The 57,671-nt window shown below is 47.8% G+C and carries 57 protein-coding genes and 1 riboswitch (1 of these 58 running past the window's edge); of the genes, 3 read left to right on the top strand and 54 right to left on the bottom strand.

Annotated elements, in window-relative coordinates; genetic code table 11:
- From AC3WQ3_RS25585 to pth, 27 genes are all read right to left on the bottom strand, one after another.
- Positions 1-1,425: the 5' portion of an anthranilate synthase component I family protein gene (locus tag AC3WQ3_RS25585; protein ID WP_492474047.1), read on the bottom strand. 147 nt of this gene lie to the left of the window's left edge; the window shows 1,425 of its 1,572 coding nt (coding positions 1-1,425); its start codon is at positions 1,423-1,425; its stop codon lies off the left edge, out of view.
- A 140-nt stretch (positions 1,426-1,565) separates the two neighbouring features.
- Positions 1,566-2,504 (bottom strand): cysteine synthase A, encoded by a 939-nt coding sequence (gene cysK / locus AC3WQ3_RS25580; protein ID WP_095293377.1) that lies wholly within the window; start codon positions 2,502-2,504, stop codon positions 1,566-1,568.
- Positions 2,505-2,854: 350 nt separating this feature from the next.
- On the bottom strand, positions 2,855-3,805 hold the full coding sequence (locus AC3WQ3_RS25575) for a peptidyl-prolyl cis-trans isomerase (protein ID WP_492474046.1): 951 nt from the start codon (positions 3,803-3,805) through the stop codon (positions 2,855-2,857).
- A gap of 23 nt (positions 3,806-3,828) precedes the next feature.
- Entirely contained in the window at positions 3,829-4,716 is an 888-nt protein-coding gene (gene hslO, locus AC3WQ3_RS25570; protein WP_336784343.1) for an Hsp33 family molecular chaperone HslO, read from the bottom strand.
- Between the two features lie 158 nt (positions 4,717-4,874).
- Positions 4,875-5,645: a type III pantothenate kinase gene (locus AC3WQ3_RS25565; protein ID WP_336784344.1), complete on the bottom strand. Its 771-nt coding sequence runs from the start codon at positions 5,643-5,645 to the stop codon at positions 4,875-4,877.
- A 6-nt stretch (positions 5,646-5,651) separates the two neighbouring features.
- Positions 5,652-6,518: a carboxylating nicotinate-nucleotide diphosphorylase gene (gene nadC, locus AC3WQ3_RS25560; protein WP_154896917.1), complete on the bottom strand. Its 867-nt coding sequence runs from the start codon at positions 6,516-6,518 to the stop codon at positions 5,652-5,654.
- Positions 6,515-8,137, bottom strand: coding sequence for an L-aspartate oxidase (gene nadB / locus AC3WQ3_RS25555; RefSeq protein ID WP_492474045.1), 1,623 nt, complete (start codon positions 8,135-8,137; stop codon positions 6,515-6,517). Before nadB ends, nadC begins: the two co-directional genes overlap by 4 nt.
- A 35-nt stretch (positions 8,138-8,172) precedes the next feature.
- Positions 8,173-9,111, bottom strand: coding sequence for a quinolinate synthase NadA (gene nadA, locus AC3WQ3_RS25550; RefSeq protein ID WP_492474044.1), 939 nt, complete (start codon positions 9,109-9,111; stop codon positions 8,173-8,175).
- Positions 9,112-9,403: 292 nt separating this feature from the next.
- A complete protein-coding gene (ftsH, locus tag AC3WQ3_RS25545) occupies positions 9,404-11,449 on the bottom strand; it encodes an ATP-dependent zinc metalloprotease FtsH (protein ID WP_127540874.1) in 2,046 nt (681 codons plus the stop codon).
- 101 nt (positions 11,450-11,550) lie between these two features.
- Entirely contained in the window at positions 11,551-12,090 is a 540-nt protein-coding gene (gene hpt, locus AC3WQ3_RS25540) for a hypoxanthine phosphoribosyltransferase (protein WP_492474043.1), read from the bottom strand.
- A 52-nt stretch (positions 12,091-12,142) separates the two neighbouring features.
- A complete protein-coding gene (tilS, locus tag AC3WQ3_RS25535) occupies positions 12,143-13,582 on the bottom strand; it encodes a tRNA lysidine(34) synthetase TilS (protein WP_492474042.1) in 1,440 nt (479 codons plus the stop codon).
- Between the two features lie 44 nt (positions 13,583-13,626).
- Positions 13,627-14,574 carry a serine/threonine protein kinase gene (locus AC3WQ3_RS25530; protein ID WP_336784348.1) on the bottom strand — a complete coding sequence of 316 codons (948 nt, stop codon included), beginning with the start codon at positions 14,572-14,574 and terminating at the stop codon, positions 13,627-13,629.
- Positions 14,558-15,310: a vWA domain-containing protein gene (locus AC3WQ3_RS25525; RefSeq protein WP_095293366.1), complete on the bottom strand. Its 753-nt coding sequence runs from the start codon at positions 15,308-15,310 to the stop codon at positions 14,558-14,560. The genes AC3WQ3_RS25530 and AC3WQ3_RS25525 overlap by 17 nt, the downstream gene beginning before the upstream one ends.
- A gap of 85 nt (positions 15,311-15,395) precedes the next feature.
- Positions 15,396-17,903 carry a stage II sporulation protein E gene (gene spoIIE / locus AC3WQ3_RS25520; RefSeq protein ID WP_170948307.1) on the bottom strand — a complete coding sequence of 836 codons (2,508 nt, stop codon included), beginning with the start codon at positions 17,901-17,903 and terminating at the stop codon, positions 15,396-15,398.
- Between the two features lie 528 nt (positions 17,904-18,431).
- The gene (locus AC3WQ3_RS25515) at positions 18,432-18,956 is read right to left on the bottom strand and encodes a S1 domain-containing RNA-binding protein (RefSeq protein WP_095293365.1); all 525 of its coding nucleotides are present in this window, start codon (positions 18,954-18,956) and stop codon (positions 18,432-18,434) included.
- 199 nt (positions 18,957-19,155) lie between these two features.
- On the bottom strand, positions 19,156-19,491 hold the full coding sequence (locus AC3WQ3_RS25510) for an FtsB family cell division protein (protein ID WP_127540866.1): 336 nt from the start codon (positions 19,489-19,491) through the stop codon (positions 19,156-19,158).
- Between the two features lie 12 nt (positions 19,492-19,503).
- Positions 19,504-20,073 carry a spore cortex biosynthesis protein YabQ gene (gene yabQ / locus AC3WQ3_RS25505; RefSeq protein ID WP_492474041.1) on the bottom strand — a complete coding sequence of 190 codons (570 nt, stop codon included), beginning with the start codon at positions 20,071-20,073 and terminating at the stop codon, positions 19,504-19,506.
- Complete coding sequence (gene yabP / locus AC3WQ3_RS25500; RefSeq protein WP_095293362.1) at positions 20,070-20,354, bottom strand: sporulation protein YabP; 285 nt, start codon at positions 20,352-20,354, stop codon at positions 20,070-20,072. The genes yabQ and yabP overlap by 4 nt, the downstream gene beginning before the upstream one ends.
- A 173-nt stretch (positions 20,355-20,527) precedes the next feature.
- Positions 20,528-20,806 carry an RNA-binding S4 domain-containing protein gene (locus AC3WQ3_RS25495; protein ID WP_095293361.1) on the bottom strand — a complete coding sequence of 93 codons (279 nt, stop codon included), beginning with the start codon at positions 20,804-20,806 and terminating at the stop codon, positions 20,528-20,530.
- Entirely contained in the window at positions 20,806-21,078 is a 273-nt protein-coding gene (locus AC3WQ3_RS25490) for an HU family DNA-binding protein (RefSeq protein WP_017691362.1), read from the bottom strand. Before AC3WQ3_RS25490 ends, AC3WQ3_RS25495 begins: the two co-directional genes overlap by 1 nt.
- Before the next feature lie 310 nt (positions 21,079-21,388).
- Complete coding sequence (yabN, locus tag AC3WQ3_RS25485) at positions 21,389-22,885, bottom strand: bifunctional methyltransferase/pyrophosphohydrolase YabN (RefSeq protein WP_492474040.1); 1,497 nt, start codon at positions 22,883-22,885, stop codon at positions 21,389-21,391.
- Positions 22,886-23,036: 151 nt separating this feature from the next.
- The gene (locus AC3WQ3_RS25480; protein WP_336784351.1) at positions 23,037-24,746 is read right to left on the bottom strand and encodes a putative polysaccharide biosynthesis protein; all 1,710 of its coding nucleotides are present in this window, start codon (positions 24,744-24,746) and stop codon (positions 23,037-23,039) included.
- A 191-nt stretch (positions 24,747-24,937) separates the two neighbouring features.
- Positions 24,938-25,480 carry a stage V sporulation protein T gene (spoVT, locus tag AC3WQ3_RS25475; protein WP_095293358.1) on the bottom strand — a complete coding sequence of 181 codons (543 nt, stop codon included), beginning with the start codon at positions 25,478-25,480 and terminating at the stop codon, positions 24,938-24,940.
- 281 nt (positions 25,481-25,761) lie between these two features.
- Positions 25,762-26,931, bottom strand: a complete 1,170-nt coding sequence (locus tag AC3WQ3_RS25470; RefSeq protein ID WP_492474039.1) for a peptidylprolyl isomerase — start codon at positions 26,929-26,931, stop codon at positions 25,762-25,764.
- A complete protein-coding gene (gene mfd / locus AC3WQ3_RS25465; RefSeq protein WP_221807318.1) occupies positions 26,915-30,442 on the bottom strand; it encodes a transcription-repair coupling factor in 3,528 nt (1,175 codons plus the stop codon). Before mfd ends, AC3WQ3_RS25470 begins: the two co-directional genes overlap by 17 nt.
- Before the next feature lie 276 nt (positions 30,443-30,718).
- Complete coding sequence (gene fin / locus AC3WQ3_RS25460; RefSeq protein WP_095293355.1) at positions 30,719-30,949, bottom strand: anti-sigma-F factor Fin; 231 nt, start codon at positions 30,947-30,949, stop codon at positions 30,719-30,721.
- A gap of 100 nt (positions 30,950-31,049) precedes the next feature.
- On the bottom strand, positions 31,050-31,610 hold the full coding sequence (gene pth / locus AC3WQ3_RS25455; protein ID WP_095293354.1) for an aminoacyl-tRNA hydrolase: 561 nt from the start codon (positions 31,608-31,610) through the stop codon (positions 31,050-31,052).
- 139 nt (positions 31,611-31,749) lie between these two features.
- On the opposite strand from pth, the gene AC3WQ3_RS25450 reads away from it, so the two are divergent.
- Positions 31,750-31,950 (top strand): hypothetical protein, encoded by a 201-nt coding sequence (locus tag AC3WQ3_RS25450; protein ID WP_024633712.1) that lies wholly within the window; start codon positions 31,750-31,752, stop codon positions 31,948-31,950.
- Between the two features lie 103 nt (positions 31,951-32,053).
- Here AC3WQ3_RS25450 and AC3WQ3_RS25445 read toward each other — a convergent pair whose 3' ends face one another.
- The 13 genes from AC3WQ3_RS25445 to AC3WQ3_RS25385 form a co-directional block, all read right to left on the bottom strand.
- Positions 32,054-33,007, bottom strand: a complete 954-nt coding sequence (locus tag AC3WQ3_RS25445; protein WP_017691370.1) for a ribose-phosphate diphosphokinase — start codon at positions 33,005-33,007, stop codon at positions 32,054-32,056.
- Between the two features lie 100 nt (positions 33,008-33,107).
- Positions 33,108-34,499 carry a bifunctional UDP-N-acetylglucosamine diphosphorylase/glucosamine-1-phosphate N-acetyltransferase GlmU gene (gene glmU, locus AC3WQ3_RS25440; RefSeq protein WP_419720076.1) on the bottom strand — a complete coding sequence of 464 codons (1,392 nt, stop codon included), beginning with the start codon at positions 34,497-34,499 and terminating at the stop codon, positions 33,108-33,110.
- A 399-nt stretch (positions 34,500-34,898) separates the two neighbouring features.
- Positions 34,899-35,183, bottom strand: coding sequence for a septation regulator SpoVG (gene spoVG, locus AC3WQ3_RS25435; RefSeq protein WP_017691372.1), 285 nt, complete (start codon positions 35,181-35,183; stop codon positions 34,899-34,901).
- Positions 35,184-35,371: 188 nt separating this feature from the next.
- Positions 35,372-36,199 carry a pur operon repressor gene (gene purR / locus AC3WQ3_RS25430; protein WP_095293352.1) on the bottom strand — a complete coding sequence of 276 codons (828 nt, stop codon included), beginning with the start codon at positions 36,197-36,199 and terminating at the stop codon, positions 35,372-35,374.
- 98 nt (positions 36,200-36,297) lie between these two features.
- Entirely contained in the window at positions 36,298-37,152 is an 855-nt protein-coding gene (gene ispE, locus AC3WQ3_RS25425) for a 4-(cytidine 5'-diphospho)-2-C-methyl-D-erythritol kinase (protein WP_095293393.1), read from the bottom strand.
- A 148-nt stretch (positions 37,153-37,300) separates the two neighbouring features.
- Positions 37,301-37,477: a small, acid-soluble spore protein, alpha/beta type gene (locus AC3WQ3_RS25420; RefSeq protein WP_095293351.1), complete on the bottom strand. Its 177-nt coding sequence runs from the start codon at positions 37,475-37,477 to the stop codon at positions 37,301-37,303.
- Between the two features lie 232 nt (positions 37,478-37,709).
- Positions 37,710-37,985, bottom strand: a complete 276-nt coding sequence (veg, locus tag AC3WQ3_RS25415) for a biofilm formation stimulator Veg (RefSeq protein ID WP_095293350.1) — start codon at positions 37,983-37,985, stop codon at positions 37,710-37,712.
- 153 nt (positions 37,986-38,138) lie between these two features.
- Entirely contained in the window at positions 38,139-39,035 is an 897-nt protein-coding gene (gene yabG, locus AC3WQ3_RS25410; protein WP_492474038.1) for a sporulation peptidase YabG, read from the bottom strand.
- A 62-nt stretch (positions 39,036-39,097) separates the two neighbouring features.
- Entirely contained in the window at positions 39,098-40,000 is a 903-nt protein-coding gene (rsmA, locus tag AC3WQ3_RS25405) for a 16S rRNA (adenine(1518)-N(6)/adenine(1519)-N(6))-dimethyltransferase RsmA (RefSeq protein WP_336784364.1), read from the bottom strand.
- Between the two features lie 4 nt (positions 40,001-40,004).
- Positions 40,005-40,550 carry a ribonuclease M5 gene (rnmV, locus tag AC3WQ3_RS25400; RefSeq protein WP_127540852.1) on the bottom strand — a complete coding sequence of 182 codons (546 nt, stop codon included), beginning with the start codon at positions 40,548-40,550 and terminating at the stop codon, positions 40,005-40,007.
- Between the two features lie 152 nt (positions 40,551-40,702).
- Complete coding sequence (locus AC3WQ3_RS25395; RefSeq protein ID WP_127540850.1) at positions 40,703-41,887, bottom strand: resuscitation-promoting factor; 1,185 nt, start codon at positions 41,885-41,887, stop codon at positions 40,703-40,705.
- A gap of 271 nt (positions 41,888-42,158) precedes the next feature.
- Positions 42,159-42,412, bottom strand: a riboswitch (cyclic di-AMP (ydaO/yuaA leader).
- Between the two features lie 242 nt (positions 42,413-42,654).
- The gene (locus tag AC3WQ3_RS25390) at positions 42,655-43,425 is read right to left on the bottom strand and encodes a TatD family hydrolase (protein ID WP_174818735.1); all 771 of its coding nucleotides are present in this window, start codon (positions 43,423-43,425) and stop codon (positions 42,655-42,657) included.
- A gap of 310 nt (positions 43,426-43,735) precedes the next feature.
- Positions 43,736-45,013: an HD domain-containing protein gene (locus AC3WQ3_RS25385; protein WP_336784357.1), complete on the bottom strand. Its 1,278-nt coding sequence runs from the start codon at positions 45,011-45,013 to the stop codon at positions 43,736-43,738.
- Between the two features lie 318 nt (positions 45,014-45,331).
- Between AC3WQ3_RS25385 and AC3WQ3_RS25380 the strand changes: the two genes are divergently transcribed.
- A complete protein-coding gene (locus AC3WQ3_RS25380; RefSeq protein ID WP_024633700.1) occupies positions 45,332-45,586 on the top strand; it encodes an AbrB/MazE/SpoVT family DNA-binding domain-containing protein in 255 nt (84 codons plus the stop codon).
- Between the two features lie 281 nt (positions 45,587-45,867).
- On the opposite strand, the gene rsmI is transcribed toward AC3WQ3_RS25380, so the two are convergent.
- The 12 genes from rsmI to AC3WQ3_RS25320 form a co-directional block, all read right to left on the bottom strand.
- Positions 45,868-46,749 carry a 16S rRNA (cytidine(1402)-2'-O)-methyltransferase gene (rsmI, locus tag AC3WQ3_RS25375; RefSeq protein ID WP_492474037.1) on the bottom strand — a complete coding sequence of 294 codons (882 nt, stop codon included), beginning with the start codon at positions 46,747-46,749 and terminating at the stop codon, positions 45,868-45,870.
- Entirely contained in the window at positions 46,750-47,538 is a 789-nt protein-coding gene (locus AC3WQ3_RS25370; protein ID WP_492474036.1) for a tRNA1(Val) (adenine(37)-N6)-methyltransferase, read from the bottom strand.
- A 99-nt stretch (positions 47,539-47,637) separates the two neighbouring features.
- Positions 47,638-48,006: a DNA replication initiation control protein YabA gene (yabA, locus tag AC3WQ3_RS25365; RefSeq protein WP_095293343.1), complete on the bottom strand. Its 369-nt coding sequence runs from the start codon at positions 48,004-48,006 to the stop codon at positions 47,638-47,640.
- A gap of 28 nt (positions 48,007-48,034) precedes the next feature.
- Entirely contained in the window at positions 48,035-48,835 is an 801-nt protein-coding gene (locus AC3WQ3_RS25360; protein ID WP_492474035.1) for a PSP1 domain-containing protein, read from the bottom strand.
- 118 nt (positions 48,836-48,953) lie between these two features.
- The gene (gene holB, locus AC3WQ3_RS25355) at positions 48,954-49,925 is read right to left on the bottom strand and encodes a DNA polymerase III subunit delta' (protein ID WP_095293341.1); all 972 of its coding nucleotides are present in this window, start codon (positions 49,923-49,925) and stop codon (positions 48,954-48,956) included.
- Positions 49,926-49,934: 9 nt separating this feature from the next.
- Entirely contained in the window at positions 49,935-50,378 is a 444-nt protein-coding gene (locus AC3WQ3_RS25350) for a YaaR family protein (RefSeq protein ID WP_127540844.1), read from the bottom strand.
- Positions 50,379-50,662: 284 nt separating this feature from the next.
- Positions 50,663-50,992: a cyclic di-AMP receptor DarA gene (gene darA, locus AC3WQ3_RS25345; RefSeq protein WP_017691391.1), complete on the bottom strand. Its 330-nt coding sequence runs from the start codon at positions 50,990-50,992 to the stop codon at positions 50,663-50,665.
- A 59-nt stretch (positions 50,993-51,051) separates the two neighbouring features.
- Positions 51,052-51,699: a dTMP kinase gene (gene tmk / locus AC3WQ3_RS25340; RefSeq protein WP_336784360.1), complete on the bottom strand. Its 648-nt coding sequence runs from the start codon at positions 51,697-51,699 to the stop codon at positions 51,052-51,054.
- 227 nt (positions 51,700-51,926) lie between these two features.
- On the bottom strand, positions 51,927-52,619 hold the full coding sequence (locus AC3WQ3_RS25335; RefSeq protein WP_492474034.1) for an LrgB family protein: 693 nt from the start codon (positions 52,617-52,619) through the stop codon (positions 51,927-51,929).
- Entirely contained in the window at positions 52,595-52,966 is a 372-nt protein-coding gene (locus AC3WQ3_RS25330) for a CidA/LrgA family protein (protein ID WP_492474053.1), read from the bottom strand. The genes AC3WQ3_RS25335 and AC3WQ3_RS25330 overlap by 25 nt, the downstream gene beginning before the upstream one ends.
- Before the next feature lie 213 nt (positions 52,967-53,179).
- Entirely contained in the window at positions 53,180-54,859 is a 1,680-nt protein-coding gene (locus AC3WQ3_RS25325) for an aminotransferase class I/II-fold pyridoxal phosphate-dependent enzyme (RefSeq protein ID WP_492474033.1), read from the bottom strand.
- Between the two features lie 288 nt (positions 54,860-55,147).
- Positions 55,148-55,333: a sigma factor G inhibitor Gin gene (locus AC3WQ3_RS25320; protein ID WP_095293335.1), complete on the bottom strand. Its 186-nt coding sequence runs from the start codon at positions 55,331-55,333 to the stop codon at positions 55,148-55,150.
- A gap of 478 nt (positions 55,334-55,811) precedes the next feature.
- Here AC3WQ3_RS25320 and AC3WQ3_RS25315 point away from each other — a divergent pair, with 478 nt between their 5' ends.
- Positions 55,812-56,336 carry a hypothetical protein gene (locus tag AC3WQ3_RS25315; protein ID WP_154896935.1) on the top strand — a complete coding sequence of 175 codons (525 nt, stop codon included), beginning with the start codon at positions 55,812-55,814 and terminating at the stop codon, positions 56,334-56,336.
- Between the two features lie 631 nt (positions 56,337-56,967).
- Here AC3WQ3_RS25315 and AC3WQ3_RS25310 read toward each other — a convergent pair.
- A complete protein-coding gene (locus AC3WQ3_RS25310) occupies positions 56,968-57,408 on the bottom strand; it encodes a hypothetical protein (protein WP_236146670.1) in 441 nt (146 codons plus the stop codon).
- Between the two features lie 76 nt (positions 57,409-57,484).
- Positions 57,485-57,671 (bottom strand): hypothetical protein (locus tag AC3WQ3_RS25305; protein ID WP_222592040.1); only part of this gene is annotated, 187 nt, incomplete at its 5' end.

The raw sequence follows: 57,671 nt of genomic DNA, 5'->3' as shown, positions 1-57,671 counted from the left end.
CTTGATGGCAAGTGTTCGGATGACGATGTTCAGCTCCATATTCCCACTGTAGTCCATCCACCCAATGGATCCTGTATAGGGGCCTCTCCGCACAGGCTCAAGCTCCTCAATAATTTGCATGGTCCGTACTTTGGGAGCCCCGGTAATCGTCCCACCAGGGAATGTGGCTGCAATGACATCGAAAACGGATAAACCATCGGCAAGCCTCCCCTCCACTTGGGAAACCAGATGCATAACATGCGAATACTTCTCGATGGTCATCAGTTCGGGTACATGAACCGACCCATAGGCTGCAATGCGCCCAATATCATTGCGCTCCAGGTCGACCAGCATAATATGCTCGGCCCGTTCCTTCTCACTGTTCACCAGCTCAGCGGCCATGGCTTCATCCTCGGCTGCATCACGACCTCTTCTCCGGGTGCCCGCAATCGGGCGTGCACTTACCTTGCCGTTATCCACTTTGACAAGAAGCTCCGGTGAACCACTCACCAGTTGAAAGTCCGGACTGCGAAGCATTCCCATATACGGCGATGGATTAACAAGACGCAGCCATTCGTATATATGCTCGGCAGTGGATTGGATTTGCTTTTCCTGCCGCAGCGAAAGGTTTACTTGGAACACATCACCCTGCCGGATATATTCCTGTACGGTGCGTACAGCCTGTTCGAAATCTTGTTGGGGAAATGATGTATGCCATCCTTCCGTTTCCCTGTCCGCCTCTTCCTGCTTCTGCGCCAGATGCATGTGCCTGCTGCGAAGCTCCAATGCTTGCTGCTGCTCCTCTGCCTGAGCATAGCCCACAATATGCAGCCACCGCTGCCGCATGGCTTCAGCTCGCTCTTCAGCTTCTGCATACAAGGCTTGAAGGTGTGCCTCGTCCGGTTCAGCTCTTAGCGGCAGATGGACCATACAATACAGTGCCTCTTGTTCGTGGTCATAGGCCCAAAGCTCTTCAAAACGCATCCACCAGTAATCCGGCAAAGCGGGATTGTCTTCAGCGAGCGTTGGCAGCTTCTCCAGTGATCTGGCTACGTCATAGCTGAGGTAACCTGCACTCCCCCCACCAAAATCAGGAGCCTCACTCACTTTAGGGGCACTGTACGGAGCTGACCACCTTTTTAACACGTCCAGCGGCTTACCCGTATCTGTGGACGTCAATCCATTTTTCAGATCATAGATGACCGCTTCATGTCCCTTGCCTGAAATAACGGATACCGGGTGCAATCCCAGAAATGTATATCTTCCGCCCTTCCCGTTCTCCAGCACCATGGAATAGGGCGAAGCCTGGTGCCAGGCTGCTTCCCATGTTAACGGTAAACCGCCATGAACCGGTCCCTCATCCGACTTGATCATGTACGGCATCATGGTCCATCCTTGTCTGGCCCACTCTGTCCAGTCGGCATATGTTGTCATCAGGTGTGTCATTGCGGTTAGCCGCCCTCCATCTGTCGCTAGTTCTATTGTCTGATAGTATACTAAAGCGCCGCATCTTTTAAAAGCATTCAGCAAAAAATCCCCCATACCCAGCATGTGGGTACGGAGGATTCATATCATTATGCTTACGATTAAGCTTCGAAGTTGTATAGTGGTGTGCTGAGGTAACGCTCTCCGTTACTTGGCACGATAACAACAACACGTTTGCCTGCACCCAGCTGTTTGGCTACTTGCAGACCTGCACGAATCGCTGCACCGGAAGAAATACCGGACAGAATGCCCTCTTCCTTCGCAACTTGACGGGCCGTTTCGAACGCATCATCATTCTCAATGTGAATGATCTCGTCATAGATTTCCTGATCCAGAATTTCAGGAATGAAGTTCGCACCGATTCCTTGAATTTTGTGAGGACCCGGCTTGCCGCCTGCCAAAATTGGAGACGCGGCTGGCTCTACAGCAACGATTTTAATCGAAGGGAAGGCTTCTTTCAATACTTCGCCTGTACCTGTAATTGTTCCGCCGGTACCAATCCCTGCAACAAAGGCATCCAATGTACCACCAACAGATTGAATCGCTTCAACGATCTCCGGACCTGTTGTTTCACGGTGGATTTTTACGTTTGCTTTATTCTTAAATTGCTCAGCCATGAAGTACGTTGGGTTTTCCTTAAGCAATTCTTCCGCTTTTTTGACAGCACCGTTCATTCCCTCGGATCCTGGTGTGAGCACCAGCTCAGAACCATAGGCACGAAGCAAGTTACGACGCTCCAAGCTCATCGTTTCAGGCATAACAATGACAGACTTGTAGCCTTTGGCTGCAGCTACCATTGCAAGACCGATTCCTGTGTTACCGCTAGTTGCTTCAATGATGGTATCACCTGGCTTCAGCTTGCCTTCTTTTTCCGCTTCTTCCACGATGCTGATCGCAATACGGTCCTTAACGCTCGAACCCGGGTTCTGATACTCAAGTTTCACGAATACTTCAGCACTGCCTTCAGGTACGATACGGTTGAGACGAACAAGCGGAGTACCTCCGATGAGTTCTGTTACGTTATTAACAACTTTAGCCATATGAATGCCCTCCTTAGTGGGATGAATAATACTTAAGTCCTGTTGCATGTATTGTGCGGCCGGAGCAGCCTCTTGATGTTATAGAAGAACTGCGGAAATCCCTTACTCCATCTGGCCCAAATGCCTATCCATGGAATGGATATGAGGTTTCCGAAGGTTTCTTAGGGTTAAATATCGCTTTTAATCCGAGTAAACGAGTAGGTATTTATTATTTTTATCTTATCAACGTTACACGCCATTGTCAATATGAGTACTCAAAAAAATACTCTGTCCTGGGCCCTAAGCCCGTAGACAGAGTATTTTTTATCACGGTGCAGCATCCCAAATAATTATCCATCGATCAGTAAAAATCAGGAAGCGGGAATTTCAGCGATAATCACGGCTTCATATTTGTTGCGCAGCCTCTCTTCCACCTGGGGAAGTGGATCAGCCTGGCTCAGAGCCAGCTGCATCCGGATATCTTCACGTACCTCTTCTGCGGATTGAACCTGGGCATCCTGCTTATCGTTTAATTTGATAATGGCATATCCATCTTCGACCTGTACTGGCCCAGCAATATCGCCAACATCCAATTGTTCAGCCAGGTTCATGACGTCTTCCGGCTGAAACGGATCATTCTGTTCAATCCAGCCAAGCCGCCCTCCAGCGTCACGGGTGAAGCTGTCTGTTGATTCAGCTTTTGCTATATCTTCGAAGTCTGCACCCTGCTCCAAAACATCCAGTAACGAATCGGCTTGCTCTTCATCTTCCACTATAATCATGGACAGATCGTATTTCTCTGGAGAGATGAAGTCCTCGCGATGCTCGTCCCAGTAATGCTCAATGTCTGCATCCTTGACCTGAATGCCGCTCGTAGCGATTTTCTCCAATAACAGCCGATAACCAGCTTCCAGCTCAAGCTCTTGTCTCGTCAGGCCAAGCTGGGACTTCATCTCGTCAAAGTATGCCTGCTCCGAATCATAGCCATCCATCGCAGCAGATAGTTCCTTCGCTATTTCCTTTGGAGTGACTGTCAGGTTCCGATCAAGTGCCTCCGCATAAACCGCTTTGCGGTTCAGCATCTGAAGGAGCATATCGCTCCCATAACGCCGTTTCAGCGCATCGGTCCATTCCTTGTCCGTAATGACCTCTCCGTTAATTGTGGCAATGGCGCTTCCTTCCTCCTGACCTGTATCATGAGGTGCATCTGCATCATCCCGACCTGATCTCATACCCTGGACAACCATTACCGTCCCCATCACCAGCATGCCGAGCGTCAGGACAATTACAGCTGTCCACAGCCCTTTTTCCTGTCTCGTCATTCCGCGTCCCGTCCCCGCTTATATCAGTTCTTGGCTTGTTCTAGAATGGTCTCGAGTTGTTCTTTATTGAAATCATAAGCTTCATTGCAGAACTGGCACACCACTTCTGCTTTGCCTTCTTCTTCGATCAGTTGCTCCATTTCATGCTGACCCAGACTGATCAACGTTTTTTCGACCCGTTCCCGGGAGCATTGACAGCGGAAGTGAATATCCATTCCATCCATAACCTGTACATCCGGCAGTACACGCTTCAGCAATTCTTCCAGTTCAAGCCCTTGCTCCAGCAGCGTTGTCACAGCAGGCAACGTACTGATGGCATTTTCAATTACGGTGATTTCATCGTCGGTCAGCCCTGGCAGCAGCTGTATAATGAATCCGCCGGAAACAATGACCGAATTGTCGGTATCTACAAGTACGCCAACGCCTACAGCAGAAGGTGTCTGCTCCGATTTGGCAAAATAGTATGTGAAGTCTTCGCCCAGCTCTCCCGAAACAATCGGTACACTGCCACGATAAGGTTCCTTCAGGCCGAGGTCCTTTGTTACGTTCACAAAGCCTTCTGTGCCCACAACTCCTCTAACGTCAAGCTTACCCATACTGTTGCTTGGTAAATGCACATGCGGATTCGACACATAGCCACGAACTTCCCCTTTAGCATTCGCATCGGCAACAATCTGTCCAATGGGACCGTCTCCCTTGACCTGAATGGTTAGCTTCTCTTCACCTTTAAGCATTGCACCCATGATGGCTGCAGTGGTTACCGTACGCCCCATGGCAGCTGTAGCCGTGGGAAACGTATCATGTCTTCTGCGCAATTCCTCAACCAACTCTGTTGTTTGGACAGCAAAGGCTCTAACCCGTCCTTCCATTGCTGTACCGCGAATCAAGCGGTCCTGTTTGTTGTTTTCCAAGTCATTCAGCCTCCTTTGGCGTATACTATAGTATCTCTGATACACGATATATAAATTGAATGTGATATTCGTTCAACTTATAAACCCGTTCAATTTACAGAAAAAACGGCACAATACGTAAGACTGTAAAATCAGCCCGCTGCATGCCGTCTCTTTCCTTACCTTTCCCGGTTCCGCTCATAAATGATACGCAGCCCTTCCAGCGTAAGCAGCGGATCAACTTCCTCGATGCTGCGTGTTTCCTCTGCAATCAGCGGTGCAAGTCCCCCGGTTGCAATAACTTTGGGCTGTACACCCATCTCTGTACGAATGCGATCAACAATTCCGTCGACCTGTCCAGCATAGCCATATATGATACCAGCCTGCATGGCATGCACCGTATTGCGTCCTATAACCTTCTTGGGCTTCTCCAATTCGATGCGAGGCAGCTTAGAAGCCCGCTCATAGAGCGCTTCAGTGGCAATATGAATGCCCGGTACAATGGCTCCACCAAGGTAGTTGCCCTTCTCATCAATACAGTCGAAGGTCGTCGCAGTACCAAAATCAACAACCACAAGTGGACCACCGTATCTCTCAACGGCTGCCACTGCATTGACAATGCGATCTGCGCCTACCTCACGCGGGTTCTCGTACCTTAGGTTTAGGCCTGTTTTGATGCCAGGTCCCACAACCATTGGCTTTTTGCCAACATATTTTTCACACATCGTTTCCATCACATGCACAAGCGGAGGAACCACCGATGAGATGATGACTCCTTCAATGTCGCGTGTGGATATATCCGACATATGAAATAAATTATAAATCAATACGCCGTATTCATCCACTGTGGACTGACGGGATGTGCTCAGACGAAAATGGTGGAGCAACGACCGGCCTTGGTAAACACCGAGTACAATATTACTGTTGCCCACGTCTACAACAAGAATCAAAGAGGTTCACCCCTCTTTCTTTTCGTTTAAATCTAGGCTGATATCAAGGCTCTCGAAAGAATAGGTTAACCTTCCAACCGAAATTACATCCACACCACTCTCGGCAATTCCACGGATGGTCTCCAGAGAAACATTGCCTGATGCCTCCACCTTCACATGCGGAGCCTGTTTACGAATAACCGTAACAGCCTCACGCATCTGATCCGGATGCATATTGTCCAGCATAATGATATCTGCACCTGCCTGCAAGGCTTCATTCACCTGTGTCAGATTCTCAGTCTCCACCTCAATAGTCATCGTATGAGGAATGACAGCTCTTGCCCGCTTCACCGCTTCTGTGATGCCGCCTGCGCCTTTAATATGGTTATCCTTAATCATAACCGCATCGTACAATCCGAATCGGTGATTCGCCCCTCCACCGATCCGTACTGCATATTTTTCAAGCATGCGGTGTCCAGGGGTTGTTTTACGTGTATCCACCAATCGCGTAGAGAGGCCCTCTAATGCATCAACATATGAACGTGTGCGCGTTGCAATCCCCGACATGCGCTGCAGCAGGTTTAGCGCTAGACGCTCACCTGTAAGCAGACTGTGGGTGCTTCCTTCCACCTCTGCCAGCGTTGTTCCCCGAGTAACCTCATCTCCATCTTGTACCATCGGTCTAAATACGAGCAATGGGTCTACTACCTGAAATACCAGTTCAGCTACCGATATACCTGCGATGAACCCGTGGTCTTTGGCGTGAATAACTGCCTTCGATTGATGACCTGCCGGAATCGTCACAGTCGTAGTGACATCCCCTGCCCCCACATCCTCGCGAAGCCAGTTTTTGATGGATTCGATGAGTCCTTCATTATATCCGTTCAGTATCATGACATCAATTCCTCCACAATCGCTTGTTCTCTTTGCTGCAAACTATGCTTCTGCCAAGCCGCATCATCACGAAGCGGGAAATCCTCACGGTAATGTGCTCCCCGACTCTCCTGACGATGTAATGCCCCACTTGTGACCAGCCAGGCACAGGTTAACAGATTGGCGTATTCCATCTCTTCCTTATGTGTCAGCAAATAATTGAAGATGTCCATTTCACTCTCCAGTTTATCCAAGGCTCTCTGTAAGCCGGCACCGTTACGTCTCAGACCCACCTGACGAACCATCATCTTCTGCAAACGCAAACGCCATTCTGAAATCGGCTGCTGCTCTTCCCATGTTTTATTCCCGACACTATCCGGCGGCAATTGGGAATCAATTTGTATTGAATTTAGCGGTGGCAGTGTTTGAATGCGTTCAACAATTCTGTGCCCAAATACGATGGCTTCAGACAATGAGTTACTCGCCAGACGATTGGCTCCGTGGACTCCCGTTGAGGAAACTTCACCACAAGCAAACAACCTTCCAATGCTGCTCTCCCCGTTCAGGTCCGTTTTGACGCCGCCCATCATATAGTGTGCTGCAGGAGCAACCGGAATCCAGTCTGTGGTCATATCCAGTCCGTACCGCATACATGTCTCATATATGGTAGGGAATCGGTGCTTGATTAACTCAGCCGATTCATGAGTAATATCCAGATACACGAATGTACTGTTTGTCATCTCCATCTCACTAACAATCGCTCGTGCAACAATATCGCGCGGAGCGAGTTCAAGCTGTGGATGATAACGTTCCATAAAACGCTCACCTTTGATATTTCGCAGAAACGCTCCTTCGCCCCGTACCGCTTCAGAAACCAAGAAGCGCGGAGCACCCGGATAACATAGGGATGTCGGATGGAATTGAATGAACTCCATATCGCGAATGACTGCACCTGCACGATATGCCATGGCAACACCGTCAGCTGTGGCAACCTCCGGGTTGGTTGTATAGCGGTACAATTGCCCCGCCCCACCGGAGCAGAGCACCGTAGCACGCGCTTTTACAAACACCTTTGTACCGTCAGACTTCTGAACCAATGCCCCTACACATTCTCCGTGATCCGTGATCAAGTCAATGACAAAATGCTCATCCCAGACTTCAATACCTGAATGTGCACTTGCCTGAGCTGCGAGAGCCCTCACGATCTCGTATCCAGTCGCATCACCATTTGCATGCAAAATACGGCGGTGACTGTGCGCACCCTCCTGCGTCAACGCCAGCTCGCCGTTCTCCACATCAAACAATGTACCCAGACGGATTAGTTCCTGTACTCCATCCGGGCCTTCGTTTACCAATGCTTCCACTGCCTCGCGGCGACACAGGCCCGCTCCAGCCACAAGTGTATCCTGTAGATGGTACGCAGGGGAATCATCTTCAGCGATTACCGCAGCGATGCCACCTTGTGCATAGCGGGTATTGCTCTCCAGTAACGACTTCTTTGTAATCATCAATACCTGATTATGTTTGCTTGCCCTGATGGCTGTATATAATCCGGCAATGCCAGAACCAATAACTAGTACGTCCGTCTCCACAATGGGCAGCTGGGACAGATCAAAATCCACTATATATTGCGGTATCATCCTATTCACCTGTCTCGGAGCAAGAGTAGCGCATGCTACTTCACCAGTAACATGCGCTCTAGCGATTCTCTGGCTTTGTCGGCAACGGCCGGTGGTACGTAAATTTCCGGCTTCATCGTTTCCAGGCACTTAACCAGTTTCTTCAGGTTGTTGACCTTCATGTTTGGACACACCAGGAACTTGGTGGCAAAATGAAACTGTTTATCCGGGCTATCCAGTCGCAGCTGGTATCCTGTACCATCTTCCGTCCCCACGATAAATTCCTTGGCAGAAGAATTTTTACAATATTCAAGAATGGCTGTCGTGCTGCCTACAAAGTCTCCCATCTCCACGACTTCTGGACGACATTCCGGGTGTACGACAAACTCGGCATTTGGATATTTAGCTCTCATCTCAACGACATCTTTTACAGTCAGCATATCGTGAGTGTTGCAATACCCTTCCCAGATAATCATTTTTTTGTCTGTGTGCTGCTGAACATAATGTCCGAGGTTTTTATCCGGCACCCAGATAATCTCATCAGAATCAACAGATTGAATAACCCTGACTGCATTGGCCGATGTACAACAGATGTTGGTCTCCGCCTTAATCTCAGCCGAGGAATTGATATACGTCACTACTTTTGCATTGGGATGCTGCGCTTTCAGTTTACGCAGGCCCTCAACATTGACCATGTCTGCCATGGGGCATCCAGCACGTTCATCCGGAATAATAACCGTCTTGTTTGGGGCCAAAATCTTAGCGCTTTCACCCATAAAATGAACCCCGCAGAATACAATGACATCCGCATCCGTTTGTGCGGCTTTCTGTGCCAATAGAAATGAATCCCCACGAAAATCGGCTACTTCCTGTACTTCGTCACGTTGGTAATAATGAGCAAGAATAATAGCATTACGTTCCTTCTTCAACTCCATCAGCCGCGCTCGCAGCTCCCGGTTCATCTCAGCCTTGCGCTCTAAAGCCAGAGCTTCCACCTGTGATCCTCTCCTTTGACGGACAGCGCCATGCGCCGTTTCCTGTGACTATCTGCGTCGATATTTTCGCTTGAGAAACGAATCACAAGCGGTTTAACACCTAATGTACACAACGTTCACGACTCTGTCAATAAATGAAAAGGGCACAGAACAACACCCTAATCAACCGTTTCCTGCGTAGTTCGCGCTCTAGCTCGCAGTTATCATTATCTCTGCAATTTGAACAAAACGCACAAAAAAGAGAGCCTCTCGGCTCTCTTTGATCTGTTCTCAGAACAGGTTCTGTTAGACATTAAGACGTTGGCTTCGTACCACCATCATCTGGATCATTACTGTTGCCTTTATCCAGATTCGGAGCATCGTTAGGGATATCTCCGGCAGGTGGTTCAGGTGTTTCGTCTTTGCCTTGAATGCGAACACGCACATCACCGATGTTATCGACGATTGGTTCTCCGCCTTCACTTGGCGTACCTTCGTTATCATTATCGCTCTCCGGTTTTGGAGTCAAGGAACCGGTCTCGATCAATTGTTTGATCTGATCCATTTCCAGTGTCTCCACTTCAAGCAACGTTTGAGCGATCAAATGCATTTCTTTGGAATGCTTTACGAGCAAGTCCTTACATTTCTCGTAACATTCATTGATAAAGCGCTGCATTTCCTGATCGATCTCATAAGCGATGGAATCCGAGTAATTCTGTTCATGGCCAATATCCCGTCCAAGGAATACCTGTCCTTGTGAACTTCCGAATTGCATAGGTCCCAATTTCTCACTCATACCGTACTCCATAACCATGCTGCGAACAATACCTGTCGCTTGCTGGAAGTCACTGTATGCACCAGTACCAATTTCACCAATGAACAATTCTTCTGCCACACGGCCCCCGAGGAGCCCTGTAACTTTGTCCAAGAGCTCTTGCTTGGTAACCAGCATACGGTCTTCTTTTGGCAACATGATTACATATCCACCCGCACGTCCGCGCGGAATGATGGTCACTTTATGTACCATATCGGCATGTTCCAGGAAGTATCCTACAATGGTATGGCCTGCTTCGTGATAAGCAACAATTCGTTTCTCGCGATCACTGATGACACGGCTTTTCTTCTCCGTACCTACGATGACACGGTCGATCGCCTCGTCTACCTCACGCATGGAAATATCTCTTCTGTTACGGCGTGCCGCAAGCAATGCCGCTTCATTCAGGAGATTCTCGAGATCCGCACCAGAGAAGCCTGTTGTACGCTTCGCAATAATATCCAGTTTCACATCTTTTGTGAGTGGTTTGTTACGGGAGTGTACTTTCAGTACCGCTTCACGACCTTTTACATCAGGGCGGTCAACCGTAATTTGACGGTCAAAACGTCCCGGACGCAGCAAGGCAGGGTCCAGAATATCTGCACGGTTCGTTGCAGCCACGATGATAATACCCTCGTTGGCTCCGAATCCGTCCATTTCAACGAGTAACTGGTTGAGCGTTTGTTCACGTTCATCGTGACCACCGCCAAGGCCAGCTCCACGCTGACGACCTACAGCATCAATCTCGTCAATAAAGATGATACATGGGGCGTTTTTCTTTGCATTTTCGAACAAGTCACGTACACGGGATGCACCGACACCGACAAACATTTCGACGAAGTCAGAACCCGAGATACTGAAGAACGGCACACCCGCTTCACCTGCAACGGCACGAGCAAGCAACGTTTTACCAGTACCCGGAGGCCCCACGAGCAATACGCCCTTAGGAATCCGTGCACCTACAGCTGCGAATTTGCGAGGATCTTTGAGGAAGTCAACGACCTCAACAAGCTCCTGCTTCTCTTCATCCGCACCTGCGACGTCTTCAAATGTAACCCGCTTCTTCTCTTCGTTATAGAGACGGGCACGGCTTTTACCAAAGTTCATTACTTTACCGCCGCCGCCTTGTGCCTGATTAAACAGGAAGAAGAACAGCAGGAACATAATGATCAAAGGAATAAAGGATGTCAGAAGTGTCAGCCAGATGCTGTCACCTCTCATTGGCTCCTGATTTAACTTGAAATTATTAGCTTCACTTGCCGCTACAAGCTCACTAATCGCTTCATCCGTAGGAGGAATGTACGTTGAGAAATTTTCTGATTTGGCTTCGCTAGGCTTCTCTCTATATTGACCGGTCACAAGAAAAGACTGACCGTCGAATTGAACCGTCAATTCCGAGATGTTGTTCGCCTTAACCGCCGTGCGCAACTGATCATATCTAGGATTATCTGTGGCTTCGCCGCCATTGCTGACGAACTGCACTATGCCCACCACGACTAAAAAAAGAATCAAATAAAAACCAGAATTCCGGATGAACCGATTCATCCCCTACCTCCTCTCGAGACACTTTAATTATTTTAACATAGCCCGACATGGCTTCTCAACAGAAGGCACGAGCAGAACTGGGCTTGGAACTAGCATGCTTATTAACTGCTGTATACTTCCGGTTTCAAAATCCCGATGTAAGGGAGATTTCGGTACTTCTCGGCATAATCCAAACCATATCCGACGATGAAAGCGTCTGGAATGTCAAAGCCGGTGTAATGAGCTTCAAGCTCCACCTTACGGCCTGAAGGTTTGTCAAAAAGCGTAACCACGCGCACCGTTTCGGCACCGCGATTTTGAAGCAGTTCAATTAAGTAACTGAGCGTAAGTCCACTATCGATAATATCTTCGACAATGAGAACCTCACGGCCTTCAACCGAGACGTCGAGATCCTTGATGATCTTAACAACGCCTGACGATTTGGTGGATGCTCCATAACTGGATACTGCCATGAAATCCATTTCAACAGGTACCGTTATGTTTTTAACCAAATCAGCCATAAATATAAACGCACCCTTGAGCACACAAATGACCAAAGGATTGCGACCTGCATATTCGGCACTTAGTGTTGCGCCTAATTCCTTGACTTTACTTTGAATTTCTTCTTCACTGATCAATATTTCCTGAATGTCGTTCTGCAACTGTGCGAACCTCCTAAGTTATACTATGAAAGCCTTACCTGAACCATAACCACTACCCCTGAATCGCTGAATTGCCTACAGTCATGTACAGGATGGCGGAAGTATCCTCCTTCACCGGTGCAATACTCGACCGGCGAACACCCGGCAACCAGACAATGTTGCCTGCTCCGTCACAAACCACGGGAATACGCGGACGGACAGAGGGGGGGATTTTTTCATCGATGAAAATATTTTTCACCTTTTTGCTTCCGTTTAATCCCATGACTTTCATGGTATCTCCAGGTAACCGTGAACGCACAACCAGCGGCATGAGCAGTTGATCCGCATCAAATGCGGCCTGATCTGCCGTTTCCGGTACAAGATAGTCCTCGGGACTCATAGGAACGATCCGAAGATATCGGTCAATCTCCCTGAGTGAAAGCTCATAAGTTCCGTTCCATTGCACGAGACGATACTCGAAAGATTGATCCTGTACGTCTGTCCGTAAGCCAAAGGAAACCAGATCATACTCCCGGGTACAAGCGAGTGTCTGTCCTAAATCTAGGCTCCAGGTCTTCGCATAAGGCTCTATCACCTTGCGGCGAATGGTTTCGATACGGGTAAAGTCGACAAAATCACTGTCCAAAGGCAGATAATTCAATATTAGTTTAATCAACCTTCGTTGTAAAGCGACATGTAACTTCAAAAAGGAAGGCACCTCAAAGGTTTGCCTTCCGCCGATCACCTGCACTAGACACCTGTATGCGTCATATGCACCTTGCTCCATGAAATCGTCTTCATCGCCCACAATTTCGGCAAGCCGATTCAAAGACGGCGTGAGCTGTCCATTATATTGCCCCAAATAAGGAAGCACATCCAAGCGAATGGCATTGCGCCGATATTTACGCTGGGAATTGCTTGCATCATTAAAGTACAGAAATCCCTGAGTATTACAAGCTTCTACAAGGTCTGTCTTGTTTATACGAAGACATGGACGAATAAGTTCCACATTTTTTTCACGGCGTTTAAACTTCATTCCGGACAGTCCGGTTAACCCGCTGCCACGTAATAAATGAAGCATAACGGTCTCTGCCTGATCATCCGCATGATGTGCCAGAGCAATGCTTGCTGCACCATATTTATCAGCTACCTCATGCAGAAATGCATACCGCCTATCGCGTGCTGCTTCCTGTGATCCCTTCCCTGTAAGCTTCATATAGGAAGGAATATCGGCCTTCACCCATTCAAAAGGAATATTCAGCTGTGCTGCCATTTTCCCGACCATTTCGGCTTCTTCATCGGATTCTGCGCGGAATCCGTGATGTACATGAGCACAGACCAGTTCCAGCGGGACATGTCTCGTACTGATCTCATGCATAATATGCAAAAAAGCCACCGAGTCCGGTCCGCCCGATACTGCGACAATGATCCGATCCCCGGGAACCCATAACTGATGCTCTTCCGCTGCCTCCAGCACATGATTCACCAGCTCGTTCCAGCGTAAAGCCTCCATACCTGTTCCTCATTCCTTGCGTTATGTATATGCACCTGTAAAAATTAAAAACGCAGTGCATAGATGAGTACCCCAATAAGTAATATAACGGATACAGCGAATGCATTTTTAAGCCAGCGTGGTGTAGAGCTTGATGAACGCCGGCGAAGAGGTGTAGGCCGGGCCATCATGTCTTTCCAGGCCTTGGCTGCATGTCCGGCATCCCGGAACTGTCCCCGAAGGGCCTGAATCGTCCAGTTACGAAAAGGTCGGAGCCTTTCGCTCCGCTCCACCAGGGCCGTGAGCTGATTGACACTCCGCAGTTGTGGCAATCCTTCGGCAGCCAGCGCCTTGAGTGCTTCCCCCTCCAATACATGAATCAGTAACAGGGCAAAAGCAAAAACATCGTAGGTGCCATCTGCTGTTCGGCTTCCGCCATTCCAGAAGCCCCTGTCATACCATTCGGTAAACTGTTTCACACTTCGTCCAATCGACGTTACTCCACCATAATCAATGAGCTCCACTTGACCAAAATCGGATACCAGTACGTTCTGAGGCTTAAGATCACCAAACACCCATCCCGCCTGATGTAATTGTGCCAGCTTCTGCAAGAGTCTAAGCCCAACCAGCAGTGTCCAGTCCGTCCCTTGACGCCTGATGAAGTGGTGAAGAGCTTCACCCCGAACATAACGCATCACATAAAAGGGAATGTCCCGCCCCTGAATGGCATAATCGTCCACATCCTTGAGATAGGAAGGAATACCACTCTGCTTCAGAGCCTCATGATTACGCTGTAGCTGAAACGATTTGAGCACATTGATCTCTGATTGCAGATCGAACGGATCAAATCCCATCTTAAGTGCATAGTGCTTGCCATTCTCACCCCGCTGGACAAGAAAAACGATGCCGTTGGCGCCTTTGCCCAGCAGCTTGCGAATCGTATAACGGCTGCGATTCCATTTTCCCGTAATTACTGTTCCTGGCGGGAAAGAGGCATCAGACAACGTTGTCACCGAGCATCCCTTCTCTTTCAATGCGATAGTTCCCTTCTATTTCCTGCTGTCCCTCCAGTGTACCATAACGGTAAAAATCAATCACCTTCTGAATCGCAGGACCTGTCGGGGTCGCACCTTTCATCTGCAGACGTCCAAACAGCGAACGGACACTGCCCAGATCCGATGTCCAGTTGATATCCATCACAGCCTCTTCTCCACTATGGCGACCCGGGAAATGAAATACCGAGAGCTTGCTCTGCCCTACACGCGACTGCAAGCTCAACATCAAATCCCGGATTCCTTCTTCAACCGCAGCGAGCTTCGGCTTCATGCTTGCACTTACATCGATCAACAGGATTACCTGAAGAGGGGCTGTTTCAGCCAGATTATCTATTACTTCTACCACCTGAGCACGCTGTGCAGGTTCAAGGTCTGTTACGGTTTTGGACACCTTCTCTCCCAAAATTTGTGTTAACTCTCTATTAACCGCCTGCTGAATGGTCTGAACCACCGTTTTCCTTGTCATCATCTGCATCGTATGGGCAAGCTGCCTTGTGCCGACAATCTGGCTGATCCCACCTCCAGCTTTCGCAATATCCTCAATCTCCCGGCTACCCAGTTCACCAATGGTTCCATAATCGATCACACCAACCACATTGACCGTGATTCCCTCTTCACGGGCTTCCGCTGCTGCCAGTACCGGACTTGTACCTACATTAGAACAACCGTCGGTGATCAACAAGATCTGCTTCATCCGAAATCCCTCCGTTTTTCGTTACTCTCCAATTCTATGACTAGCATTGCCAGAATGAAGAGACTTCAAACAGAGAACGATGCAATTAACTTACTGTACGGGGACGCTCCATCCGGTTAATGCCCGGTACTCGCAATGTGGCCCATTCCGGACGGTAGTGCTCTACTTTGCCTACAACGACAGTCATATCATCCAAAATCTCATGCTGCTGATATCGAATCACGCTCTCAAGCAGGCAGTCCGCTACCTCCTGCGGATCGTCACTATCAATCTCCTGAATGAGACGTTTCATCCATAGCTCCTTGTTGACGGCATACCCTGGGGCATCATAAATCCCATCCGTCATCATAATCAATATATCGCCCGGTTGAAGCTGTACAGTGACCAGATCCACTTCGATATCTTTAATAATGCCAATGGGCAGGTTGCTGGCCGATACCTGAATAACCTCCTGTCCGCGTTTAATAAAGCTCGGAGTTGAGCCGATTTTCATAAATGTGGTCTCTGCCGTATATTCATCGATTAGAGCCATGTCCACCGTGGCATACATCTCTTCAGGTGAGCGCAGCATCAGCACAGAGTTCACGGACTTGATCGCCAGCTTCTCATCCATGCCCGATTGAAGCAGCTGTTCCAAAATATTTAACGCGGCACTGCTCTCCATGCGCGCACGTTCCCCGTTGCCCATACCATCACTAAGTGCCACCGCAAAGGTACCATTCCCCAGTTCAACCGTGCTGAAGCTGTCCCCGGATAACAAATCTCCCCCTTTGGCAGCCGCAGCTACCCCTGTAGTCACCTCATAGGTTTTGGCTGATCCAAAGGTAACGGTTGCCAGACCCTGACGCGGATCCGTCATCGTCTCATGAAGAACAGCAATATGCTCGTCCAGAACATCCGAAATCAGCGGTGCGATCATCTTCCGGCATTCATCAAATCCCCTCGTGTAGGCATGAACAATCTCGATTTCCACATTGCCTGCTTCCAGATTGATAATCTCAATCGAATGAATGGACAGGCCCAGCGACTCCAGCGCATCCCGAATCTGTTCCTCCTGCTGTACCATCTCCTCACTTTCCCGTTGGATTTCTCTGGCCAGGTCCTCCATCACCTGGGATACTCCGGATAATTGCTCGGCAACCAGCTGTCGGCTGTCCACAATCTGACGCTTCCACTGCATATTATGCTGGTAGAGCCCATACTGGGCACGCATAACCTCAAGCACCTCCTCCGGTTTGGCACATACCCTGTTCCACTCCACAGGAATTTGTTTGCCCGACATCTCCGGATTGGCCTCAATGGAACTCATCACATCCGTCATGTATTTATAGGTTTGAATAAACTTTGCATCCCAGCACTGTGCACGTTTGAAGCACCCTGCACACGTTCCCTCTGCTACCGCATTCATGAAATGCTCCATGCCGCCTTCGTTCTGTACCGGTTCCCCCGTACCGGACATCTGATCGAAGCTGCGGGAAAGCTGGCGGAATACCTGCGAGAAGCGGGTCACCCGTTCTGCCGTGATATCCCGAATTCGCTTCGCATATTCATGCTGCGATTTGGTATGATCCTGTGTACCTGGCACATATTTGGATATGGCCGCCATCATGCTTTTAGGTGTAAGCATGAAAAGAACAATAGCTGCGCACGTCTCCCATAAGGAGTTCATCACGTCACCTGGGCCGCCCAGATAAATGGATAGAATGGATGAGCCGAGCAGCATCCCCAGTGCAACGCCTGCACGTTTGCCCTCTCTAAGCATACCCGCCAGCATCCCGGCAAAAGCGAGCAAACTCATTTGGTATACGGCGGACATGTCAGCGAGACTCAAAATCAGCCCCGTAATGACCCCGACGGATGCCCCAAGGGGGGCTCCGCCCACCAGCGCGAAGATCAGAATTAAATAACGAGAGAGCATATGCTCTACGGAAAGGGACTGAATGGTCCAACCCACCGCGCCTGTCATAACGGAGGCCAGCAATATGATCAGGCAGAGGATCTCCTCGCTCTTTAGGTTGAATTTCTTTTTGCGGTACGTAAAAATCGGTATGGCTTGTATAAAAACCAGGGTAAGCACGAAGCTGAGTACGGAGTCCATCGTGAGCATTAACATGGCGTACCAGCTGAAAGACGGCCCAATGACGACTGCGAATAACTTGACCATAAAAGTAGTCGTAAACACCATTGTTGGTGCATAAGATAATTCAGCACGGTCATAAGACTCCAGCCCTCTGAACAAGAGATAGAAGATCGCCATCTCAGACGCAACGATAAGTGGAACCGGAAACGGAGCAAACAGACTCCCCGCCAGCAAAGCGGCCCCAACGGGAATAATGTAATCCCTTCGCATGAAGGCAATCACCGCGAAGTAGGCAATTGCAAAGGGCGATAGTTCATTCAGGATCATGGCCTTCCCTAATAAAAATCCCATAAATGTAAGGAGCAGCACCCATTTGCGTGCAGCAACGAACTGGACAGCCTTGCGGGAGGTAATCCACTGTTTGAGACGTACGGACAGCTCCTCCCGAGCTTCTGTACTCCCTTTACCAGCTTTCATTCCCGGAAATTGAATGACATTCCACTTTTCCATCATCCCAAGGCACCCCATTCGATTATTTGTTTTCGTGTTTCATTCTCGATGGTTCTGATTATAGATAGATTAGAAGACGTAGTTTGTCACAATAGGTGGACAGGGTTCAAAAAGTTTACGACAAAAGAAACAAGCCTGGCGCGGAGGAGCGAAACCCCCGGCCTTATTGTCATTCCATCCTTTACAACCTGATTCACCGAGGACGGGGTTGTCTTATTTTGAATGGCATTTGTTCTGCCTTTAACTTGAATTGAACGGGATACCTGCGGAATGGCATGGAAACATGTCGGTAAAAAATGGTAGACGACAAATGTTCTTATTTCCTATGGTCCTTGTGCGAAAAAAGTGCATCTGTGGAGCACTACTTTACAAGAAAAGCCAGGAATCCAGTGGAACGCGCATAGGCGACGGTAAAACCCAAAAAATATGCGCAACCAACAGACTAAAAGAAAAAAAGGATAAAACGCAAAAAAGCCGTCGACCCTTACGGGTTAACGGCTTTTCTTATATTTTAAATCAGGTTGATACAGATTACACACGCTTGGCTCCACGGCCTCCGCGTTTGCCCTCTGTGTTCTTCTTGAGCGAAGAGATCCGCTCTTCACTATCTTTCAGGAAGCGTGACATTTTATCCTCAAATGAAGGTTTGCCTGCTGCGGGCTTGAAAGAACGGCCTCCACGGTCGCGGTTAAATCCACCGCCGCCGCCACGGCCTTGGCCGCCACTTGGGCCTCCACCGCTGAATCGTTCGCGATCTCCTCCACTGCGTTCCGGTCTTGGAGCTCTTGGGGGTCTGGATTGTGTTTGTTGCTCAACCGGTTTGTCAACAGCTTGCTTAATGGAAAGTCCGATTTTGCCATCCTTGTCAACGTTGATGACCTTCACTGTAACGACGTCATTAAGTTTCAGGTGGTCGTTGACATCTTTGACATAATTGTCGGCGATTTCCGAGATGTGAACGAGACCCGTGACACCTCCTGACAGATCCACAAATGCTCCAAAATGCGTGATGCCTGTCACCTTGCCCTCTAACTTGGTGCCCACTTCAATTGCCATAGAATAAAATGATCCTCCCTTAAAAATATACAACCCGATTTTTTAGATGCCAAAATCAATGCTGTGCTAAATGTAATTATACCTTATGCCGCAAACCAAGGTCAACAGAGCTCTACCCCGCAGGGGAGCCTATTTTTTACAATATACCGGCTTCAGATATATGGATAATAATTCTTGCTCAGTCATGAGCGTAATTCCATCAGTTCCCTGACTCTTCAACCTGGATTGGCGTCTCTTCAGGCAAGTAATAGCCTTTTTTCCGCGCCAGCTGTCCTATGTATTCAGGGTCCTTCAACCGACTGACTTCATACTTCAACTGATCCAGCTTCTTCTGCGTCTCTTCCTTCGAAGCCTGCTGTGCGGCCAATTGCGAACTCTTGTCCGAAATCTGTGCATTCTGTACAAGGAACGTATATCCTGCCCAAATGACAAATACAACGACGAATGTCATCCAGAGCATGAGGCGTCTTCTTGCGCCGGCAGATTTCCCTTGGCCTGTTGGGGCTGCAGATCTCCCCACAGGTGTTTTACCCATTTTTGGACCTCCTTAAAACCAGCGTTTCCATATCGTTGCAATACTTGAACCCGCACGGATCATCCAACGGGGCGTTACCCAATGCTTCAGGAGCGGCCTAAACATCCAGCGGAACAACTTGCCGAAAGGTACCAAACATTGCAATACCAGCTTGCCCAGGAATATCAGTATCGCGATCACAAAACCCAATATCACGCGAACTAGCTTGTATAGTCCCTTCGCTGGCATAACGAACAGGATGTTAAGGATATGTCCACACCAATGAATAAGTGTTCTTGCGAGTTTAATTAACATTACCACAAAACGCTGGGTTGTAACACTTAAAAGCCAAAAATAGAAGCAAACCCCTATAATTAGCCCCAAAAAGACATAAAACCGCAGCTGTCCGTGGTTTCCGGCATACAGCATCCGGAAAACGAACAGCGCGGAAGCAACCCAGTACAACAGGTCAAGCGTGTGCATGCTCCATCTCGGGAAGCGCAGCTGACCGGACAGTACCCGGTAACTGTCGTAGGCCATACCCATTACGATTCCCGACAACAGCATCCATGTTAATGTGATCCACTGCGTGTCCAGACTCATCGGAACATCTTGCCGAACAGGCCTTTACTATTCTTGTTCTGGGAACCGGGGTCCAGATATTGCAAAGAACTGACTGTACCTTCAATGGATAGCAAACCTTCCTCCAGGCTCAAGTTTTTGATATGTAAATTGTGCCCCCGGATGGTCAGATGCCCAAGTTCAGTCTGCAGCAAAAATTCCTCACTGTCGAAGCTCTCTACATTGGAGACACCTGTCAGATCCAGCAGTTTGCGATTTTGCATGCTCAAATGATGCTGTTTCGGTTTACCGTGCTCAACCATGGCATGTACCCCTCCTTCTTACACCTAGCTTATGGAGGCGAAGGCGGGAATAGAACCAGGGATCATGAAGGAAATGCTTCTGCCTATGCAAACACAAAAGCACCCTTCCTATATAGGAAAGGTGCTTCTATCTCACTTACTTTCATTCATAAAAGAGCATATCGGGCCGATGATTACCAGTTCAGCCCGTTATCCTTGGCGATCGGCTCTTCCTTAACCAAGGTATAGAGGCTGCTCGCCTCGTCCTTCTTAGTGCTCTCAGCAAGACGTTCCACCTTCACGGTGACCAGCTTCTGACCGAACTGAACCGTCAGCTCATCGCCCACTTTAACAGCAGCGCTTGGCTTCGCTTCACGTCCGTTAATCAGAACACGTCCCTGTTCGGAGACGTCCTTGGCCACAGTGCGGCGTTTAATCAGCCGGGAGACCTTCAGGAATTTATCAAGACGCATTATTTTACGGCTTCTTTAAGTTTGTTGCCTGCTTTGAATGCAGGAACAGTGGACTCAGGAATAACGATTTCATTCCCTGTTTGTGGGTTACGTCCGGTACGACCGGAGCGTTTGCGGGTTTCAAAAGTGCCAAAGCCGATCAGTTGTACTTTGTCTCCGCTTGCGAGTGCATCTGTAATTTCTCCCAAGAAGCCGTTCAATACGGACTCAACGTCTTTTTTAGTCAAACCGCTTTTGGTGGAAATGTTGTTAATCAGATCTGTTTTGTTCATTTTTAAAAGCCTCCCAAATTAAAAAGAAAGTATCTGCGAATCCTGGCAATCCGCCTGATTGCCGCGGCTTTCGCGCAAGGTTACTACACATGTATTCTGGCTTGGATTCTGAATTCCTGCCTCGGCCAGCGACTTTTTTTGGCTGATGATGAACCTGTGCCTATGGAAAGTCTAAGTCCAATACCCGGAATGTTGTCCGATCAATCAGGATTAACTCTAATCCAAACATGAACACATGTTCGTATAAGCATATCATACCATTGAAAAACATGGAACAAGGATATTTGAACAGTTTACTTGGTCTACCCTGTTACAGTCCAGCCTTCTTCGCCGCTTGCCAGAACTGCTCCATTTCTTCGACGTTGCTATCTGCAGGTGTCCGTCCAAGTTCACGAAGCCGCTCCTCGATATATTGGAAGCGCTGAGTGAACTTGCGGTTGGTAGCGGCAAGAGCTTCCTCCGGGTCCGTATCAATGAAACGAGCCACATTCGCCGTAGCAAACAGCAAATCGCCCAGTTCCAGCTTCCGCTCTTCGGCCGATTGATTGCTACGCACTGCTTCTTTCAGTTCTGCCAGTTCTTCTTCAATCTTGGCAAATACGCCATTCACATCATCCCAGTCAAAACCAACCTTGGCTGCTTTCTTCTGGAGCTTGTACCCTTTCATCAAGGCAGGCAAATCGCGGGGAATACCATCCAGCACCGAAACGGTCTTTTGATCGGTCCCTTTACGCTTCTTCTCCTCTGCCTTCATCTGTTCCCAGTTCTGCAGTGCTTCATTCGCATTCTCGGCCTGATGCTCGCCAAATACATGAGGATGACGGAAAATGAGCTTGTCGTTAAGCCCTTCAATGACATCATACACATTGAAGGTGCCCACTTCCTCTTCCATCTGGGAATGCAGCAGAATCTGCAGCAACAAGTCCCCAAGCTCCTCTTTCATGTGATCAGGGTCATCTTCATCGATCGTTTCAATGACCTCATACGTCTCTTCAATCAGGTTCTTGCGAATCGACTGATGGGTTTGCTCCTGATCCCACGGGCATCCGCCCGGGCTGCGAAGAATATTAACAATTTCATGCAACCTTGCAAAAGAGCGGCGTCGCAGGGCATCATCCGTGTTTTTCGGCACGTAAATGAGGGAGAGGTTTCCGTAACCTTCAATCCGGTCCAGCTCATGAAGCGGTACCTTGTGGATGATCTCCTGATCCTGTACACCGAGGGCGTGTCCAACAAATACCGGATAGTCATCTGGATATACATCCATCAGGCATAGCTTCACATCAGACGCAGTAAACACATCATAAACCTGCCCGATCAAGGTATGCAGCTGAGGCTGCACTAGTTCCGTGCTCAGGCTGCTTGCATCAAGAAGTTGGAAGCCTTCAATGGGATCAAATCCGAGACGGATAAAGGCTTCATCCAGAAAACTCTCTCCCCCCATGACACGAAGTGAGATGCCCATTTGCGGACAGCGTTCCTTAAGCAGCCGTACACTCGCCTCTGCCACCATCGGATGGCCTGGCACAGCGTAGACAATCTCAGTTCCCGGCTCTCCCTGACGGGCAGCCTCAATGAGGCGACTCGCAATCTCGTCATAGACCTCCGGGAACGATGCTTTCGCCTCGTAGATTGCATCAAATGATGTCATCTCTAGCCCTTCCTGCTTCAGATCATTCAGCACAGGATGATCCAATGTGCGGACATACAGCGTAGCCGCTTGTTTCATTTTCTTGATAATACCTACTGTCAGCTGATCTGCATCTCCTGATCCGAGACCAACGACGGTCAAAGCTGCTGCGCTCATTTTCAAGCCTCCATCCGAACCATTCTGCAGAATGCCTCCCATTGTTACATCGACATGAGGAACATACGCAGAACAGCGCTCTATAATTACACGTATTATAACAGAATCCGTGGATATCCAATAATTTCACACGTAAAAGGGTGAGACAGGGCTACCGCAGGACATGCAGCCTGCGAAGCCATTTGGCCAGGCGCGGTCCAAGCTTCGGGATCGCGGCCAGATCTGTGGCGGTCAGCAGCCCGGTACGCGCTGACGCCAGCAAGAACACGGCTGCGCCTGCCGCTATGCCAAGCAGGCTTATGCCTACCGCGGCCAGCCTGCGATCGGCCGCGATGCCCATGCCGCCGAGCACCGCTCCGGCAGCCCAGGCCATGCCTGCCGCCGCCAGGCTCATGGCGGCGATCACCAGCGCCGGCTTCAGCAGGACGGCGCCAGGGGCAGGGCGCATCGCGGTACGCCGCGCCAGCAGGGCCACATTCAGGCCAGCCGCCAGCATATAGGCGACTGCGCCTGCCAGGGCCGCGCCGCTGATGCCCAGCGCGGGCACAAGCATGACGTTCAGCAGCGCCTTGACGCCTGCGGCGGCCAGCATGCTGAACGCGGGTGCGCGCACGGCGCCGAGGCCCTGCAGCAGCGCCGCCGCAATGATGCTGACGGTGCTGCCCGCCGCCGTCAGCGCCATATACCGCAGAGCTTCGGTGCCTGCGGCATCACCGTACAGCATGCGGTTGATCGGTTCTGCCAGCACCGCCAGACCAGCGGATGCAGCCAGACCGATTAACCAGAACCAGCGCAGCGCGATGCTTGCCTGCTGCCTGACGGCTTCCGGCCCGCCCTTCAGGCGAGCTTCGGCCATCGCCGGAATGAACAGCACGGATAGCGACGTAGCAAGCATCGTCACGAGCTGTACAAGCGGCAACCCCCGATTGTAAATTCCGAACGACACCATGGATTCGACCTCATCCAACCCTTCACTTCTTAGAAGCCGGGGCACCGTGAAGGTATCCACCAGGTTCATCAGAGGTACAGCGAGCGAACCCAGACAGACGGGAATGGCATATACCAGCAAGGTTCGAATCCATTGACCATTGGTGGGGAGCTTCTCCGGTCGAGTCCCGTTTTTTGTCCATTGCTGTAGTTGTCCCTCCCTGGCTTCCGATCTCTGCAAGCCTTCCATCACTTCTTGGGATAGACCCGTTTTCCTGCTCTTTCGCCGCCTACCGTACATATAGGCGAGCATGGTGAGTAATCCCGCGATTCCACCGGCAACAGAACCCAACATGGCTCCGGCAGCAATGGTCTCCAGCGATGCATCCTGCTTCATCAGCCATAGCAGCAGCACAATCATTACCGTCACACGAATCGTCTGCTCTACGACCTGTGACACAGCGGTCGGCACCATCTGCTGTAAACCCTGAAAATATCCACGAAGTCCAGTCATTAGCGGGACAAATAGCAGTGCAAGCGCTGCAGCCCGAATCGAAGGAATGACATGTCCATTACCAATCAGATGACCTATAAGTGGTGCACCAATGTACATCAGTATGGCCAGGATTAATCCGATGCCTCCAAGAAGCATGGAAGACAGACGGATAATCCGTTTACCCTCCTCCGGCCTCCCCAGCGCATGTTGTTCGGCTACAAATTTGGATACGGCAACAGGCAGTCCGGCGGCAGCAATCGTAATAATAAGCATATAGAACGGATATACCGTGTTATAAATGCCAAAAACACCGTCGCCCCCTAGATTCTGTAACGGAATCTTTTGAAAAGCACCGATGATTTTAGAAATAATGGCAGCAAGGCCAAGCACAAATGCACCCTGCAGCAATCTTGAGCCAGTAGTAGACGGCTGTTTCATAAGTCCCTCCTACAGTTATCCAAGCGATTATATCCAGTAAGCATACTTTGCTATTATACCTGCCTGAAGCCGCACAGACTAACCTTCTGTTGAAGTTCCCTTTGAAGTCCCCTCTATCCGCTCTTAATTCAGCCTTTTTAAATGCAAAAAACTCCTGTCTGCCGGATAGGCATCAGGAGTTAATCTGCTGTTTATTGTTCCATCTGCTTGCCAAGGAAGCCAGCAGCTGTCTCAGCCATTTTTACTTCCATCTGGGACATCTTCACGGATTCATCCTTGTTATACAGAATGACGGTTCCAATAGGGTCTCCACCCGAAATGATGGGTGCAATGACGAAAGAGGATAATGTTTCATCATGATCCTTGCTGATCTCATAGGAGCCACTACCTGTCTCAACGATGGTCTTGCGATTTTCCATGCAGCTCTCTACCAGCTGACCTACCTGCTTGTCCAGATATTCCTTCTTGGAGCCACCCGCTACCGTAATAATGGTATCGCGGTCAGAGATCATGGTTACATGACCCGTACTCTCATACAAGGATTCAGCATATTCTTTGGCGAAATCGCCCAGTTCGCCGATCGGCGAATATTTTTTTAGAATGACTTCTCCATCACGATCCACAAAAATCTCAAGCGGATCTCCTTCACGAATTCGTAACGTACGACGGATTTCTTTTGGAATGACCACACGGCCGAGGTCATCAATACGGCGGACAATACCAGTAGCTTTCATTTCACATGTTGCCCCACTTTCTCGAGAAGATTTTTCAACTACTGTTCCTTAATGGGTAGAGGAAAGTCCCAGAACGTTTAGTGTGATATCTTGACCATAGTATTCATCTGTTCCCATTTCCTTATACATACTTTGAAGAATATAGTTGTGTTCTCTTCGCAGAAGGTGACCATGTACCCATTACGCTGCTGTCTGTACAAAAAGAAGCAAGGGGCAGGCCATAAGTCCTCCCCTTGCTTCTCTAAGCTTGTCCAGAAAGTAAGTTTGCTGCAGCTCGTTTCTTACTTGCTGCTTGTATCTGCGCTATCGCCTGTTGTTGCATCGGACTCTGTTTTAGTACCTTGATCTGTCTTGGCGTCAGTACCTGTGGACTCGTCCGTTTTGGATTTGTCACCTTCGGTTCCAGTTCCAGTACCCGTTGTGCCTTCAGTACCTTCCGTAGTACCTTCCGTAGTACCTTCTTCAGCCTTGTCTGTCTTCGGCAGGTTTACTTCCTTCACGATCTTATCCAGTTCATTTGTCATGAACGTATCGATCTCTGCAGCTGCCAATTGGCTTTTGAGTGTTTCTTTTTGCTCATCTGTCAATTTGCTGTAGTCTGCTTCCGTACGGGATTCCACTTTCATCACGTGATAGCCGTATTCCGTCTCAACCGGATCACTGATTTTGTTGATCGGCAATGTTTTGGCAGCCTCTTTGAACGCTTCTACCCAGTTGGATACTGGGGTATTTTCGTACAATCCGCCATTATCTGCAGAGCCTGGATCTTCGGAGTATTCTTTTGCAACTTTTGCAAAGTCTTCACCGGCATCCAGTTTAGTTTTAACTTCTTTCGCAATTTTCAAGGCATCTTCTTTTTTACGCTCTTTTTGCGTATCTGGGTCCGTGAAGTTAATCAGGACGTGACGAACCGAAGCGGTTGTGAACTGATCCTTGTTTGTATCAAATTCTTTTTTGATTGCATCTTCCGTAACGCCAGTCTCTTTATCCTTGATAACGGTCATGATGCGAGTCATGTAATCCTTGATGTTCTGATCTGTCAGGTTCTGAGCTTTCAACATTTCAGTCCATTGATCCGCTTGAACTTGTGCTTTCATTTTGTCGAATTGTTCAGTTGCTGTTTTGGCACCTGCTGTTTTAGCTTCTTCACTCGCTTTGCCACTCAAATATTCATAAGCAACTTCCTGGCGCACCAGGTAGTCCTTGAAATCGTCCATCTCCATCATTTGTGCATATTCCGGATAGAGGAATTTCATGACCCGCTGCTCCATATCGAATTCATTGGCTGTAATTGTACCGCCATCATAGGTCGCTACAACAGCGCTTGTATCATTGGTTTCTGGTGCAGCTGCTTCATCCTTCTTGCCGCATGCAGCAAGCAGTGATAAGGACAGTACTGCAACCATACTCACGGAGAGTACTTTCCCTACTTTTTTATACTTTGGTAACATCCTTTGGTTCCCCCTTTGATTTAAAAGCACTCTTCATGGACTCCAGAAATTTCTCTACCAGCTCCATCAGTTGCTTGTCCCCAAGCCCTTTGCCTTTGACATGAATAAGCATATGGGGTCCTTGTTCAAATTGTACACGTCTTTCGAACTGATTTCCAATGTGCGCAATTTTCGAGAGCTCAAACGCATGCTCACGGCCTTCGTAGAATTTCACGGTAAGGTCGTCACCACGCTGCGTAATGGACTCAATTCCGTACATTTTCCCGTATACTTTCAATCTGGCTACAGCCATAAGATTAATGACAGCTTCCGGAAGGTCGCCGAATCGGTCAACCAATTCGTCTTCCAGCTCCATGGCATCGTCGAAAGAGGCAATAACCGCCACTTTTTTGTAAATCTCAATCTTCTGTATACTGTCATAGATATAATCACCCGGCAAGTAGGCATCGATGCTGAGATCGAGCGTGGTGTTCCATTGATCGGAAGGTACCGGCTCTTCCCCGAGCATGGTGACTTTGCGTTTGTTAATTTCCTCGGCCAACATCTGAGAATACAAGTCGAATCCGACTGAGGCAATGAAGCCGTGCTGCTCTGCTCCCAGCAGGTTCCCTGCTCCGCGGATCGATAGATCTCGCATCGCAATTTTGAATCCCGACCCCAGCTCGGTAAACTCCTTAATAGACTGCAGACGTTTCTCTGCAACCTCGGTCAGCACTTTATCCCTTTGGTACGTAAAGTACGCATAGGCAATTCGATTGGACCGTCCAACGCGCCCACGCAGCTGGTACAGCTGGGAAAGGCCCATTTTGTCTGCATCATGAACAATCAGGGTATTTACATTCGGGATATCTACCCCTGTCTCAATGATGCTTGTGCTTACGAGCACATCATATTCGCCATCCAGGAAGTCCAGGATGGTTTTCTCCAGCTCTGTCTCCGACATTTGACCATGGCCCACGCCCACTTTGGCTCCAGGAACCAGGTCAGCAATTTCGGCAGCCATTTCCTGAATTCCTTGAACTCGGTTATACAAATAATAAACCTGACCCCCACGTGCCAGTTCCCGCTCAATGGCTTCCCGAACAAGCGCCTGACTATGTTCCACGACATAGGTCTGCACCGGGAACCGATTCTCTGGTGGTGTTTCAATAACCGAGAGATCACGCACTCCCAGCATGGACATGTGGAGGGTACGCGGAATTGGTGTAGCCGTCAGTGTGAGCACGTCCACGTTTGTTTTCAGCTTCTTCAGCTTCTCCTTATGGGTTACACCGAACCGCTGCTCTTCATCAACAATAAGCAATCCTAGATCCTTGAATACCAGATCCTGCGATAACAACCGGTGCGTACCAATGACAATGTCGACTGTTCCACTTTTAATACCTTTGGCCGTCTCATTTTGTTCCTTACGGGAACGGAAGCGGCTAAGAACATGAATATTGAATGGATATCCCGAGAAACGTTCACGGAATGTCTCATAATGCTGCTGTGCCAAGATCGTGGTCGGAACGAGTACCGCAACCTGTTTGCCTTCAATAGCCGCTTTGAAAGCAGCACGAATGGCAACCTCGGTTTTTCCGTAACCGACGTCTCCACATAGCAGACGATCCATGGGACGATTTTGTTCCATGTCCTTTTTAATTTCTTCGATCGCACGGACTTGGTCACGAGTCTCATCATAAGGGAACATGGCCTCAAATTCCTGCTGCTCGGCAGAGTCCTTCTCGAAGCCGAAACCTTTTGAGGTCTGACGCTCCGCATAGAGCTTGATCAGATCGTCAGCGATATCCTGTACAGATGAACGAACTTTATTTTTAACCCGTGTCCACTCGTTACCACCCAGCTTGTAGATCTTGGGCTCTTTCTCTTCTGACCCGACATATTTCTGGATCAGGTCGATCTGTTCGATCGGTACCGACAGTTTATCCCCACCAGCATAGAGAATATGCATATAGTCCTTATGAATACCGCCAACCTCAAGCGTACCAATGCCTAAATATTTACCAATCCCGTGGTTCTGATGGACAACATAATCGCCCACCTTCAGCTCACTATACGATTTAATCCGTTCTGCATTATCTACATTACGGCTTTGTTTGCGTGCCTTGCGCTGCTTTTGGGAGAACATCTCACCTTCGGTTACGACGGCTAAATGAATGGACGGCAGTTCGAATCCTGTCTGCAGGTTACCGATAAGCATTTCCGGTTCCGGTATATCGTAGTCCATGAGGACTCTCCGCATACGATCGAGTCTTTCTTCACCGCTCGCCAGCATAAGCACATGCACTCCGGCTTTCTGCCAGCGCTCCATCTCGGCCTTAAGCACATTCATCTGTCCGTGGAAATCCTGCATGCCCCGACTGATAAAATTCAGAATGTTTTGAGGCTGTGTATGTGGAACCTGACGCAAGAAGATCGACATAAACAGCGTCTGGAATGGACGTTCATATAACAGCTCATCCCCATCTGCTGACAAATGAAGATCAGGCAGTGTCTTTCCGTTTTGCATCAAATGCAGGTTCCACTCCGATTCATCCCGGTCGAGCTGCTTGGACGTTTCAGCCAGCCGTGCAGGTTCGTCCAGAACAAGAAGCGTGTCCTCCGGCATGTAATCGTAAATGGTTTTATGCTCCGGATAGAGCGGTGATATATATTTATACATTTCAGAGAAATACACATGCTCACGCAGCAGCTCAATCTCCCGGTGAATTTCTTCACGGAGACGCAGCTTGGCCTGGCGGTCAGTCATTTTCTCCAGCTGTTTTTCCAGTAAAACGACAGCTTCATCCGCAGCCTTCTCCATACGTTCGCGGTCAGCAATCAATTCCTTGCACGGCAGCACCGTAACTTCATCGATTCGTTCAATGGAGCGTTGATCCGCTGGGTCGAATGTTCGTATGGAGTCAATTTCATCGTCAAACAATTCCACCCGATAAGCAATGGACGATGTCACTGGATAAAAGTCGATAATTCCTCCGCGCACGCTCATCTCGCCGCGAGATTCAACCCGTTCTACACGTTCATATCCAAGCTTCACCATCTCCAGAAGGAACGAGTCCAGATCGAGTGTATTCCCTTGTTTGATGGTAATCTGAGCATTTGCCATCACTTCCGGAAGAGGGACATAACGCCGCACGCCGGAAAATGGAATAACAACAACGCCCCTAAAGCCTTGGGCGCAGCGAACTAACACATCAATACGCTGACCCAGTGTTTCCGGACTGGAAACAGCGGCTTCAGCGGCTACAAGTTCATTCGCAGGATAGAGCAGCACCTGATCTGGTGAAAGCGCTTCCTGTAAATCTTCTGCGATTTTTTGTGCGGAAAACATATTGTGTGTAACGACGAGCAGTGGTCGGTTCATCTCTTGGTGCAGAGCTGCCAGCATGATCTGGCGCGCTGATCCGGACAATCCTGAGACCAGCTGCTCTTTCATACCGGACGTAATACCGGCAGTAATGGATCCAAAATCGGGATCTTTGGAAAAAGCCTGTATAAGTGCTTGTAACAAAAGGGGCACCTCTCTTATAACTTACTTGATTAGTTCACGCCTAAGCGCAGTATTATCATTCTGAATTGGATACAAATTCCTTTTTGTCCTGTTTCATCATATCGGATTACTCGCTTCATTACCACATCAGGTTCAACCAATAACCCAAATTCCGTCATCAGCATTTTCATTCCCAAATTGAAAAGAAGCCTCAGCAGGCTGCCAAGGCTATAAAGGTGGAGCGGTATTCCGCGGCCCCCATCATCTGTTATCCATCTTCGCTGCGAACCAGGCTTATTATTGAAGCGGGCTCGCCAGTAAGCTGAGCTCAGGATTGAGTTCAAGCGCTTCTTTGCAATAATCGCATGTAATCCGAACGGTAATATCCCCACCGGAATTATACGCTATTATATCCCTCCGCTCGTCGGGGGTCAAGAAATGAAAGCCCAACTGTTCTTCTGATATTCGGGCAGAATCGATTCGGCCAATAAAGGTACGGCAGTGCCTGCACACATAATTCACTGACATGTTTATGCCTCCTGAACATGGTTTATACGTCCAGTATGCCCATTATGACTGAATTGAACCCGGTTTTGATCATTTTTCCCAGCATGCCTTCCAACAAGTATTACCCGTTAAACTTAGCCATTGTCTGCTCAAATGTATGATTCAAGCTATGCTCCAAAGCATCACAGGTTTGCTCAATGGTATGTTCTAGCGCTTCCTTCTCTTTTTTCATAAATGTAGACAGTACATAATCAACAATGGCGTGTCCAGGTTCCGGGCGTGAAATGCCCATCCGTACACGGTTGAATTGCTGTGTGCCGGTATGCTGAATAATGGATTTGATTCCATTATGGCCGCCAGCGCTACCTTGATAACGCAGTCTGACTTTGCCAATCTCCGTGTCCATGTCATCATAAACGACAATCAGATCTTCCAGGCTGACTTTGTAAAAGTCCATATATGCCCGTACCGATTCACCGGACAGATTCATGAATGTCATGGGTTTGATCAACACGGTTTTCACACCGCCAATATTGCCTTCTCCAATTAACGCTTTGCATTTGCTCTGAGTGATGGAAATCCCATGACGACTGGCCAGTTGGTCCAGTGCCATAAAGCCAATATTATGTCGTGTTTTGGCATAGTTTGAGCCCGGGTTACCCAGGCCTACAATCCACTTCATCTTATTCCCTCCTTCGGATCACATGAGGTGAGGCATAGACTTCGAATGTTATATTTCATATAATATCAAGAAAGTGAACTTCCTATTTACTGTAATTTTCACGATTATTATCTTATTAACCCAGGAAGGTGAGCGGGTTTTGCGCGAAGATAACGGACAGCTGACTCAACATAGTGATTTTATCTATCATCTCGAATACCATGTACCCGTACAAGTATATGATCGCGACACCCATATTGAGATCGGATTGATTACACGTTTCGATAATCAATTTGTCGAAATTGCCGACACTCTTTTTCATCGGCGGCGTTTTCGCTTCATTTCACGGCCAGGATATTAATCATCCGGCCTCTCCATGCATCGTTATAATGGCACGCCGACAGGGGTTACATTTTCCGTTCGACCGGAAAACGTAACCCCTCTACTACTTTGTGCAGACATCCTTATTCAATTTCAAACAGCTTGCTGATTGACAATTCCTCATGAACCCGGATAATGGCTTCCCCGAGCAAAGGTGCTACAGACAACACTTTAAGTTTGCTTGTCGGATTGGCATGCGTGATTGGAATCGTATCCGTTACGATAACTTCTTTCAGTGGTGCATTCTCCAAACGCTCCATCGCTGGTCCGGACAATACCGGGTGAGTACAGCATGCGTATACTTCCTTCACGCCGCCTTCCATCAGTGCATTTGCACCCAGCACAATGGTTCCTGCCGTATCGATGATATCATCGATCAGGATCGCTGTTTTACCTTCAATGTTACCGATAATGTTCATAACTTCACTTACATTCGGCTCCGGACGACGTTTATCAATGATGGCCAGAGGTGCATTCAGGAAATCAGCCAATTTCCGTGCACGAACTACACCACCGTGGTCAGGGGATACAACGACCGGATTTTCAATCTGTTTGGAGCGGAAATATTGAGCCAGAATCGGCACACCAAGTAGATGATCCACTGGAATATCAAAAAAGCCCTGGATTTGCATGGCATGCAAGTCCATCGCAATCACGCGGGTAGCTCCTGCTTTTTCGATCAGATTGGCTACCAGTTTCGCTGTAATTGGATCACGCGAACGTGCCTTACGATCCTGTCGTGCATAACCGTAATACGGAATTACAACGTTAATTGTCTTGGCTGATGCCCGTTTCAGTGCATCAATCATGACGAGCATCTCCATCAGGTTGTCATTAACCGGCAAGCAAGTGGACTGTACAATGTATACGTGACAGCCCCGAACGCTCTCGGAGAGCTTCACTTGAATCTCACCATCACTGAAGCTGGTTGTGTGAGATTCACCCATAGGAATTCCGATATAATCAGCAATTTGATGGGCAAGCTTGGGGTTAGAATTGCAAGTAAATATTTTTAATTTCGAATCAAAATAAGTCATAAAATAAAAACCCTCCGTGCTGGTTCATTGGAATCTATAAGCGTCTGCGACATGTCGGCACCTCCCGAAGATCGGGAGGCAATCAGAATATCAATACCCCTTATTCGGGTTTGGCATTTTGTTTCTTGGCTTTGGCACGTCCGCGAATTTTCTCCGCGTAACCAGGTTTGTTCTCCTGGCGAGGACGAGCAATAGCCAGATCGTTCTCCGGAACGGAATGTGTAACGGTTGAGCCGGCAACCACATAAGCGCCTTTTCCTACCGTGATCGGTGCAATCAGATTGACATTGCTGCCTACGAACGCATCATCTTCGATTGTCGTTACAGCTTTATTATATCCATCATAATTAACCGTTATTGCCCCGCATCCAACATTTACGTTCTTCCCTACTTTAGCATCCCCAATATAGCTGAGATGTGATACTTTGGATCCTTCGTCAATTGTAGCATTTTTCACTTCGACAAAGTCACCAATTTTTACTTTCCGGCCCAGCTTGGTGCCAGGACGCAGGTAAGCAAATGGTCCTACCGTTGTCTCTTCGCCTACTTCGGCCTGGGACAACACGGAATGTTTAATCGTCACACCGTTCTGAATAACACTGTCTTCAATATCGGCCTGAGGACCAATATGGCAAGCTTCACCAATGGAAGTTGTCCCTTTCAGAATGGTTCCCGGATACAATACCGTGTCTGATCCAATCGTAACATCCGCTCCGATATATGTCGATGACGGATCAATGATCGTAACACCGTTCAACATATGTTTTACAGCCAAACGTTCACGCATATATGCTTCTGCTTGGGACAGAGCAAGCCTGTCATTAACTCCGATGGATTCCGCGATATCATCTGACATATAAGCTTCAACCACTTCGCCATCGTTACGGAAAATCCCAACAACATCGGTCAGGTAGTACTCTCCTTGGGCGTTCTCGTTGGTCACTTTCTCCAGTGCAGCAAACAATTTCGCATTATCGAAACAGTAAGTCCCTGTGTTAATTTCTTTCACAGCATCTTCCTGCTCGTTGCAGTCCTTCTGTTCCACAATGCGTTGTACAGAACCGTCTTCTCCGCGAATGACGCGGCCGTAACCTTTTGGATTGTCCAATTGAGCCGTTAGCACGGTTGCAGCAGCTCCGCGACTCTCATGAAGCTTCATCAGACCTTCCAGCGTTTCACTGGTTACCAGTGGTGTATCTCCACAGACAACTATAGTAGAGCCTTGCTCACTTCCAAGCAAAGACTTCACTTGCTTCACCGCGTGACCCGTTCCCAATTGTTCAGCCTGAAGTGCATACTCTGCTTTGGAACCCAAAAATGACTGCACCGCTTCGGCACCATGACCGACCACGACTACACTGCGCTCAACGCCTGCGCGTAGAGCTGCATCCAGCACATGAGCTACCATAGGTTTACCGCATACGGGATGCAGTACTTTGTACAATTTAGATTTCATTCGTTTGCCTTGCCCTGCAGCAAGTACAATTGCCATTCGTTTCAAATTTCACGACCTCCTGTTCTGAAAACCCCATCTGGAAGACCCATCTTAATGGATCATCCCTGATAAGTATCGTTCAGCCGGCCTGAAGCCGGTCTTGTTCATCGCCTACTGTCTCTGTTATCACACGTAACAACGCGGACACGAGCAAATCGTGACCTATATGTATACGCCGTGTACCTGCGAGCCTTAACCGAATCCCAATGACTCTTAAGATGCCGCCCTGTCACCAAGCGCACGCTGCGCTAATGTTTCCTTCAACATTTTCCAGCAATAAAGCTGCTAAATGTTCCTGTTTGAATAAACTCAATACTGAATATATCTTATTCCGGTCAAAAAGAAAAGAGAGCCATAAGACATGGCTCTCTTTTCCTTCGAACCCCAATAATGTTCTCAGGCACCTTCTTCAATGACTTCTTCCTCAGTTGCAGCGCGGTCATACTCAGTCAAAACAGCAGCCTGAATCTTCTCACGAGTACCGGAAGAGATCGGGTGGGCGATATCACGGAATTCTCCGTCAGGAGTCCGCTTGCTCGGCATAGCAACAAACATTCCGTTGTTCCCATCAATGACGCGAATGTCATGAACGACGAATTCGTTATCGATGGTAATGGATGCGATAGCCTTCATTCTCCCTTCCGAGTTAACACGGCGGAGTCTGACATCCGTAATTTGCATGTGTGTGTTCACCACCTTTTTCCATCAGAACTTGGTGTATAATTCCACACAGCCTATACGAACTCCTTCTTTTTATAACCACAAAAATGTCCTAATTTCAGGAATTTTTTTATTTAATACACAATTCGACAACGTTAGTGCCAGGTCGATGGAAAAGAACCTTTCCCGACATGTTATTCGTCATCTTTCTACAGGTCAAAATAGTTACCAGGCTTGACCGAAATGTGTCTGCTTTTTGCATCCACGGCTGTTAGCTGCGCAAGAGATACGTAATCGGTCAGCAAACGCTCTTCCGAATCAACTGACCCGGATTCTACCAGTACCCCTACGCCTGCTACCGTTGCATTAAACTCGGCGAGCAAATCAATCATGCCCTGTACCGTTCCACCGGCTTTCATGAAATCATCCACGATCAGAACCCTTGAATGCTCACGCATCGCTCTGCGGGATAGGGACATGGTATGGAGACTTTTATGGGACCCCGATACATAATTGATACTTACGGCCGATCCTTCCGTAGCCTGATGGTCCCTGCGCACGAGCACTACAGGCAGGTTAAGCTGGGCTCCAGTCGCATAAGCCAGAGGAATACCCTTCGTTTCTACCGTCATGACTACATCGATATCCATGTTGCCAAAAGCAGTCGCAAATATTTTACCTGCTTCGTTCATCAATGCAGGCTGTCCAAGCAGGTCAGACATATAGAGATACCCGCCTGGCAAAATACGGTCAGGCTGCTCCAACTGATTGCTTAGTCGTTCGGCAAAAGCCAGAGCATGTTCTCTGGACACTTTCGGAATCCATTTAACTCCCCCGGCAGCCCCTGCCAGTGTCTGCAGTTCTCCCGACCCACCTTCTTCGAACACTTCTTTGATAATCGCCAAATCCTCACTGATTGACGACTTCGCGGCACCATAACGTTCGGCAAAAGTGGTTAACGGAATAACCGTATGCGGTCTTGACAATAAATACTGCGTCATTTCAACCAGCCTAGCGCTTCGTTTTAATTTCTTCACAGAGATCCATCCTCACGATCACGGAAAACATCCAAATCCGAATAATTATTTAAAAATATACCACCTTTATACGTGTTTGTACATTATAAAAGCGAATTCTAAGTCAACATGCGTACTGCATACACTTCTTTGCAGAAGCCGCGCAGCCCATTATAGATCCGTGCAACCTTTGCTTCCTTGGAGACCAATCCGAATACTGTTGGGCCACTACCCGACATGAGCACCCCATCTGCACCCAGCTTCATCATCGCATCCTTCAGATGCTGAACTTCCGGATACAGCTTAAGCGTAACATCCTCAAGTACATTCCCCATCTGTCCGCACACCTCTGCAAAGGAATGATTGCGAATGGCCTGCTCCATTTTGGCCGCACTTGGATGCCGAACAATCTTGTCGCTGCGAAATCTTCCGTACACATCCGCTGTCGACACATTGATTGGAGGCTTCGCCAAGATGACCCAACATTGCGGTGGGTTAGGCATTGGTTTCAGTTTCTCTCCACGGCCTGTAGCGAGCGCTGTACCCCCAGTAATACAAAAAGGTACATCCGAACCAAGCTCTGCCCCAAGCTCCTGGAGCTCATGATCCGGGATATTCAGACGCCAGAGGCGGTTCAAGCCACGCAGCGTAGCTGCAGCGTCACTGCTGCCTCCTGCCAGACCGGCAGCCACCGGAATTTTTTTGTCCAGATGAATGTGCACTCCAGTACGCACGTCATAGCGCTCTTTGATTAATCTGGCCGCCTGGAATGCCAGATTCTTCTCATCAAGCGGAATATACCCGGCCTGACTGGAGATAAATATCGTATCGCGAGGCAGTTCCGACATTTCCAGCCGGTCTGCCAAATCGACCATGGTCATGATCATCTCGACTTCGTGGAAGCCGTCGCTTCGTTTATGTAAAACGTCCAGCATCAAATTAATTTTAGCAGGCGCTTTTTCGTAAATTTTCAAGGCGTTCACCCGTCCTCACCTTTTCCCTAAGACAACTTAACATATTATATCAAAATGGGGCTGTCAAGTCATTTTTATTCCGAATTCATGGGGAAAAAGCGAGGTCAACCTCGTGGAAGGCCCCGCTCTCCAAACCGTCTAGATCGAATTACGATTTGCGTGCTGCCTCTTCAGCAAGCTGAATGGCACGCTTCACCATATTGCCTGCATCCTTGGCTTTGATGCCACCCCAGCCTTCCTGCTGTACCGTATCATAAAATCCCAGGTCTTTTGCCAGCTCATACTTGAGTTCATCTGACATTACACTTCTTCTTCTGCGGCTCATGAAACCATCCTCCTTGAAGTAACAGTTCTGATTAGTCCATTTCACCAGGATTCTTCCTGACAGCTTCAGAGCCACCATTTTAGATGAACTGTTCAGCATATCAGTATGGGCCTGTTCAAGTAGTATGCCGTTTCTGGTTAAACCTCATTCCTGCAGATGCCTGTCTGAACGGTATTTCTACACAATAAAAAAGCAGTTCGCCCCAAGGGGCAAACTGCCTGTAAAACGATGCTTACGTCTCCATGTAGGAGTTAGGCGTCTGGTCGCCTGGGTTAAATACCATGACTTCCACCGACTCCGTAAGTATATCTGCATAACTGTAAGAGACTCGCTTGAACGTTTCTTGCTCCTCATCAAGCTTGACAATAAAAACAGAAGGGTACGTTTCTTCCAAGACACCCGTACGCTCGATAGTCTTACGGCGGCCACCATTAGCCCGCAACATAATTTTTTGACCTATATGAGCATCGAGATTGCGTTTGATATCCAACAGCGTATTTTTAGCCATTGTCGACGACCACCTCTTTTCTTGTCCATTATACCTGAATTTACAGTCAATGTCAAATCAAAACTAAATATTATATCAGCATGGAAAAGTTGCTGTCAATGAATTTTTTTGCAAATGAAAAAAGCCCCAAATTGGGACTTTAATTGACCTGTATCAGACGACTGATGGATTAACTTTAAGTGTAGATAAATCATTCAAACCAGGCAGGCCAACGCGGTAACTGCCGCGTGTTTCGACACCACCTACACCCTGGCTGCCACTAATTGTGTTATGCAGAATATCATTCATATTCACCGTTTCCCTAACCGATGTAAAGGCCGCCTTGGCAGCCACATATACCGGGTCAAGGGCATGAATCAGAATTCGGCCTGGTGAGCTGGCAAAGTTCGCACCTGCCCGCAGAAGTGCCTCAAAATGGGACTGACATGCTCCTGCAACGATCGTGAGCGCATCCAGATGACGCTCATATTGTCTTGCAACCTGGATCGCTGCTACAAAATTTTGCGAATTCTTATAACTTCCGAGACTGTATAAGTCGTAAGGCTGACGGGTCTTCAGCACTCCGTCATGGCCCGTAATGACTACAATATCAGGCTGGACTTTGGGAAGAAGACGATACAGGGCATCAGCCATGGCTGACTCATGGACATATTGACCCTCTGCCGGAACACGAAGCTGCTCATAAAGAGCCATACTTTTCTTCAGGTAATTTGGATCCCCATCCAAGTGAAGCACCTTGCCTGGCATTTCAAAATAAGCAGGCTCGCGCTGTCCAGACCAGTCCTGCGTCAAGCCTTCACGGTTGCGTTCCGCTTGTTCAATCCGGTTCTGCTGTAGCCTGGAGAGTGTTTGATGTGCTTTTACATGTGCCTGCCTGGTCTTGGCACTCTGCGGCTCATAAGGAACCTGTATCAAATCGTCCACCGGGGAGTCGGCAAGCAGCCGGAATTCGGTCCCTTTAATGACCGCGCTATCCAACTGGAGGCCTTCCACCCGAAAAGTCACATCTCCACCGTATGACTTACGAACGACCAAGTCTCCGATATTCATCAACATAATCACCTCTACCCCATCGTATGGGCAAAGACCCGGTTTGGTTCATCCGAATTTATTTACAGGCCGGCACGAACTCCTGCATCCCACATCACCGTGCTTAGCGTCGCATATTCCTGCAGACTAAGTGTCTCACCCCGTCTGGAGGGCTGAATGCCAGCCTGCTCCAGCAATTGATCCGCCTGCTCCCGGTTTTCCTTGGTGAAAAAGCGGGCTTTGAGATTGTTCGAGATGGTTTTTCTGCGCTGGGCAAATGAGGCTTGTACCACTTCGAAGAAATGTGCTTCACTCGGCACTTCGACAGGAGGCTGCTCACGCACTTTAAGCTTGATGACGGCAGATTCCACATTCGGTTGCGGAATGAATACCGTTGGCGGCACAATACAAACCAATTCAGGCACACTGTAATATTGGACCGCAATGCTCAGACTTCCGTAGTCTTTTGAGCCGGGTGCAGCTGCCATACGTTCTGCTACTTCCTTCTGAATCATAACGACAATGCTGTCTACTGGCAGTTTCTCTTCCAGCAGTTTCATCATAATCGGAGTCGTCACATAGTACGGCAGATTGGCTACAACACTCACCTTGCTCACACTAGCAAAGTCTGTGCGGAAAAGCTCTGCCAAGTCCAGCTTCAGCACATCGCCGTGCTGTATCCGAACGTTGGGATAAGGCTCCATTACTTCTCCAAGGATCGGTAACAAACGCTGATCGATTTCCACAGCCGTTACAGGGCCGGCTGCTCGGGCCAGTCTCTCCGTAAGTGCCCCAATTCCCGGGCCGATTTCGAGTGCGCCCTTGGACTCGTCCAGATCCGCTGCACTTACAATTTTGTTCAATATATTCTGATCAATTAGAAAGTTCTGACCTAGACTTTTTTTAAAGGAGAAACCGTGTCTCTGAATTATCTCTTTCGTTCGCTTGGGTGTTGCAATTTCCAAAGTCTCATCCATGCCATTCATACGCTCACAATCCTTCACGTTCAATTTGCGATAATGCTGCAGAAAACTCTTCCCGGCTAATTTGGAATACACCCAGCCGCTTGTGGAACTGCTTTCCGTTGCAGTAACCGATGCCCAGCAGATTCCCCATCTCCATACGTCTTGCGGCTGCCTGCGGGTGCACAATCAGTCCTGCTGCAATCAAGTCCTCCCAATCGATCTGGCTCGGCATACCCTCATACGAGGTATGCACACGCTCCAGCGCATGGCGGATTGCCTCAGGTGAGGCATTCTCGACCCCGATATCCCCTTTACGGGTTGCATCCGCTTCCGGAATAAAAGCATGCTTGCAGCCTGGGACCTTATTCGCAATGATTTTGCGAATGCGCTCACCGGCATGATCCGGGTCTGTTAAAACAATCACGCCGCGTCTCTCCTGTGCCAGTGCAATTCGCTTCAGGATTCGCTGATTGATGGCTGATCCGCCGGTCTCAATGGTGTCTGCCTCAACAGCCCGCCGGATGGCGACGGTATCGTCCCGTCCTTCTACCACAATGACTTCTTTTATCATGTTCCATTTCTTCCTTTCTAACGCAAAAAGAAGAGGAATATCCTCTTCTCTGCCAAACGGCGGCGAGCCTATTCAGACTCCACCGCCGCATATTCCGCATGATTCATTCATGCAACTATTTTATAGCATTCCCATTTCAAAGTAAAACGATTTTAGTTCGCTTCCGGCTTCACCGGACCGATCACATATACCGTCTTGCCTTTCTTACGTCCGAAATTCAGGGCATGCTTTACACTGTCATAATATACATCGATTTTGTTGCCTTTAATGGCGCCGCCGGTATCTTCCGCACGACGGAAGCCGAGGCCCTCAATGTACACCCACCAGCCGATCGGAATCACTTTTGGATCGACCGCAATGGTCCGTCCTTCAGTTACCCGGGTACCGGAAGCTGTTTTTGTACCAATGCCAGGCTCCTCAGAAGAGTAAGCGGTCATCGATACATTTTTAAGTACTTTGGAATATTTAAAAGAAGTGCCTGAGACGGTAATCACTTTGCTGCCTGATGCAGCGGTTTTCTTCGAGTTCGTTGTCGTTGCTTTCTTTGCTGTGGAGGTTTGGGCCGATACCGTCTGAATCTCCGGCTGCTTCACAACAGGTTTTGCTTTGGTTCCGACAGCAATAACTTTATCGACACGGTTGGTCGATACCGATTTGCCCACCATCTTTTTGGAGACTAGCTCTCCATCCTGAAACACCTTTTCGATATGCTGTACAAGTGTACCTTCTTTGCCGTTTACGATGACGCGATTGTCACCTTTGTACAAGCTAGGGTCAGCCGTTTTGATTACTTTGTACGCAATCGGCTGTTCCACTTCCACTGTACGCTTTGTTACACGCACTACGCGAATTTTCATATCTGCCTTGATTGGTGTTGCGAGCGCAGGATAAACCTTATCCTCACTGGCAACTTCAATTCCAGATTTCTGAATTGCATCTTCTACCGATGAATCGGTTGTATACAGAGTCTTGGTGTCTCCGTCTGCCGTAATGTTGACTGGAACGGCCCGCTCAATAACAATGCGGTCTCCATCTGCGATTGCCCCGTTCAAAGGCATGGATACCTCATCGTGGGGGCTGACTGTGATTGATTGCTCCTCCAGCATTTCTTGAAGCATTCCTGTACGAGTCTCTACCGCTTGAGCTTTGCCATCAATAACCAGCGAAATTTGTTTCCCGGCTTGACCGTAAACGACTAACAAGATCATGATTGTAAGCGCGATTGAGAAAATAGCGATCAGTGCCATTTGACGCATGTTCTCATGCTTCCACCGCAACGCGTAAGACTTACTGGATGATCGTGACTCATGGGTCTCTTCTGGTTGGAATGTGCCCACTTCTCCGTCCTCCTTCATAGCCTCGCCGTCTAAAGTTAATGCATGATGTCTTTGACGCGACTATACCAAATTTTCTACAGAACTGATCGATATCTCAATGACCGGTTCTGCACCATGAACCACTCTTCGCAACATGATGTCACCACCTGAATTCTTACCGTATGATGACCTTGTTTCTTTTATTCAAAAACAAAAAAGCCAAAGAAAGAGTGTAAGAGGAACTCTTTCGTGGCTTCCGAATGATTTTGAATATCGGAAATTCATGCACGAGGTTGCCTCTCTTTTTCCGCTTGCGAGGTTAGCTGTCGGGTTCGGGCGAAAGAGAGCCGCCCTATCTCCGGTCACCCGCTCATGGCGGATGCCCTTGAATTCACCCCGAGACCCAAAGAAGAAATCAAATAGTGCTTCGCAAATGCATCCGCTGCTTTTGGGTCAGCGAACGATGCGCATCAGCTGCTTACACTGATGTTTAAGCCCTATTGGTTCCCCCGCTCTCCGTTAACGGAGACTCAGCGAGATCGGTTCATGAAAAGTATTGTTGTGTCATCGGAAAGTGTCCCTTTGTTCATCCCCCGAACATCTGTCCAATTTTCCGCACAACAATTCACTGAAAAGATGATATCCTGTTTCGATGCATGTTGTAAAGCGTTGTTCAAGTACGTTTTTCTAAATATTTGGTTAAAATATTGTAATATTCTTCATTTATTTGGATCAAAAAGCAAATTCGCTCCGTCTACCTCTCTTTTTCACCGCATTTGCTTCGTTTTTTAACGAATTCCAAATCGTTCCATGGCATTTTTGGTCGTTATTGCAGCAATTTCCTCTACCGAAATGCCTTTAATTTCCGCAGCTGCTTCTGCAACCAGACGTACATGCGCTGTTTCATTTCGTTTTCCACGATAAGGATGTGGTGTAAGATATGGGGAGTCGGTTTCAATGAAAAATCGGTCCATCGGTACCTTCGCCAGTACCTCTTTCGGCTGCTTGGCATTTTTGAACGTAATTGGTCCACCGAAGGATAGATGGAACCCTAGATCAAGACAGAGTTTTGCCGTTTCCCAGCTTCCTGAGAAAGAGTGCATGACACCCCCGACTTGTCCAGCTTTCTCTTCACGCAAAATTTTGACAATATCCTCATGAGCATCGCGATTATGAATGACAATAGGCATGTTAAGTTCACGAGCCAGTCCGATCTGTTGTCTTAATACACGATGCTGCACATCCTTGGGTGAAGTGTCCCAATAATAATCCAGGCCAATCTCGCCTATGGCAACGACTTTTTCATGTTTGCACAGAGACGCAATCCACTCGAGATCGCCCTCCTGCATCGTAATGGCATCCTGAGGATGCCAGCCTACCGCAGCATATATAAAATCATACGTTTCGGCAAGCTTCATCGTGGATGGAATGGTCTCCCGGTTGAAACCGACATTGATCATACGGCCAACCCCGGCGTCTACAGCACGTTGAATCATCTCCTCGCGGTCCTCGTCGAATTGCGGTGCATCCAGGTGTGTATGTGTGTCGAATAACATCATTTGTATTTCTCCCTTCCTGTCGAATAACTGTTTTCTATCCCGATCAAAATCCTATAAAATGCACCCATTTTATCATCATCATTGATTTTTCAGAGTACAACATGTGGATTTTCCAAATTTAATTTCTACTATATATAGAAGCCCTTCTCACCTAAACTTGTTCAAAAAAAGTGTACATTACAAAATTATGTCGATCTACATATACTCTCCATTAAAGCAGATTACTGTATCATGATAATATCTCGAAATAGAAATTCTTTCTGTCATAGCTAATTTGTAAATTTTTTGCTCTTCACGGCTCACTTCATGATCATGAGAAGTATGGGCGGATATGAGAAGGCAGCTCGTGAATGATGGCGTCCACCTTGTTTTGCGGATAGTACAGATGATGCTTACCACGATGTATTCCACTGATTGAACGGACGATGTCCGAAACCTCGGACAATTCATGCAACTTGTCCTGTCGATCCAGCAGCAGAATCTGTTTGTCTGTCGATTCATCCGGACGAAAAACATCATACGGAAGATCCGTCGGAAAATCAATTTCTAGATCATATTCCGGATGAAGACCGGCTTTGGCAAAGGCAACTCGAATTTCTTCAATCGTTTCCACATCGATCTGTTCAACCTCTACATACTTATACAGCCTGCGATCCATAAAACGTTCGCATAACTCGCTCAGAACAGAATCGTTCTCTTTACGCCACTGCATGAATGTGGTCTGTATTAGAGCCTCATCCAATTGCAGATATTCATCAACAGTGAGCACTCCGTCAAACAGCTGCGGCAGTGGCTCCAGCATGAAACGGAATTGGAACCCCTGCTTCACCAGCTCTTTTGCACGCTTAAATATTTGTCTCAGGATAATTTCGGAGCTTCGGGTCACCGGATGGAAGTAAATCTGCCAGTACATCTGGTATCGTGACATCAAATAGTCTTCTACGGCATGCATACCGGATTCCTTGACTACAATTCTCCCGTGATAAGGACGAAGCATTCGCAGGATGCGGTCAAGGTCGATGGTTCCGTAGTTTACACCTGTAAAGTATGCATCCCGAAGCAAATAGTCCATCCGGTCTGCATCAAGTGGGCTAGTGACCAAATTCACGACGATTGGCTTTTCATATGTTTTCTGAATAACAGATGCCACCTTCTCCGGGAAATCGGGAGCAACCCGTCTCAGGATCGCCCCCACTTCGGTATCCCCAAGGATAATTCGGCAGGTCCAGTCCTCATGGTTCATGTCAAAGGCTTCTTCAATGGAGTGAGAGAATGGCCCGTGACCCAAGTCATGCAATAAAGCAGCGCAGAGTGCAACGGCTTTTTCTTCCTTAGGCCAATCGGAGTAGTGACTTCTTTCAAATTGAGAGATAATCTTCCGTGTAATTTCGTAAACGCCCAATGAGTGTGAAAACCGGCTGTGTTCAGCACCGTGAAAAGTGAGATAGGATGTTCCCAACTGACGGATCCGTCGTAAGCGCTGAAACTCGGGGGTATTGATCAACTGCCATATGATCGGATCTTGCACATGAATATAATTATGTACCGGATCTTTAAACACTTTCTCTTCGGTTAAACGCTGTTCCATGTCGCTTCGCTCCCTTGTTTTTGAGTTGTGTTTGTCGCTTTTAGCCCTAACCAGCCCGGTTATTCGACATACAATGACGAATTTTGTCGAATAAGGTACTTTTAATGTTTTCCAAATCGACAAAGCTGACATTGATGTTTAAATATGAAAAATCGCTCTTAACCCCTTGCCACCCGTAATCTTATCCAAAACAGCCTTAATTTTAAGCTAATTTTAAGGTTGACTGTTTTGGGAATCGTTGGTATGATGAGTATCATAAAACATAAAATAATGTCGAATAATGACAAAGATAAGTAGCTGAGAGGAGCACTGATTATAATGATGAAATCAACAGGTATTGTTAGAAAAGTAGACGAACTGGGACGGGTAGTTATTCCAATCGAATTGCGCCGTACACTGGGTATCGGTGAAAAAGATGCTCTGGAAATCTATGTTGACGGTGAGCGCATCATGTTGAAAAAATACGAGCCAGCTTGTATCTTCTGTGGTAACGCTGAGAACGTTACATACTTCAAAGGTAAAATCGTTTGTAACGAATGTATTTCCGAAATTCCTGCACCTGTGACAAAATAAGAAATTTCAGGTATAATGGACTTATTGAATTGTTAATTCTAACCTTTTTATATTCCTTACTTGCCTTCCCGGTGTGAACCCCACCGTTGGAAGGTCTTTTTTTTATTACCCCATTTGGGACAAATCCTGATGCAGCTCATCCATAACTAGGAAAGCGGTGAAAAATCAAAAAAATATTTTTGCACCGCCTCGGACTTTTTTATATTTCGCTAAGGTTTCCAATAAGAAACTTTTCAGGTTATGTTCTCCTATTTCACCGTATGTTTGGATCATGCAGAGGATTAGATCAGCGCGTTATATACATCACGTTTCGTTAACCCTCGGTCCGCTGCTGTTTTTTTCATCGCATCTTTGCGGTGAAGTCCTTCGCCTTCATAATGGCTGACGTGGTCCTCCAGGGACAATGGCTGCCACCAGGCTTCACGCTCTGCTTTACGCTCCTGTTCCTTAATGCCTTCTACAAGCAAACAGTACTCTCCAAGCGCCGGATGTTCCTCCAGCCAGTCTATGCACTCGCGAACCGTGCCTCGTGCAAATTCCTCATGTCGCTTCGTCAGCTCACGAGCCAGCACAACCGAACGATCCCCCAGAATCTCTTCCAAATTGACCAACGTTTTGCGAATACGATGCGGTGACTCATAAAACAACAACGTACCGTTAGATTCGTCAAAACCCTCCAGCACTTTTCGCATATCCTTTTTCTCGCGCGGCAAAAAGCCGCCGAACGTGAAGCGTTCCGTCGGTAGTCCGGATACAATTAGAGCAGACAATGCTGCATTGGCACCCGGAATCGGAATAACATGAATTCCTGCCTCAATTGCTAGTTGTACCAGATCAGAACCCGGGTCTGAAATGGCCGGCAGACCAGCATCGCTGACCAGTGCCAAATTTTTTCCTTCTATTATATAGCGTATCAGTTCAGGGCCACTTGCCGCCTTATTATGTTCATGATAACTAAATAACATGGAAGGGGTGATCTCAAAATGAGTGAGCAGCTTTCGGGTTTGCCTTGTATCTTCTGCCGCAATGATATCACAACTCTGCAATGTCTTAATTGCTCGAAATGTCATATCATCCAAATTCCCAATCGGTGTTCCAACTAAATATAACTTACCCCGACCATCATGGGCTTCCGCATAGCTTTTTTGAATGTGCAAAGTCACTTACACTCCTCCTTCCGTAATACCCGTTGGTTGTCGTGATCCGTAATAAATATCCATAATTTCATCACAGTAGGTTCCTTCTTCATTGTAGACAATGAGGGGCGGAAGCATGCGCACTTCGGGTTTGCCATCCTTCAGCGCTTCGATTAACACCATATTGGCTTCAAGGTGAGCACGTGGATGTACCATTCGGATCCGCTTCGGCTCAAGCTTGTACTCCCTCATCAGAGAGATAATCTCTCCGAGCCGTTGAGGGCGGTGAACCATGGATACCTTTCCTCCATTACGCACGAGACGATTGCATGCCTGAATCACTTCCTCCAATGTACATCCCAACTCATGACGTGCCATGGCTTGGTGTGTATTCATTTTAAGGTCACTTCCATTCAGCGGCATATATGGCGGATTCACAGTAATCGCGTCATACACAGCATGTCCTGTCTGTTTCACCAGTTCCCGCAGGTCGCCTTCATGAATTGTGATCCATTGGTCCAGAGCATTCAGCTTCACGCTTCTCCGTGCCATATCAGCCAGCCTTGGCTGAATCTCGATTCCTTCCAGGGTGGCCTGCGTACGCGTTGTCAGCAGAATGGGAACAACCCCATTCCCCGTACATAAATCGAGTACACGGCCTCGTTTAGGAACAGAAGCAAACCGGGCTAGCAATACGGCGTCCATGGAAAAACTGAATACTTCATCACTTTGGATGATTCTCAAATCATGAGAGAGCAGATCATCAATCCGTTCTGATTCATGCAAAATTACTTCTTTAGCTTCATTGGCTGTCATATGATACGTTCATCCTCCGGTACTCTATATCGCATTTTAGCTTTAGTTTAGGTCTATAACCTTGAAAAAAAACCGTAGGGGATCTTCCCTACGGTCACTTCATTTATTCAAAAAAGACAGGCAGAACAGACAATCGCCTTCCGTCCGCAAATGTCCGTAATAGACATTGCAGATATGGAATCCTTCGTGATACAGCCGGGCCAGATTATCATATCCTTCACCTACCACATCTTCACCTGTAGCCGGACCTGCCGGTCTAGCAGCTGGAGCCAGTGCAGATGAAACAGGCAGATCTACCGGAGCCTCACGCTTGAGCAGTTTGCGTAGCTGCTCATTCTCAATCGTAAGCCGCTGATTATCTTCAAGCAGCTCTTTGACAATCATTTTTAACTCTCCTAAATCACTGTGCAACTGACCCAATTGGGTTTCCATTTCATGAATGTGCGTAAACAGATTTTTCTTTTCCAAGTTTCCACCCCGAAGCAACCTTTATGGTTTACTTGATAACGACGTCATCCAGCGGAAGTTCTTTGACTTTACTGATGTCGAACAGTTGAACATGGACTGTGCGATTACCGGCATTGATGCCGACAACTTTCCCTTCACCCATAGAGGTGACGACCAACTTGCCTACAGCCGGCAGTTCTTCTCTCACACTTTCATAGTTATCATGCTCAAATTTCAGACAGCACATGAGTCTTCCGCACAACCCTGAAATTTTCGTCGGATTCAGTGACAGGCTCTGATCTTTGGCCATCTTGATGGATACCGGCTCAAAGTCTCCCAGCCAGGAAGAACAGCATAATACACGGCCGCAAGGTCCGATTCCTCCAAGCATCTTGGCCTCATCCCGTACACCAATCTGCCGCAGCTCGATCCGTGTCCGAAAAATGCTTGCCAGATCCTTAACCAGCTCCCGGAAATCCACTCTTCCTTCAGCTGTAAAATAAAAAATGATCTTGTTGCGATCAAACGTAAATTCCACATCGACCAGCTTCATCTTGAGGCCATGGTCTTTGATTTTATTTAAACAAGTACCGAATGCTTCTTTGGCTGCCCGCTTGTTCTCATCCACCACACGGGCATCTGTATCTCCCGCAACCCGAATGACCTTTTTGAGTGGCAGCACCACATCGGACTCGCTTACTTCCTTCTTGCCAACAACTACCTTACCGTACTCTACCCCCCGCGCTGTCTCCACGATAACGCAGTTTTCTTTCTGAATGGGAAGGTCCAGGGGATCGAAGTAATAAATTTTGCCCGCTTTTTTGAAACGGACACCCACTACACTATACAAAAAATTAACCCCCTTGTAAGCCAATCCCACTTCGTCTGAAGCCCTGTCTTCTTAGGGAACCCTCCGAAGTAATAACCGTTTGCATATGAATGGAACAAAAACTGTCCTCTCCCCAGCCTTATGCCAAACCGATCAAAAATTGCTCCAGACAAAGCTGGCCATTGACGTTGAAACGCAATTTTTTTCTGCATGCTGCGGCCAAATCCATATAGGACACCCACTGCTCCGTGCTGCGAGTATTAGCCAATTGAGACAGCATGTCCAACTGATCTATAAAAACGATATGTTCATGCCTACCGTGCTGGACATACAGCATATCCCTAAACCATAAATGGAATAGACTAAGCATAATATCCAGATGTTCTGAGAGTCCGGTTTTAAAAAGCTTCTGCTGTGCAGAGATTAATGATGTGCTGCCTCTGCCCAGGGACTCCTTCCCTAATTGTAACATTACGTTTCTAATTTCTGCAAACCAATTCTGCTGGAGAATTTCTCTACATGATTCGAGTCCTGACGCCAAATGAACCGCTGAACGTGCAAGATTGGCCGGATGCCCCTCCGCAATCAAAGCTTGCAGCATTTCCTCCGGATTTAGTGCACTGAAAGGAACAAGCTGTGAGCGTGAACGGATAGTCGGAAGCATGGCTTGACCATTGTCCGTAATCAGAATTCCTACCGCAGGCACCTGCGGCTCTTCCAGGAACTTCAGCAGACTATTCGCCGCCTGTACGGTCATTTTTTCTGCCTGTTCTATAATATAAACTTTGGGATGGCCAGCCTCTGAACGGTATGAGAAAATACGCTGCAGATCCCGAATCTGATCGATTTTAATATTGTTTCCATCTGGTGCAAGCATCGTTAAATCCGGATGATTACCATGCTCGACCTTACGGCACTCCAGACATTGTCCGCAGGCATCATCTTCAAGCTCTGTACAGAATATGGCTTTGGCAAACGTGACCGCTGTCTTCAGCTGCCCGCTGCCCGCTGGCCCGCTAAACAAATACGCATGGCTGATTGCCTGGCGTCTCAAGCTGCTCTGCAACATCTGCTTGGCTGCCTGCTGACCCATAATTTGTTGAAAGGACATACTTCCTCCTCAGAAGCTTAAATTAATAAGCATTCCCCGAATTTCTCCTACTTGTTGTAATAACGTGATTTTACCTTCTTCTGTTTCGAGCAGTTCATCAGCCATGGATAACAGCGCAGAGTCGATTTCATCAATTAGCTTGTATCTTTTGCCTCTGCCCCGCCGATCCCATCCTCTGGTCTCTTTCATGGATACACCCCGGCGAACCGTTTCTTCCAGAAATCTTTTGACAAGCTGCTTGTATGCTTTCAGTTCACGAATCGTCATGGAACGAGCCAAGCGATCGCCCTGCATCTGAATTTCACTTAGCCGGCGGTTAAGCTCGGCTTGTGAGGCGCGTTCGCCCTGGTGGCTCATCATGTCAGAGAAACTTTTGGATTGAACCGGTTTGGAACTGGAGTCGGTAGAATTGATCCCGCTCTGCATCGGTCTAAATCCAGGATTGATTTTCATCGATATGCCCGCTTTCTATTATAGTAGACCATCGACCATCAGCACAGTGCGCGCTGCGCCTGTGCGTGGAAGATACCCTTGTATGAGTCTCTATATATAATGGTAGTTAAAACTTGCCACCATTAACCTGCTTGGTAGTCAACTTCCGCCCGAAAGAAAGCAATCCCTTCATAAGATGGCCTAATCCCGGACGGAAAGCGCCGATTCCTGTTATCAAGAAGGACGCATATAAGTCGCCTAAGAACACTAACAATCATTTTGTATCATAGACACAGAACGCATTATTAGAAGTGTTCAAAACGATCCACTGGCAGAACAAACACAGTAGCTCCACCGACTTGGACTTCAACAGGCAGCGGCAGGTAAGAGTCGGTTGTTCCGCTCATCGGTGTGACCGGGGTCACGAGCTGTTCACGAACCTTACAGCTGCTGCGAATGACATTCATTACGGACTCGACTTGACCATCATCGACACCGATCATAAACGTCGTGTTGCCTGCCTTCAAAAATCCACCGGTACTGGCCAATTTCGTTGCCCGAAAATTAGCTTTGACCAATGCGCTGGATAATCGGTTGCTGTCTTTATCCTGTATAATCGCAACAATCAGTTTCATCCTGCATAACCTCCTTCAGAATAAGCACCTTTGAAATGCCCTGTCTATATATTAGACAATTACTCGCCAAAATCCTTCAAAATCCCTGTCTCCAGCGACAAAATCAATGCTTCTGCGACTTCATCAGGCTGTCTGGAAGCATCAATAACCTGGATTCGTTCCGGGAATTGTTCCTTTAACAGGAAGTACCCTTCTCTAACCTTACGATGGAATTCCAGACTCTCTAGATCCAGACGGTTTACCTCACGTCCATCGTGGGCATCAATCCGGGCAAGACCTGCTTCAGGCTCGATGTCCAGATATAGTGTAACATCCGGCATGAGCTCACCTATTGCGAACCGGTTAATGGCCCAGACATTCTCTATTCCGAGCCCACGTGCATGACCCTGATATGCCAAACTGCTGTCGACAAAACGGTCGCAGATGACCGTCTTGCCTGCCTTCAGCGCCGGTTCCACCTTCTCGGCCAAGTGCTGGCTGCGTGCAGCTGCATAGAGCAGTGCTTCGGTACGCGCATCCATTGCCGTATGGAGAGGGTCGAGGATAATAGCACGTATTTTCTCCGCGATCTCGATCCCACCAGGTTCGCGAGTAACTACGTAAGGTATACCCTGTTCCTCGAAGTAAGAACCCAATCTGCTGATCATCGTTGTTTTACCGGACCCTTCTCCCCCCTCCAACGTAATGAATTTACCTCTGCCCTGCATATGCTTCCCTGCTTTCTATGTCAATAATGGCATCTTACTCTGCTGTGAATGTTATATGGCTCTGATCTTTCTACTTCAGATTATGAAATGACACGCCCAGAGGTGTATGTTCATGATCATGGTATTGTCGTTTGGGCCATATTGTACAAGCTTCTTACTATAATACTATACATGATCAAGCGATAGCGGTCAGCTATTCCGCCAATATTTTCAATAGAGATGACCGGTCAACCATAGATGATGGATACCCATAAGGGAAGGAACAATGATCCGGCTATTGCACTGACAATCATGGAGACAGAACTTAATGCTACAGCATTCTCGCCATATTCAAAGGATCTGGCCATGCCAAGTGCATGAGAAGCTGAGCCGAGTCCAATGCCATAGGCACTATTATCCTTTATTCGAGTCCATTTCATCATCAGCGGCCCAAGTAATATCCCCGAAAAACCGGCAATCATTACAAATAGCGACGTAAATGAAGCGTTGCCTCCTGCCTGATCTACCAATTGGATGGCAACTGGAGTAGTCACTGACTTTGGCAGTAAGGCAATCACGATATCTTTGGGATAACCAAGCAGCAGAGCTACCGATGCTCCGGTAAACATCCCTACGATGCTTCCTCCAAGCGTACCACCCAGAATGGGAATGACGTTCCTTTTCAGCACATCCATGTGTTTGGATAAAGGGAAGGCTAAGGAAACGACAGCAGGCCCCAGAAGATCCTGTATCCATTTGCCACCCAGCATATAGGTGTCCAGTTTAATTCCTGTAATAAGCAGAATGACTACAATGACTGCCGTTGTTGTGAGTACTGGCATAAGAATAGGCCACTTTATCCTCTTATATAGACGAGTCGCCGGGATATATAAGACCACAGTCAGAGCAATCATAGCTATTCCGATGATGAATGTTGACATGAGATCGCCTCCTTCTTGTCTCGATGCGATCTTATCCACGTCATGAGCCACTCACCAATTTTGGCAGATAGCAAGCAAGTTACTAGGGTACTGAGGATCAATCCCAACACAAGCAAGATTGTATTCGCAGTAAAAAAATCAAAGTGATTAATGATGCCTACCGTAGGCGGGATAAACAATAACTGCAGATTGGACTGGAGCCAGGATGAACCTTCATTTCCCCAGCTCATCCTGATCCAACCCATTTGAATGACAATGAACAAAAGCAGCATGCCCACAATGCTGCCTGTCAAAGGTAGATGCAATATAGACTGTATCCAGGTTCCTATCCAATAAAAGCCATACATTAACATGACTTGCAGGACTATTCCTGTATATTTCTTTATCGGAATATCCAAAATAATTCCCTTCTTTCTTATGTCGGGACAGCACATGATGTCTTAGATGTTACGAATAATAGAATGAATGAGGGATGAGTTAATGAAAAGAAGAGTTAGTGAATTTAGTTAGTGAGTACGCAATGAGTAGTAAGTATCATCCCCACATTTTTTGGTTTAACTTCACTTCTGCCCTTCCTTTATGATCTTCAATGATCGAAGAGTATCATCCGCTGCGCCATGAAACCTCGCCCCTTCATCCCTCAGAAGCTGTATACGTTTTACTGCAGCAGGACTTATTCGTTCCCCGGCATATAGAATTGGGATTCCAGGAGGATACGGAATAATCATCTCAGCGGATCGATAGCCTGCACAGTCTTCGAGTTCAACTTCTGCTATATTTTTTTCTGCTATAGGTTGCAGTGAGAACAGAATAGGCTCTGAAAAGGGCTCCACAGATGCATCTTGTAAATTGTTCCACGTGGAAATATAGTGAACTGCCATCTTCGCAGCTTGCGCTGATGGCTCGTTCAGGCCTGGCTTAAGCTCATTCTCATTGGCTTGACTAATACGCTCTAACGCATGCAGCAGGTGCTCAGCGTCACTTAACGTTGAGCCAAGGCTGAAGAGCAGGACGACGTACCGTTCGTCGCTCATCTCGGGTACGCAGCCGTATGCTTCCAGCTGCTGCTGCAGCCCATAACCGCTCAGTATCTCCGCCCCGTCATATATGACGACTTTGAACGGGTCCTGAGCGGTGTAGCCCGCGGCAGAAGGCATCGCCGCCGCGGGAGGTGCTGTTGGCCGCCCCGATGCACCGGCGGCCTTGTTACCGCCAGCAGCCGGCTCTGCCCCGGCTGGCAACTCTTGCTGCAGCGCCTGCACAGGCTGCAGCAGCTGAAAGCGCGGCAGCTCTGCAAGGCCGCGCTTGAAGGAATCCACGGCGGCAAGCCCCGCCGTGAAGGTGTCTGCGCCCTGCACATGCAGCTGCCGGCGCGCAAGATCAAGCGAAGCCATCACTAGGTATGATGGGCTTGAGCTCTGCACCATGGCCAGGCGCTGCCTCAGCAGGGACCGATTCAACAACGGTCCCTGAATGTGCAGCATGGCTCCCATGGTGAAGGCAGACAGCATCTTATGGGTCGACTGCACCACCCCGTCCGCTCCGCATGACAGGGCTGAAGCTGGCAGCTCTGGATGCTGTCCATAATGCGCGCCATGCGCTTCGTCCACGAGCAGTGGCATGCCAGCAGCGTGACATATGTCTGCTATAGGCGTCAGATCAGCGCCCATGCCGTAATAATTCGGCAAAGTAACAAGTACCCCTTTTGCCTCAGGATATGCCTGGACAGCAGCCTCAACCGTCTCTGCCGACGGCATAACGGCAAGTCCGCTGGATGGATCAACATGCGGCTCCAGAAACACAGCTCTGGCGCCAGCAAGCATCAGACCATGAATGACTGATTTATGTACATTACGTTGGACAAGCACGATACTTTGCGGCTCATCACACACCGTAAGCAGCATAGCCAAATTACCTGCCGTACTTCCCCCCACAAGGAAGAAGCTCTCCTCCGCACCAAAACAATCAGCTGCCAGCTGCTGAGCTCCCATAATCACCCCTTCTGGATGATGCAGATCATCCGTGCCGGTAATTTCCGTTACATCCATCTGCATCATGTCCAGGAAAGCCGCCGTTGGCAAAACGTCAGAACTTTCGTGCTGCTTTCTATTTTCTGGATTCATTAAACTTCGATAAGCTTGTCCATTCTTATGCCCAGGCACATGAAAAGAACGATTCCCCGACTCCTGGTAATGAAGCAGAGCCTCGTACAAAGGCGCATGATATGGTTTGTATTTCATAGAATTACCTTCCTATATAATCATTAAATTTGGATTCTCGTTTGCTCTTTAACTTCCTATTATAATAAGGGCACTTTTGGGAACTTTCCCTCTCTCGATCGGGCATTAAGTGAAAAGGACAAGATTACTCTTATTCTGCTCCTCATTACTCCTTTTATTATATCAGTCTTTTTACCGAATCCACGGCTCTTCCTGATCCTCTGTTCTACAATCCTCCGTATCAAACAGAAAAAGGCCCTATGGGCCCCTGAATACACCTACATCAATGGATGTTTCGGCTTATGGTCATTATGCGTTTTTTTGTACCCAAATCTGTTTCATTTGGTGTATAAAATAATTGTATTTGGCATCCTGTGCATCAGTATGAACCATCTCTGCTTCGCAAGCATCGCATATAAATTCAGATACAATAAAAATGCCTTCTCTTTTTTTCTGTTCGCAGATAATACATGTGTGTTCGGTGTGTTCTTCCATCAACCATCCCACCTTGTTTTACGTTTACTATCAGTATTGCACAGTTTCTATTATTTTAAACCTTTTCATAGTGCTTTCTTTCTGTAAAATATATATATTCGCCCACCACCCATTGGGTGTCTGTACCGATTCAAAAGTTTAACAAATCGCATACCGCTCGTACTTTTCCGCACTGATGCTTCCCATAAAGTTATATCTCCGCCCTCATATATACACTTTCACCTTCGCCTCCACTAAAAACTTATATTCTATAATCTTAAAAAAACTTTGATTTTCAGCCGATATATAATACATCAGAACCTGACAGCCAAGATGTTCGTGGATATACTTGTATGAGGTCTGCTACTCTTAAACTTGTACATCATCCCTACAGCGCTTCCAAGGTTCCTATACGCATATGGATCATTTGCATGACAGCAACGTAACAAGCATACGTCCACACACGAAACGTGATCCCAGAAGGAGGATTTGTAATCGTATGACCGCTGAACCGGAGAATAAAGCTACATTTTATCAATACCGGCTTCTGAAAAAAAAGGCTATTGCCCGCAGTGTCATCTACAGCTATCTGTGCTTGCCTATCATTATGCTCTTCTTTAATTTACTGGCATTCTCCTGGACTGGCCTCTTCTTTTTTCTGCTGGCAGGGCCGATCACCCTTTGGATTCATTATGTTATTGCCAGAACCATATTGCTTCTGGTCCGTGCCTCTTATGCCAAACGCTGGCGCTGGAACTTCCATATGCCTTGGTTAGGTTATATTCCGGATCAGCACTTTAGCTACCGTATGTTTGTCAGAGTACATTTGAACATGAGCTGGATTGGACTATGCATCATTACCGTTTGCCTGATCTGGTCTCCGCTGTCCTTCACGCTTTCACTGATCTTCTGGCATCTGTGGCTCCTCTTCCCTCGTCTATACGTGGTTATGATTCTCTCACGTGAACGCAAAGACGGATTAATCAAACTAAATGAAGAGGACGTTTCGTACTATCTGCAATAACGCCACCTCTTTGATGAAAAAGCAATATGTACAAGTGTAATACATAATCCATGCTCCCAGCTTGGCTTAGAAAATGGCCCATGGTCTTCATAAGCAATTGAGCATTCTCCTACTCTTTAATGATGAACAAAGGTTATCCACTGTGGATAACCTTTGTTTGTTCTAACGAGCCTTTCTTTTATCCACAACATGGGTACAAGCTAACAAGGTTATCCCCACTTATTTTATTCCCGTTCTCATCCTCTATCTAGTGATCAGCATTGTAGCCGTTTAAACTGTGCCCCATTAAGCAGCATATTTCTACTGCTCTTCGCCTCAAACCTATTTTCAGCTCATGTCTCTACGCTTTAACTAGTGGCTTGGACTACCATGACTGAGATCCCTACACGCTTATAGAAGCTGCTTTAGGACCTTCCCTCTAATATAGGAGTATCGACTTCCATGGAACCCATGGTACGTGCAGTAACTGGGCAGCTTATAAAGCTCAACCTTGGATCGGGTTCTTGGAAGGACTCATAGCCTCTAATCTAACGCGCAGTAACTCCTCTTCAGTGAAATAAAAAAAGCCCCCGTAGGCTTACGGGAACTTGTATCGTCTGAACATTACAATGTTACAAAAGAAACCGTACTCTTACTCTTCATCATCAGCAAGGGATTTCACCGTTGTTGTCGCAGTATCGTTTCGAGGTACCATTAGCGTAAAAAATCCATCATGTACAGCTAGATGCACAATATGCCCCTCTTTAGCAAACACACGAAGAGAGTTTGAGGTATTTGATGTACTCTTGGCTTGTGTCTCCGTCCAGCCCCAGCTTTTAATCTCGTCTAGATATACTTCCGGCAAGCTGGTGCTCTCACTTATACCTGACAATGTATATCGAACATAGTCCATCTCCGAATTGTTTCCGGATTGGTCCGATTTATTCGCTACTTTCGGTACAGGGAAACTCTTCTCGTTGACTGCGCCTTCATAAGAAGTCCAGGAAGGTCCGGCATCACCGCATCCTGTAAGCACACCCAACAAACCAATCATTAGAAATGAATACAGCCCAAGTCTCCGCCAACTTAACACACACACCCTCCTTTTCACAGCTGCACATTTCACAGCTCTGTGGTCAGGTACTTTTAGCATATTTAACATAGTCCTATTATACTGATTTCCTACTTATATTCTGTAACAATACTGTTACCTTCTGATGACGCTTGCATTCACTTAATACAGCCTTATAAACAAAATAAAAACCACCACCGAATTTCATCGGCAGTGGTTCTTTGCTTGGCAGCGTCCTACTCTCCCAGGACCCTTCGGTCCAAGTACCATCGGCGCTAGAGGGC

Source organism: Paenibacillus sp. FW104-T2 (genome assembly GCF_058789975.1).
Note: the sequence above shows the minus strand (reverse complement) of the source record. Positions and strands in the feature narration are given on the sequence as shown.

Bases quoted from the DNA above. Each gene is read 5' to 3' on its own strand.
- cysK (WP_095293377.1), bottom strand. From the start codon at position 2,504: ATGGCTAAAGTTGTTAATAACGTAACAGAACTCATCGGAGGTACTCCG.
- AC3WQ3_RS25575 (WP_492474046.1), bottom strand. From the start codon at position 3,805: ATGACGAGACAGGAAAAAGGGCTGTGGACAGCTGTAATTGTCCTGACG.
- nadC (WP_154896917.1), bottom strand. From the start codon at position 6,518: ATGATACTGAACGGATATAATGAAGGACTCATCGAATCCATCAAAAAC.
- nadB (WP_492474045.1), bottom strand. From the start codon at position 8,137: ATGATACCGCAATATATAGTGGATTTTGATCTGTCCCAGCTGCCCATT.
- ftsH (WP_127540874.1), bottom strand. From the start codon at position 11,449: ATGAATCGGTTCATCCGGAATTCTGGTTTTTATTTGATTCTTTTTTTA.
- tilS (WP_492474042.1), bottom strand. From the start codon at position 13,582: ATGGAGGCTTTACGCTGGAACGAGCTGGTGAATCATGTGCTGGAGGCA.
- AC3WQ3_RS25525 (WP_095293366.1), bottom strand. From the start codon at position 15,310: ATGAAGCAGATCTTGTTGATCACCGACGGTTGTTCTAATGTAGGTACA.
- spoIIE (WP_170948307.1), bottom strand. From the start codon at position 17,903: ATGATGGAAAAGTGGAATGTCATTCAATTTCCGGGAATGAAAGCTGGT.
- AC3WQ3_RS25515 (WP_095293365.1), bottom strand. From the start codon at position 18,956: ATGGCAATTGAAGTGGGCACCAAGTTAGAGGGCAAGGTGACAGGCATC.
- AC3WQ3_RS25510 (WP_127540866.1), bottom strand. From the start codon at position 19,491: ATGGGTAAAACACCTGTGGGGAGATCTGCAGCCCCAACAGGCCAAGGG.
- yabQ (WP_492474041.1), bottom strand. From the start codon at position 20,073: ATGAGTCTGGACACGCAGTGGATCACATTAACATGGATGCTGTTGTCG.
- yabP (WP_095293362.1), bottom strand. From the start codon at position 20,354: ATGGTTGAGCACGGTAAACCGAAACAGCATCATTTGAGCATGCAAAAT.
- AC3WQ3_RS25495 (WP_095293361.1), bottom strand. From the start codon at position 20,806: ATGCGTCTTGATAAATTCCTGAAGGTCTCCCGGCTGATTAAACGCCGC.
- AC3WQ3_RS25490 (WP_017691362.1), bottom strand. From the start codon at position 21,078: ATGAACAAAACAGATCTGATTAACAACATTTCCACCAAAAGCGGTTTG.
- yabN (WP_492474040.1), bottom strand. From the start codon at position 22,885: ATGAGCGCAGCAGCTTTGACCGTCGTTGGTCTCGGATCAGGAGATGCA.
- AC3WQ3_RS25480 (WP_336784351.1), bottom strand. From the start codon at position 24,746: ATGAAACAGCCGTCTACTACTGGCTCAAGATTGCTGCAGGGTGCATTT.
- spoVT (WP_095293358.1), bottom strand. From the start codon at position 25,480: ATGAAAGCTACTGGTATTGTCCGCCGTATTGATGACCTCGGCCGTGTG.
- AC3WQ3_RS25470 (WP_492474039.1), bottom strand. From the start codon at position 26,931: ATGTTACCAAAGTATAAAAAAGTAGGGAAAGTACTCTCCGTGAGTATG.
- fin (WP_095293355.1), bottom strand. From the start codon at position 30,949: ATGTCAGTGAATTATGTGTGCAGGCACTGCCGTACCTTTATTGGCCGA.
- pth (WP_095293354.1), bottom strand. From the start codon at position 31,610: ATGAAGTGGATTGTAGGCCTGGGTAACCCGGGCTCAAACTATGCCAAA.
- AC3WQ3_RS25445 (WP_017691370.1), bottom strand. From the start codon at position 33,007: ATGACTTATTTTGATTCGAAATTAAAAATATTTACTTGCAATTCTAAC.
- glmU (WP_419720076.1), bottom strand. From the start codon at position 34,499: ATGGCAATTGTACTTGCTGCAGGGCAAGGCAAACGAATGAAATCTAAA.
- spoVG (WP_017691372.1), bottom strand. From the start codon at position 35,183: ATGCAAATTACGGATGTCAGACTCCGCCGTGTTAACTCGGAAGGGAGA.
- AC3WQ3_RS25420 (WP_095293351.1), bottom strand. From the start codon at position 37,477: ATGAGCCGCAGAAGAAGAAGTGTAATGTCAGATGAACTCAAGTATGAG.
- veg (WP_095293350.1), bottom strand. From the start codon at position 37,985: ATGGCTAAAAATACGCTGTTGGATATCAAACGCAATCTCGATGCTCAT.
- yabG (WP_492474038.1), bottom strand. From the start codon at position 39,035: ATGAATATCGGAGACTTGGTCGTTCGTAAGTCATACGGTGGAGATGTG.
- rsmA (WP_336784364.1), bottom strand. From the start codon at position 40,000: ATGAATGGCATGGATGAGACTTTGGAAATTGCAACACCCAAGCGAACG.
- rnmV (WP_127540852.1), bottom strand. From the start codon at position 40,550: ATGATAAAAGAAGTCATTGTGGTAGAAGGACGGGACGATACCGTCGCC.
- AC3WQ3_RS25390 (WP_174818735.1), bottom strand. From the start codon at position 43,425: ATGATGTTATTCGACACACATACACACCTGGATGCACCGCAATTCGAC.
- AC3WQ3_RS25385 (WP_336784357.1), bottom strand. From the start codon at position 45,013: ATGGAACAGCGTTTAACCGAAGAGAAAGTGTTTAAAGATCCGGTACAT.
- AC3WQ3_RS25380 (WP_024633700.1), top strand. From the start codon at position 45,332: ATGATGAAATCAACAGGTATTGTTAGAAAAGTAGACGAACTGGGACGG.
- AC3WQ3_RS25370 (WP_492474036.1), bottom strand. From the start codon at position 47,538: ATGACAGCCAATGAAGCTAAAGAAGTAATTTTGCATGAATCAGAACGG.
- holB (WP_095293341.1), bottom strand. From the start codon at position 49,925: ATGTCCTTTCAACAAATTATGGGTCAGCAGGCAGCCAAGCAGATGTTG.
- AC3WQ3_RS25350 (WP_127540844.1), bottom strand. From the start codon at position 50,378: ATGAAAATCAATCCTGGATTTAGACCGATGCAGAGCGGGATCAATTCT.
- darA (WP_017691391.1), bottom strand. From the start codon at position 50,992: ATGAAACTGATTGTTGCGATTATACAGGATAAAGACAGCAACCGATTA.
- tmk (WP_336784360.1), bottom strand. From the start codon at position 51,699: ATGCAGGGCAGAGGTAAATTCATTACGTTGGAGGGGGGAGAAGGGTCC.
- AC3WQ3_RS25335 (WP_492474034.1), bottom strand. From the start codon at position 52,619: ATGTCAACATTCATCATCGGAATAGCTATGATTGCTCTGACTGTGGTC.
- AC3WQ3_RS25330 (WP_492474053.1), bottom strand. From the start codon at position 52,966: ATGTATGGCTTTTATTGGATAGGAACCTGGATACAGTCTATATTGCAT.
- AC3WQ3_RS25325 (WP_492474033.1), bottom strand. From the start codon at position 54,859: ATGAAATACAAACCATATCATGCGCCTTTGTACGAGGCTCTGCTTCAT.
- AC3WQ3_RS25320 (WP_095293335.1), bottom strand. From the start codon at position 55,333: ATGGAAGAACACACCGAACACACATGTATTATCTGCGAACAGAAAAAA.
- AC3WQ3_RS25315 (WP_154896935.1), top strand. From the start codon at position 55,812: ATGACCGCTGAACCGGAGAATAAAGCTACATTTTATCAATACCGGCTT.